Source organism: Kribbella koreensis (assembly GCF_039525325.1).
In the GTDB taxonomy this organism is placed as follows: domain Bacteria; phylum Actinomycetota; class Actinomycetes; order Propionibacteriales; family Kribbellaceae; genus Kribbella; species Kribbella koreensis.
The window spans coordinates 81,993-136,651 of sequence record NZ_BAAAHK010000005.1 but is presented as its reverse complement, the minus strand read 5'-3'; the positions used below and the strand labels follow the sequence as shown (position 1 = coordinate 136,651).

Below are 54,659 nucleotides of genomic sequence, written 5' to 3'. Positions count from 1 at the left end.
CGGCTGCCGGCGCCGGTGCCGGTGCCGGTGCCGGTGCCTGCGCTTCGGCTGCCGGGCTGCTGGTGGCGGCCGCCGATACCGAGGCTGAGTCGGGCGCAGGGACGGCGGACGTGGAGACGCCAGACGTCAGACCGTCAGGCTCGGAACGGCTAGGCACAGGGGCGTCGGACGTGGAGACATCAGACGGACCGTCAGGCTCGGAAGGGCTAAGTACAGGGGCCTCGGACGTCGGCAGGTCTGACGTGGGAGCGCCCGGCCCGGAGTCCTCGGTCCTCAGGTCCTCGGCGTTCGAGTCCTCGGACTTAGGGGTGGGGTCTGCAGGGATTTGGGTGGGGGTGGGGTTGTCGGCGGGCCAGCCGATTCCTTGGGTGGGTCGGGGTTGTCCGGTGCTTTTCTCAGGCCATCCGAGGGCGCGACTCACGTACCCGATCACCTCCCGCGTCTCCGCTGCTGCGATCCCCGCGCAGCACGTCCGGCCACAATACTCACGACTGTCGTCGGCTGGGCCAGTTCATCGACACCTAGTTGGTGGACGTGCCATTCTTCGGCGCCGAGGGCCTCCAGTTCTGCTTCGGAGGCAGCTAGTTCCTCTTCCGCAGAAGCGCCTTTCATTGCCAGCATCAGGCCACCCTCGGCAGTCAGCGGCAAGCACCAGCCGGCCAGCTTGCCGAGTGGAGCGACCGCGCGCGACGCCACCACGTCGTACGGCGCCTGGCCGCGGGCGGCACCTTCAGCGCCAGACCGGGTGCCGGGGATCAGATCTTCAGCACGAGCGCGGACGACGACGGCGTTGGTGCAGCCGAGCAGCTCCACCGCCTCTTCCAGGAACGTGGTGCGCCGGAGCAGCGGCTCGACGAGCGACACCTGGAGATCAGGACGAACAAGGGCGAGCACGATCCCCGGCAGGCCCGCGCCGGTGCCGATGTCGGCGACCGTGGACTCCTCGGGGATCAAGCGCTCCAGCACCGCACAGTTCAGCAGGTGCCGATCCCAGAGCTTCGGCACCTCGCGCGGACCGATCAGTCCGCGCAGGGTTCCTTCGGTCGCCAGCAGCTCGGCGTACGCCGCAAGCCGCTCCGCCGCTCGTGGGTACAGCTTCTCCACGAGCGGCGGTGTTTCACGTGAAACGTCGTCCGTCACGAGCAGGACACGGCGATCACGCGGGCTGGACGACGACCCGGCGACGCGGCTCCTCGCCCTCGGACTCGCTGGTCAGGCCGGCGGCGGCCACGACGTCATGGACGACCTTGCGCTCGAACGGCGTCATCGGGGCGAGCTTGACCGCCTCGCCCGAGGCCTTCACCTCGTCGACGGCCTTGCGTCCGACCTCTTCCAGTTCGGTCTTCCGGTTGGCCCGGTAGTTCGACACGTCCAGCATCAGCCGCGAACGCTCACCGGTCTCCCGGTAGACGGCCAGCCGGGTCAGCTCCTGGAGCGCCTCGAGCACCTTGCCGTTCTCGCCGACCAGATTGCTCAGGTCTGCGCCGACGATCGAGACCGCCGCGCGGTCGCCGTCGATGTCCATATCGATGTCGCCATCGAGATCCGCGATGTCCAGCAGCTCTTCCAGGTAGTCGGCCGCGATGTCGCTCTCGGCCTCCAGTGCCTTCAGGCGGTCAGCCGCCTGGTCTGCCGGCGCGGACTTCTCCGCCGCCTCGGTGTTCTGTATGCCGTCGCTCACGGCCACTCCTTCACGTTTCGAGATCCGCCCCACGGGGACCCAGGTCGTACACAGCAGAGAAAACGGGGTGCCGGGTCAGCCGGCCGTCCGGACGGCGAACGTCAGGAACGGCCGCCGGAGCCTCCACCTGGCTTCTTCTGCGCGGCTTTCTTCTGGGCGGCTTGGCGAGCGGCGCGTGACTTCGCGGCCGGCTGTCGCTTCGCTCCCGAGGTCTGTCCGGACGTCTGCTTGGCCGCGGCCTTCTTGACCGGCTGCTGGCCGTTGCTCGACGCCTTCGGCGTGTCCTGCACCTTCGGCGTGTCCTGCACCGAGGACTCATTGGCCGCCGGGGCGACGGTCTTCCGGGTGCTCCGCGACTGACGCTTCGGCTGCTGCCGGTTCGCCGGACGACGGTCGGTCGCGACCGAGCCGTCCTCCGCGGCGCCACCGAGGCCTTCGTCGGCCGGCCGGCCCGCCTTCAGGTTGTGCTCGCGCTTGCGAGCCTCCATCGCGTCGAACGCCGGCGTGCCAGGAGCAGGGTTGCGGCGGATCACGTAGAACTGCTGGCCCATCGTCCACAGGTTCGAGACGAACCAGTAGATCAGCACACCGATCGGGAAGTTGAAGCCACCGATCAGGAAGAAGACCGGGAAGACGTAGAGCATGATCTTCTGCATCTGCGCCGCCTGGCCCTCGAGGGCCTCCTTCGGCATGTTCTTGCGCATCAGCTGCAGCTGGGTGGTGAACATCGTCGCGGTCATCAGGATGATCAGCACGATGGCGACCACCTTGACGTTGCCGGCGCCGTCGCCGTTCGCCTTCAGGAAGGTCTGCGAGATCTCCGCGCCGAAGATCTTCGCGTGCTGCAGCGAGTTGACGTGATCCTTCATGATCTCGCTGTGCCACTTGCCCTTCGACGCGTAGTCGAGGACCCGGAACAGCGCCAGGAAGATCGGCGACTGCAGCAGCAGCGGAAGGCACGAGGAGAACGGGTTGGTCCCGGTCTCCTTGTACAGCTTCATCATTTCCTGACCGAGCTTCTCCCGGTCGTGGCCGTACTTCTTCTGCAGCTCCTTCATCTTCGGCTGCAGCAGCTGCATGTTCCGGCTGGAGCGGATCTGCCGCACGAACAGCGGGATCAGCAGCGTCCGGATGACGATGGTCAGGCCGGCGATGGACAACGCCCAGGCCCAGCCGCTGTCCGGATCGAACACCTGTGACAGCAGCCAGTGCCATCCCACCAGCAGCGCCGACACCGCCCAGTACAGGGGCGTCATCACGGCGTTGAAAATGTCTACGATCCCGTCCCACAACGCGAGTTCGGGGATGGCCAGAAGAGTCACTCAAGCACCTCGCTGCACAGGCCCACCGTCGGTAGACGGCTCGGGCTGGTTGGCGGAGACTGCATCTCCGCGCTGGTCGACATCTGTGGGTGGAACGGGGTCGTAGCCGCCGGGGTTCCACGGGTGGCAGCGGGCGAGTCTCCTCGCCGCCAGCCAGCTACCGCGCACCGCGCCGTGGCGTTCGACCGCTTCCAGGGCGTAAGCAGAACAACTGGGGTAGAACCGGCACACCTGCCCGTACATCGGGCTGACGAACTTCCGGTACAACTTCAGGAAACCGATGATCCCGTACTTGACGGGCGCGATCTTCATCGCAGGACCCGGGACAACGCGGCCTGCACGTCGGCCGTCAGCTCCTCGAACGACGAAGAGCCCGACGGCGGCAGCGCCCGGACAACGGTCAGGCTGCCGGCCGGCAGGCCGGGGAGCTGCGCCGCCATCACAGCGCGCAGACGGCGGTGGACGCGGTTCCGCAGAACCGCATTGCCCACCGCCTTGTTCACCACGAATCCGATACGAGCAGGCTCGGTCGCCGGATCGGTCCCTGGCAACAGATGGACCACCACGGCACGCCGACCGGCGCGGCGTCCGGTACGGACGGCGCGACGGAAGTCGTCGGACCGGCGTAACCGGTTCGACGCGGGTAACACGAGGTGGTCACCGTCGCCAGCTCAACGGCGTCAGGCCGCGAGGCGCTGGCGACCCTTCGCACGACGCGTTGCGAGGATGGCGCGACCCGCACGGGTGCGCATCCGAAGACGGAAGCCGTGCTTCTTGTGCCGACGCCGGTTGTTCGGCTGGAACGTCCGCTTGCTCACTGGAATGACTCCGGTTACTCGAGATCACATTTGTCGACAAATCCACTGATAGATCTGTCCCTGGTGCAGGTCCTGGCCCACCGCTCGAGAGACACCCGTAGAAGAACGGTCCCGGAGGGAGCGCAGCACGAAACGGCCGGTTCAATACCGACTGATCCACGGTACGTGGCGGCCTGTGGACAGGTCAAACCAGCCGTCCCCATAGTTTTCCACAGGCCTGTGGATGGAACGGCCTGTCAGAGGCCGGTCACAGCCAGGTCACCACCACTACCGACGGCGACAGTTCGGCCCGACCTCAAACACGACTACGCTCCGGCGTCTACCCGACACGCCGCAAGTTGCCCCCAATTTACGCCCCATAGCCTGTGGATGACGGCTTGAAGCGGCATGGGCGGACTTGTTAGCGTCAGCCCCTCACACCAGAGGTCCCACACCCCGAGACCGGTAACCAACAGGCTCCGCGCTTCGTTCACAACTGTGGACAACGATGTGGACAATGAGGAAAACCGGCTGAGGAGAAAGCAACTGCTACGTGCGGCCGACCGGCGGCACGGGTGGGGTGCCGGGTCGAATGGTCGCGTTGTACCGGGGACCAGCCCGGGAGCGGCGGCCACCGCAGCGAAGGATTCGGGGAGCAACGCGTGGTCGAGGACCAGTCCGCCAGTGCGGAAAGCAAGGCGGAAGTGAATGATCTGGACGTTGCCTGGACCAGGGTCCTCGCCGGACTGCCACCCAACCAGCGCGCCTGGCTGACGAATTCGCGGCCGGTGACGCTGCACGAAAGCACCGCGATCGTCGCCGTACCGGACGATTTCACCCGGGGGCAGCTGGAGACCAGGCTGCGGCCCGACCTGGAGCGCATCCTCACCGAGAGCTTCGGCCGCGACATCCGGATCGCCGTCACGGTGGACCCGTCGCTCGATCCCGAGCTTCGCGAGCCGGCGCCGGCGCCGCAGCCCGTCGTACGGGAGCAAGCTCCGGTCTATCAGTCGCCGATCAACCAGCCGCCGAACCGGCCGCTGACCCAGCCGTTCGGTCAGCCCGTCGAGCAGCCGTACGAGCAGCCGATGCAGCAGCCGTACGAGCAACCACAGCAACAACCGGCGCAGCACCCGATGCACCAACCGCTCCAGCACCAGCAGGCTGAGCAGCCGGCCGCGGCCCCCGCGCTGCAGGAGCCGACGCATCGTCCACAGCAACCTGAACCGATCCAGCAGATCCAGCAGCCGCCCCCACCGCTTTCGGTCGCGCCGCCGCCGAACGGTTCGGCCCAGTTCCAGCCGCCGACCGACTCGCAAGGTGAGGCACGGCTCAACCCGAAGTACACGTTCGAGACCTTCGTCATCGGTAGCTCGAACCGGTTCGCCCACGCGGCTGCTGTCGCCGTGGCCGAGGCGCCGGGCAAGGCGTACAACCCGCAGCTCATCTACGGGGACTCCGGGCTGGGGAAAACGCACCTTCTGCATGCGATCGGGCACTACGTCCGCAGTCTCTACACCGGCGCCCGCGTCAGGTACGTCTCCAGCGAAGAGTTCACCAACGACTTCATCAACGCGATCCGCGACGACAAGGCGGCCCAGTTCCAGCGCCGCTACCGCGACGTCGACGTGCTGCTGATCGACGACATCCAGTTCCTGGAAGGCAAGATCCAGACCCAGGAAGAGTTCTTCCACACGTTCAACACGCTGCACAACGCGAACAAGCAGATCGTGATCAGCTCCGACCGGGCGCCCAAGCGGCTCGAGGCGCTGGAGGATCGGCTGCGGAACAGGTTCGAGTGGGGCCTGATCACCGACATCCAGCCGCCCGACCTCGAGACCCGGATCGCGATCCTGCGCAAGAAGGCCGCCACCGAGCGGCTGACCGCGCCGCCGGAGGTGCTCGAGTTCATCGCGAGCAAGGTGCAGACGAACATCCGTGAGCTCGAGGGCGCGCTGATCCGGGTGACCGCGTTCGCCAGCCTCAACCGGCAGCCGGTCGATCTGTCGCTGGCCGAGATCGTGCTCAAGGACCTGATCCCCGAAGGCAGCAAGCCCGAGGTGACGGCCAGCATGATCATGGGCCAGACCGCCTCGTACTTCGGATTGTCGATCGACGACCTGTGTGGTTCGAGCCGCAGCCGCGTGCTCGTGACGGCCCGGCAGATCGCAATGTACCTGTGCCGCGAACTGACCGATCTGTCCCTGCCGAAGATCGGTCAGCAGTTCGGCGGCCGCGACCACACCACCGTCATGCACGCCGAGCGGAAGATCCGCCAGCTGATGTCGGAACGGCGCAGCGTCTTCAACCAGGTGACCGAGTTGACCAACCGGATCAAGCACCAGGCCAAGCAGCAATGAGGTGCCGTGTGACCGGGTCGAAAAGCGTGTACGCCGAGCGCTACGACGCGGTCACACGAACCACACAGGCTGGGGACAGAGCTGTGGATAACTGTGGGTATCTCGGTGGACACAGGCCACTTCGCTGTGGATTGGCTGTGTGGAGAGAATCCGTCGTACCCAGGCATCCACGGATCGCCCCCAATCCGTCCACAGCCCGCCCACAGGGCAAAACCGGGTCTGACCTGCGAACTCGTCGCTTTTCCACAAGATCCACAGGTGCGAAGAACCCTATGGAATCCCTAATGAGGCTCCAGACCGAAAAAGTTTCTGGCCGGCCTTCCTGGGGAAAACTCCGATTTCGCCCCTGCCAGAGCGCCGACGAGACAGGCCTGTCAGGCTGTCCCCACGAGCACCTGGATGCTCTTGACGCGACCCGCCCGAACCGCCACGTCAAGCCCGGTTGGCGCACATCACATCTGTCCGTGGCAGGATCTGCCTGGCACACAGCCGAAACAGGAGGCACCCAGCGGTGAAGTTTCGCGTCGAGCGCGACGTACTGGCCGAGTCGGTGGCCTGGGCGGCGCGCAGTTTGCCCAGTCGTCCGAGCGTTCCGATCCTTGCCGGACTGTTGGTCGAGGCCGAGGAAGGCCAGATCACTCTGTCCGGCTTCGACTACGAGACCTCCGTCCGGGTGACCGTTCCCGCTCAGGTGGCCGATGCCGGCAAGTGCCTGATCTCCGGCCGGCTGGTCGCCGACATCTCGAAGAGTCTCCCGAACCAGCCCGTGGACGTCTCGGTGGACGGCGCCAAGGCGCAAGTCACCTGCGGCACCTCGCGGTTCACGCTCCAAACGCTTCCCACAGAGGAATATCCGGCTCTGCCGGATCTTCCGGCCGCCTCCGGTACCGTCCGCAGCGACGTTTTCGCTCAGGCGGTCGCGCAGGTCGTCACCGCGGCCGGTCGTGAGGACACCTTGCCGGTGCTCACCGGCGTACGGGTCGAGATCGAGGGGTCAACCATCTCGTTGCTGGCCACCGACCGGTACCGGTTGGCGATCCGCGAGCTCGAATGGAACCCGCAGAGCCCAGATGCCTCTGCTGCAGCCCTTATCCCGGCCCGCGTCCTTTCGGAAACCGCGAAGGCGATGACCGGAACCGACATCATCGTCTCCCTGGCAGCGCCGGGCAGCGGCGAAGGCATCGTCGGCTTCGAGGGCGAGGTCTCCGGCGGCAACCGGCGGGCGACCACCCGGTTGCTCGACGGCGAGTTCCCGAAGGTGCGCGGCATCATCCCGACCGACGCGGCGATCGCGACCCGGGTCCGGATCGACACCGCGACCCTGGTCGAGGCCGTCAAGCGAGTCGCCCTGGTGGCTGAGCGCAACGCACCGGTCCGGCTGACGTTCTCCGACGACACCGTGACGCTGGACGCCGGCAGCGGCGACGAGGCGCAGGCGTCGGAGTCGATCGAGGCGCGCGTGGTTGGCGAGCCGGTTACCGTGGGATTCAACCCGACGTACCTGCTCGACGGTCTGAACGCGATCGGCACCCCGGTCGCGCACCTGGCCTTCACGCAGGCGACGAAGCCGGCCGAACTGACCGGCGTGAAGGATTTCGACGGCGACCCGATCAGCGAGTTCCGGTACGTGCTGATGCCGGTTCGCCTGAACAGCTGATCAGCGCAACGCCAACAGAACAAGGGGATTCACGATGGAGCTCGGCCTTGTCGGTCTCGGCAAGATGGGCGGCAACATGCGCGAGCGGATTCGCGGCGCAGGCCTGACCGTCGTCGGTTTCGATCACAACCAAGCCATCTCCGATGCGACAGATCTGGCCGACATGGTCGGCAAGCTGACCGCGACCGACCAGCCGAAGATCGTCTGGGTGATGGTGCCGGTCCAGGCCATCGACCCGGTGCTGACCGAGCTGGCCGAACTGCTCTCCGAAGGCGACATCGTGATCGACGGCGGCAACAGCCGCTGGACCGATGACATCCGGCGCGCCGAACTGCTGTCCCACAAGGGCATCAAGTTCGTCGACTGCGGAGTGTCCGGTGGCGTCTGGGGTCTGGAGAACGGCTACGCGCTGATGTGCGGTGGCGACACCGACACGGTCACCACGCTGATGCCGATCTTCACCGCCCTCAAGCCCGAGGGCGAGTTCGGTTTCGTGCACGCCGGCAAGGTCGGCGCCGGCCACTTCGCCAAGATGGTCCACAACGGCATCGAGTACGCGATCATGCAGGCGTACGCCGAGGGGTTCGAGCTGCTCGAGGCCGCGGAGATCGTCGAGAACGTGCCCGAGGCGTTCGACTCCTGGCGTGAGGGCACGGTGATCCGGTCCTGGCTGCTCGACCTGATGGTCAACGCGCTCAAGGAAGACACCCACCTGGACAAGATCCGCGGTTACGCCGACGATTCGGGCGAAGGCCGCTGGACCGTCGAGGCCGCGATCGACCACGCCGTACCGGTGCCGGCGATCGCCGCGTCACTGTTCGCGCGGTTCGCGTCCCGCCAGGAGGACTCCCCCGCGATGAAGGCGATCGCCGCGATGCGCAACCAGTTCGGTGGCCACGCGGTCAAGGGCGCGGCGGCCGACCCGTCGTACGCCACCCCGCCGATCCAGCACTGAGCACGTGATCCGGGTCGCCGACATGATCGGTGACCCGGATCTGTTGTCTTAGGAACCGCCCAGCAGAGGAATTCAGGTGTTTGTCACCGCGCTCGGACTGCTCGACTTCCGGTCGTACCAGCAGGCGGAGGTCCAGCTCCAGGCGGGCGTGACCGCTTTCGTCGGTCCGAACGGCCAGGGCAAGACCAACCTGGTGGAGGCCATCCACTACACCGCGACCCTCGGTTCGCACCGGGTCGCCAGCGACGCGCCCCTGGTCCGGGCCGGCGCTCCGCGCGCGATCGTGCGGACCGAGATCCGTTCCGATCACGAACGCGATCTGATCGTCGAGCTGGAAATCAATCCTGGGAGGGCAAATCGGGCCCGGGTGAACCGTTCGCCGGTCCCCCGGCCGCGCGAAGTGCTCGGATTGCTCCGTACGGTGCTTTTTGCGCCCGAAGATCTCGCGCTGGTGAAGGGCGATCCGTCCGAGCGCCGCCATTTCCTGGACGAGTTGCTCACCCTGCGGTCACCCCGGTTCGCCGGCGTCCGGCAGGACTACGACCGGATCCTCAAGCAGCGGAACTCGTTGCTGAAGAGTGCCGCGGTGGCCAGACGCCAGAATCGTTCCGGTGGCGCGATCGAGGGCCAGTTGCGCACTCTCGATGTGTGGGATTCGCATCTGGTCACCACCGGATCGGAGCTCCTGGCGGCGCGGCTCGATCTGCTGGAATCCCTTCGCCCGTTGGTTTCCGGGTCGTACGACGCTGTTGCCCGGGGCAAGGGTGATGCGCGGCTGGAGTACAAGTCGTCGGTGCCGTTGGAGCCCGGCGTGGCGAGTCGGGAGCAGCTCGCCGAGGTGTTGCAGAACGCGGTACAGGACCGGCGTACCGATGAGCTCGAACGGGGTGTCTCGCTGGTCGGTCCGCATCGCGACGACGTCGTACTCGGGCTCGGGGACTTGCCTGCGAAGGGGTATGCGAGTCACGGTGAGTCCTGGTCGTTCGCGCTCGCGTTGCGGCTGGCGTCGTACGAGTTGCTGAGGTCGGACGGGGGTGAGCCGGTGCTGATTCTGGACGACGTGTTCGCCGAGCTCGACACGAGCCGGCGCGACCGGCTGGCCGAACTCGTCGCGCCCGCGGAGCAGGTTCTCGTCACGGCGGCTGTCGGCGCGGATGTACCGGCGGAGCTGCAGGGTGCCCGGTTCGAGGTCGGCGGGGGCTCGGTCCGTCGTGTCTGAAGGCCAGAATTCCTCTGAGAGCGGCTTCGAGAGCGAGGCCGTCGAGGAGCCTGAGCACGACAAACGCGGCCTGGAGCTGGCGAAAGCGCTCGCCAGCCGGCTCAAAGGGGCTGGCCCGATCCAGCCTGTCAAGAAGACTCGCCGGCGCCGCCCGACCGGCAACCAGGTCAGCGGCTCCCGTCCCGACGACCGCGACCCGCAGTCGCTCACCAACACCCTCGGCCGGCTGATGCGCGACCAGGGCTGGGAGGTCGACGTCGCCGTGCACGGCGTGATGGCTCGCTGGCCGTCCATCGTCGGCCCGGAGATGGCCTCGCACTGCCAGCCGGAGAGCTACACGGACACCGAGCTCACGGTCCGTACCGACTCCACCGCATGGGCCACTCAGGTCCGCCTACTCGCCCCTGATCTGGTACGCCGCCTCAACGCCGAGCTAGGCGATGGCACCGTCACCCGGGTCAAGGTCGAAGGCCCCAACGCCCCCAGCTGGCGCAAGGGCCCGCGCACTGTCCGTGGCGGCCGCGGACCGCGCGATACCTATGGCTGATCGGCTGCTGTAGAGACCCAGCCGATCACCTAGGATCGGCGCGATGCGCACGATCGTTGACGGTTTTCGAGAGCTGATCCACCTGGTCGGAGACACCTTCCGGTTGTGGTGGCGCAACCTGTTGCCGTTGACGACCTGGTTCCTGGCCGGGTACGTCGGGTTTCGGGCGTCGATCCAGGCCTCGATCTGGCTGGACGAGCATCAGCACTCGAGTCTCGCAGTCGGGTTGTTTGCGACGGGTGTGCTGATTCAGATCGCTGCCACGGTGGGGATGATCCGGACCTGCGCGACCTCGCTCTACCGCTGGCGAGATGCCGCCAGCAACAAGGCGGAGGAGACCTCGGACCCGACCCAGCAAGGGCTGATGGAGCTGTTGGCCATCACCTTGTTGCCACTCGTCGCGGTCTGGTCGGCCTGGGGATTCCTGGACGACCGGCTCAAGGCGCTGTCGGTCAGCAATCTGGTCCAGCGTGGCATGGGGTCCGGCGCGGGCTTCTTCGATGTACACAACGGCGCCTGGCATTCCTTCGTGCCGGCCATCGTGATCCTGCTCGTCCTCCGCCGGGTGCTGGAGGCAGTTGGCAATCGCTGGCCGAGCCGGCCGCTCAGCTTCGCCCAGATCTGGGCCGAGGCGTTCTTCGTACTGCTCACCGTCGTGGTCACGCCGTACGCCGTCGGCGACTTCAAGGACTGGATCGCCAATCGAGACTTCTGGTACTTCGCCAGCGGCTGGTGGGACGGACTGAAGGACTTCTTCGCCGGGATCCACATCCCGATCCCAGCCGGCATCGAGTTCCTCTGGGGCTTCTTCTGGGACAGCCTCTGGCCGCTGTTCAAGTCCGGTGTGGCCGAGCCGCTGACCTGGCTGGCGATCACCACCGTCGTCTTCGGACATCGGGTGCTGACCAGCAGCGGAGTGTTCCGCGGGACCAGGATCGAGCGTCGCTTCGGCAGCCAGCTGGCCGCCGCGGACGATGCGCCGAAGCCGAATCGCCTGGTGGCGCTCACCAACCAAGCGCCGAACCTGCTGCTGGGTGGACTGCGGGAGAAGTTCTATCCGACGCTGACCGCCTTCCGCCTGCTGGTCCGGGTCGGACCGGTCTTCCTCGGGGTCGTCTGCACGGTCTACACCTTGTGGCTGCTCGCCGACGACTGGGCGTTCGCCGGTGTCATCCGGTTGATCGGTGTGCACGGCTCCGACTGGGGCCTGATGAACAACGAGATCGCTCAAGCCGTCACCGACGTGGTCTTCGAGACGCTGCGAATCGCCCTGCTGGCGGCGGCCTTCGACCTCTGCATCTCGGTCAGCGCCGAGCGTCGCAGCGAGGCCACGGCCGCCGCAGAAGAGCCCGCCGAAGCAGAGCCCGCCAAAGCCTGACGGACGACGGATCAGCGGGTCAGCAGGACCCGGCGGAAGTCGGTCCGGGTCTCGACCTGGATTCCACTCAGATGCGGCACGGCCGACCTCGGTACGACGAAGACCTGCGCGAGCTGACCCGCCTTGTTCCGCGCGAATGGGTGGTCGTCGTCGCTGCACCTGGTCGGCAGGGCGAACCCGAAGGCGTCCTGGCTCGGCCACACGTTGCCCCGGTCGTCACGCAGCACGGAGGTACAGGAGAAGCCACTGGCGCCCAGCTTCACACCGTCCAGCGGTGTGATCGCGACCATGGCGACGATGATCACCGAGCCGGCCGGCTGGTCGAGGGAGATCGTCTTCATCTCCTCGTTGACCAGTTGGGTGTACTCCTCCAGCGACTCCAACTTCCATTGCACCCGGTCGATCGTGACCGGTCCCTGCTGGACCACCTCGGTCACCGTGCCGCTCTTGTAGACCTTCTCGGTGTCGCCGAGATAGGTCCGCAGGAGCAGGAGCGCGCTGGTCGCGGCGAGCGCGAGTAGCAGCGAGATCTGCACGGTCAGCCGGACGGCACGTTGCGACGACTTCATGAGGCGACCCGCTTCACGCTCTTGGGAATCAGGTACTCCGGCGCCGCCGCGTCGATCAGCCGCTGAGCGACCTGCTCGTCGGGGATGCCGAGATCGATCTCGACGTCCTGTGCCAGCACGTTGAAGAGCTGGGTCGTCTTCACCTGCAAGGCCAACCCGGTGACATCGGCCGGATTCACCTCGAAGACGACCGCGCCGACCACACCGAAACCAGGGTCGGCGAAGTCGAGCTGGGTGCCGTACGTTCCCGAGATCGGCCGGTAGACAGTGCCCTTGTCCGTGGTCAATTTGAGGTCTCGGCCAGGGGTCGGCGCGGTGCCCTGCACAGTGTCGTACTCGAGCGCGACGAAGATTCCGTTGGACTCGATCGCCTTCTCACCGCTGCTGTCGTCGGGCAGATACGCCCGCGCGAACTTCAGCCGGTCCACGGAGACGGACGATCCGCCGAACGGCACCGCCTGTCCGATACCGCCGTGCTTGACCACCCGGCTGCTGTCGTCGAACACGTGCTCCGGATCGGCCAGCCGGGTCAGACCACCGAGCAGGACGAACAGGATGCCGACGAGCACGGTGGCCGGCCGATACAGCTTCATTCGGTCTCCGTCGTGATCTTCGTCGGTACCCGGACGACGGCCTGTGCTGTCGGCGCTCCCCAGTACTTGGCGGCCGACGCCCCCTGCAACTCGTCGGCCGTCCCGAAGTTCTCGGCCAGAACGCCGATCTCGATCTTGTCGGTGCTGTACCTGGGTGAGACCTCGAACTTCGCGACGCACTTCTCGGCCGGCAGCCCGTAGACCAGGACGTAACCGATGACGTCCTTGCAGCCGATGTTCGTGGGCTTGATCGGATCCTTGCCGGGAAGGACCCAGCGCAACAGGTCCTCCTGCGGGAACGAGACGCTGGTGTGCGTCTCCTCGTCGATGTTCTTGATCTGCAGCTCGACCTCGAGCCGGGCCTTGGCGGGCTCGTACTGCGTCTTAGGTGTCCTGATGATGGTGGCGCCGGTGAACCCCACCTCGAACCGGCCGGCCTTCAAGGTGGTCGGTGCGTCGAGGGTGTCGACGCTGCGGCCCTTGTGTTCCTTCCAGCCGCCGGTGAAGAAGATGACGACGGCCAGGACCAGGACCAGACCGACGGCGATCAGCCATTTCCGGCGGTGCCGGTGGATCACCCGGTCGGCGATCATGGCGTCGATGACGTCGTCGAGACTTTCCACGGCAGCGATCTTAGGGGGCGGTGGGGCCGGTGGTCGCCGGGTCAGCAGGTCTCGGTTCCCAGACAGTCAGGGGCGATCCGGTCAGAAGCCACTGAGCGCCGTGAGCGCTTTCGGAGCCCCCTCCCCGCGTGGGGGGACATGGCGAGGAGTCCGAAAAGACGCCCTGTCCACAGTTTTAGCCGTCCGGTGGCAGGTTCTGCTTCGGTCGACGGGTAAGATGGAGCTGTTGAGAAAGCCACCCCACCGATGAGCACCGGAGGGGCGGCTTCTACTGTGCATCGATGCCCCGCGCACGCGGGGTCCGAGGAGGACAACAGCCGGTGACCGACGAGCCGACCGAGATCGACGAAACAACGTCCGCCGAGAGCACCGGTATCGAAGAAGCACCCCTCACAGCGATCACCCGAAGTGCGGTCGAGCGTGAGTACGACGCGAGCGCGATCCAGGTCCTCGAAGGACTGGACGCCGTGCGTAAGCGCCCGGGTATGTACATCGGTTCCACCGGTGAGCGGGGCCTGCACCACCTAGTCTACGAGGTCGTCGACAACGCCGTGGACGAGGCGCTGGCCGGCTTCTGCGACAAGATCGTGGTCACCCTGCTCCCCGACGGCGGCGTCCGCGTGGTCGACAACGGCCGTGGCATCCCGGTCGACATCGTCGAGTCCGAGGGCAAGCCGGCCGTCACGGTCGTGCTGACCGTGCTGCACGCCGGCGGCAAGTTCGGCGGCGGCGGGTACAAGGTCTCCGGTGGTCTGCACGGCGTCGGTGTCTCGGTCGTCAACGCGCTGTCCAGCCGGCTGCGGGTCGACGTCCGCAAGAACGGCAAGACCTATATGCAGTCCTTCACCATCGGCGTACCGGACGAGGACCTGAAGGAGATCGGCCCCTCGACCGACGACGGCACCACGATCACCTTCTGGCCGAGCCCGGACGTCTTCGAGACGACGGTCTACTCGTACGAGACGCTGGCCACCCGCTTCCGCGAGTACGCCTTCCTGAACAAGGGCCTCGAACTCGTCATCCGCGACGAGCGTCCGGACCACACCGAGGACGGCAACCCGACCGAGCAGTCCTTCAAGTACGACGACGGTCTGGTCGACTACGTGAAGTACCTGACCGGCATCCGGGAGACCGTGCACCGCGACGTGATCGCGTTCGAGGCGGCCACCGGCGAGGACTCGCTCAGCCTCGAGGTCGCGATGCAGTGGAGCGGCTCGTTCCAGGAGTCCGTGCACACCTTCGCGAACGCGATCAACACGCACGAGGGCGGCACCCACGAAGAGGGCTTCCGGGCCGCGCTCACCTCACTGGTCAACTCGTTCGGCGAGGACCAGGGCATGATCAAGAAGAAGGAGGACAGGCTCACCGGCGACGACATCCGGGAGGGCCTGACCGCGATCATCTCGGTCAAGCTGGCGGAGCCGCAGTTCGAGGGCCAGACCAAGACCAAGCTCGGCAACACCGAGGTCAAGGGTTTCGTCCAGCGGGTCGTGAACGACCGGCTGGGCGCGTGGTTCGAGCAGAACCCGCAAGAAGGCAAGGAGATCATCCGCAAGGCCACCGCGGCCGCGAGTGCCCGGATCGCCGCCCGCAAGGCGCGCGACCTGGCCCGCAACCGCAAGGGCCTGCTGGGTGGCGGCGGCCTGCCGGGCAAGTTGTCCGACTGCCAGTCGACCAACCCGGAGGAGTGCGAGGTCTACATCGTCGAGGGTGACTCGGCCGGTGGCTCCGCGAAGGGCGGCCGCGATCCGAAGTACCAGGCGATCCTGCCGATCCGGGGCAAGATCCTGAACGTCGAGAAGGCGCGGATCGACCGGGTCCTGCAGAACAACGAGGTCCTCGCGATCATCTCGGCGCTCGGCACCGGGATCCACGAGGACTTCGACGAGGAGAAGCTCCGGTACCACAAGATCGTGATCATGGCCGACGCCGACGTCGACGGCCAGCACATCCGGACGCTGCTGCTCACCTTGCTGTTCCGGTTCATGCGGCCGCTGATCGAGCGGGGTCACGTGTACGCCGCGCAGCCGCCGCTCTACAAGATCCGCTGGAGCGGCCAGCCGCACGAGCTGGCCTACACCGAGCGGGAGAAGGACGGCCTGCTGGAGGCCGGTATCGAGGCCGGCAAGAAGCTGCCGAAGGACAACGCGATCCAGCGCTACAAGGGTCTGGGCGAGATGAACGCGCAGGAGCTGTGGGAGACCACGATGGACCCGGCCAACCGGGTGCTGCTGCAGATCACCCTGGACGACGCCGCCCGCGCCGACGAGACCTTCGCGACGCTGATGGGCGACGACATCGAGGCCCGCCGCAACTTCATCCAGCGCAACGCCAAGGACGTCCGGTTCCTTGACATCTGAGGGCTGCCCGGGCCGTGCCCGGGCACTCCTCGCGCAGCGCCGACCTCACCGACGTACTGACACGAACGGGACGAGCACCAGATGACCGAGACCCCCATTTCTCCGGGACACGACCGGATCGAGCCCCTCGATCTGCAGACGGAGATGCAGCAGTCGTACCTGGACTACGCGATGGCCGTCATCGTCGGCCGGGCGCTGCCCGAGGTCCGCGACGGCCTCAAGCCGGTGCACCGCCGGATCCTCTACGCGATGTACGACGGCGGCTACCGCCCCGACCGCGGCTTCTCCAAGTGCTCCCGCGTCGTCGGTGACGTGATGGGTCAGTACCACCCGCACGGCGACTCGGCGATCTACGACACCCTGGTCCGGCTGGCGCAGCCGTGGGTGATGCGGGCGCCGATGATCCAGGGCCAGGGCAACTTCGGTTCACCGGGTAACGACCCGGCCGCCGCCATGCGGTACACGGAGTGCCGGCTGGCCCCGCTGGCGATGGAGATGGTGCGTGACATCGACCAGGAGACGGTCGACTTCCGCCCCAACTACGACGGCCGCTCGCAGGAGCCGGTGATCCTGCCCAGCCGCTTCCCGAACCTGCTGGTGAACGGCTCGGCCGGTATCGCCGTCGGTATGGCGACGATGATCCCGCCGCACAACCTGCGCGAGGTCGCCGCCGCGGCCCAGTGGTGCCTGGAGCACCCGGAGGCCACCCAGGAAGAGGTCCTGGCGGCGTGCATGGAGAACATCAAGGGCCCGGACTTCCCGAACGGCGCCCTGATCGTCGGCTACAAGGGCATCGACGACGCCTACCGCACCGGCCGTGGCTCGGTCACGATGCGCGCGGTCGTGGACGTCGAGGAGGACGCCAAGGGCCGGACCAGCCTGGTGGTCAGCCAGCTGCCGTACATGGTCAACCCGGACAACCTGGCGCAGAAGATCGCCGAGCTGGTCAACACCGGCAAGATGACCGGCATCGCCGACATCCGCGACGACACTTCGTCGCGGACCGGCCAGCGCCTGGTGATCGTGCTGAAGCGTGACGCCCAGCCGCGGGTCGTACTGAACAACCTCTACAAGCACACGCAGCTGCAGGACACCTTCGGCTGCAACATGCTCGCGCTGGTCGACGGCGTGCCGCGCACGCTCAGCCTGGACCTGTTCATCACGCACTGGATCGACCACCAGATCGAGGTCATCCAGCGCAGGACCCGGTACCGCCTGCGCGAGGCCGAGAAGCAGGCGCACATCTACCGCGGACTGGTGAAGGCGCTCGACGCGCTGGACGAGGTCATCGCGCTGATCCGCCGTAGCCCGGACGTCGACGACGCCCGCACCGGCTTGATGTCGCTGCTGGAGATCGACGAGATCCAGGCCCAGGCGATCCTGGACATGCAGCTGCGCCGGCTGGCCGCCCTGGAGCGGCAGAAGATCGTCGACCGGCTGAACGAGCTCGAGGTCGTCATCGCCGACCTCGAGGACATCCTGGCCGACCCGGTCCGGCAGCGGCACATCGTCCGCGACGAGCTGGCCGAGATCGTCGAGCGGTACGGCGACGAGCGGCGGACCGAGATCATCGCGGCCGACGGCGACCTGTCCGTGCAGGACCTGGTACCGGACGAGGAGGTCGTCGTCACGATCACCCGTGGCGGGTACGCGAAGCGCACCAAGACCGATCTGTACCGCACCCAGAACCGCGGCGGTAAGGGCGTCCGGGGCGCGACGATGCGGGCCGAGGACGAGATCGGCCACTTCTTCGCCACCACCAACCACCACTGGATGCTGTTCTTCACCACCAAGGGCCGGGTCTACCGGGCCAAGGTGTGGCAGCTGCCCGAGTCCGCGCGCGACGCCAAGGGCTCGCACGTGGCCGGCCTGCTGTCGTTCCAGCCGGACGAGGAGATCGCCCAGGTCCTGACGCTGCGCGACTACGAGCAAGAGCCGTACCTGCTGCTCGCCACCAAGCGCGGCCTGGTCAAGAAGACGGCGCTGACCGACTACGACTCGGCCCGGCAGAGCGGCATCATCGCGGTCAACTTCCGCGACGAGGACGACGAGCTGATCGGCGCTGAGCTGGCGTCGGCCGAGGACGACCTGATGCTGGTCTCCAAGAAGGGCCAGTCGATCCGCTTCACCGCGAACGACGAGCAGCTGCGGCCGATGGGCCGGGCCACCTCGGGTGTGACCGGGATGAAGTTCCGCGACGGCGACGAGTTGCTGTCGATGGCGGTCATCCGGGCCGGCTCGGAGGAGGACACCCAGTTCGTCTTCACGGTGACCGATGCGGGTTACGCCAAGCGTTCGCGGGTATCGGAGTACCGACAGCAGGGTCGCGGCGGTCTGGGCATCAAGGCGGTGAAGTTGAACGACGAGCGTGGTTCGCTGGTGGGTGCGCTGATCGTCGTCGACAGCGACCAGGTGCTGGCGATCAAGAACAGCGGCCAGGTCGTGCGCAGCCGGGTGGACAGTGTTCCGGTCAAGGGCCGCGACACGATGGGCGTGAAGTTCGCCGGCGTCGGCGAGTCCGACGCGGTGGTCGCGATCGCGCGTAACACCGACCTCACGGTCAGTGACGACGAGGCAGCGGACGTCGAAGGCAGCGAAGAAGTTGCCCAGGATGTGGACGGTTCGACAACCGAAACCCCCTCCGAGAGCGTCAGCACTGATGACCAGCATTCGACGGACGTCGACGGCGCGGCTACGGTCGAAGACGACGAAGCCGGCCAGGAGGGTACCTGATGACCAACCGCGCGAGGCCGACCTGGCCTGATGGAGCGGACAGCCCCAATCCCCAGCGACCGCAGAACGGCGCCGGGAAGGGACAGTCCACCCCACCTGCCACTCCGGCCTCCAACGGTCGTAGCAGTTCGAACGGCAACGGCCAGACCAGATCCGGTACTGCGAACGGCCAGCGGCCCGGCGATGCGCGTCAGCCGCGTCCGGGCGGGCCGGCGGCGACCCCCTCGAGCGCAGGCTCGACCGGTACGCCGTCACGGCCGCCGCAGCAGCCACCGGTGAGGCCGGCCGCAACGCCGGCGAGCGCGGGGACAGCTGGGAGTGCGCGGCCGGGTGCCGTGTCGGGTCGGCCGGCGGCTACGCCGTTCCCGGCCAACCCGAGTACGCCTGGACGGCCGGAGCCGCGGCTGCCGAGTGGTGGCAAGGTGGGTGATGGGGGCGTATCGGCGTACGGGCAGACCGGGAAGCTGGCGACGCCCACGCATACTCCGACGGAGAGCTTCAGCGACAAGCTGAACGCGGCCAAGCAGGCAGTGCTCGGCCGGGCCAGCGCGCTGAAGGACTCCGCGACCTCGGTGACCTCTGGGGCGCTGGGGACGCAGACCGCGGAGCCGAAGGCGAAGATCGAGCAGCGCGAGGACTTCACGCCGGCCGTCGAGGCCGCGCCGAAGCCCTCGGGCCGGCCGCAGACCCGGAAGGCGCGGCTGCGGCTGACCCGCCTCGACCCGTGGTCGGTGATGAAGACCGCGTTCCTGCTCTCGATCGCGTTCGGCATCGTCACCTGGGTGGCCGTCTTCATCATCTGGTCGGCGATCGGCGCGGCCGGTGTGTTCGACAACATCAACAACACGGTCCGCGAGGTCCTGGGCAACCAGGAAGGCGCCGATCCGTTCCAGATCGAGGACTACATCAACACCGGCAAGGTGATGGGTTTCACCACCCTGCTGGCCTGCGCCGATGTGCTGATCATCACGGCGCTGGCGACCCTCGGATCGTTCCTCTACAACATCGCGGCCACCCTGCTGGGCGGCCTCGAGGTGACGCTCGCGTCGGAGGACTGAGACCTGACTTCTGGATTCGGCCGGGTGCTGATCGCGCTCGGCCGAATCCAATTTGGGAGCCAGGCATCCGGTGCGGTAATCTCTCCCAGGTTCGTAACCCGCAGTTCGCGGGCCTATAGCTCAGTTGGTTAGAGCGCTGCCCTGATAAGGCAGAGGTCACAGGTTCAAATCCTGTTAGGCCCACCCTGATCGACATCGATCCAAGGAGAATCCCCGGTGCTGAAGAAGATTCTGGTGGTACTACTGGCCAGCGTCGGTGGATACTTCGTCTACAAGAAGACCCAGCAGGCCCGCGCCGAGCAGGACCTCTGGGCCGAGGCCGTCGACCCGGTCACCCCGGGCCGCTGATTCTCACCCCCACGGGGGCGTAGCTCAACTGGCAGAGCACTGCCTTTGCAAGGCAGGGGTTAGGGGTTCGAGTCCCCTCGTCTCCACCCCAAGCCGGTTCCTCACGGAACCGGCTTTCTGCTTGTCTGCGAGCTTTTAGGAGCCGCGCAGCACGCGGGTAGCTGCGGGTAGTTCTCGGCCCAGGGTCAGGCGATTCCAGCGGAGTGGGTATGCATCCGGGTGAGTCTTGCCTTGGGTGGGAGGGGCTTGGGTTGTGAGGGTTATCGCCAGGAGGACTATCGGTAGTTGGCCGGCTAGGAAGAGGCAGGCGCCGGCGATGAACCTTGGAGTGCTGGCGTCGGTTGCTTGGTTGTAGAGGGTCCAGGTGATGCCGGCGACCATGGCTGCGAAGGCGACTACGTAGGTTGCGGCGAAGACTCTTCCCTTGCGTCCTGCGGGCCAGTTCATGGCGGGACAGTAGTCCTCTTCGAGGATCAGAGGGCGGCGGCCTTGCGGAGGAGTACTGAGCGTTCTTGGGGGTTGGGGCAGAGGTGGGCGGCTAGTTCTAGTTCGGTGCGGGCTTCGGAGTGGCGGCCTAGGCGGGTTAGTAGTTCGCCTCGGACGGTGGGGAGGAGGTGGGAGCCGGGGAGGCGGTTCGAAGCCGCCAGTGCGTCGACCATGGGGAGGGCGACAGCTGGGCCTGAGGCCATGGCTACGGCTACGGCTCGGTTGAGGTCGACGATCGGGGAAGGGGCGACACGGCCCAGGGCCTCGTAGAGGAGGACTATTCGGTCCCAGTCGGTGGCTTCTACCGAGGGGGCGGAGGCGTGGGTGGCGGCGATGGCGGCTTGCAGGCCATAGGGGCCGAGACCGCGGGGTGATGCCTTGGCGAGGGCGGCCAGGCCTCGGCGTACGGCGGAGAGGTCCCAGCGTCTGCGGTCCTGGTCCTCGAGGAGGATAGGGGAACCGTCGTCGGCGGTTCGGGCTGGGAAGCGGGCGGCAGTTAGTTCGCAGAGGGCTAGCAGGCCGTGTACTTCCGGCTCGTCAGGTTGTAGGGCGGCCAGGGTGCGGGCCAGGCGGATTGCCTCGTACGCGACGTCGCGGCGAACCAATTGATCGCCGGACGTGGCCGTCGAGCCTTCGGTGAAGATCAGGTAGATGGCGCTGAGGACGCCACCCAACCGTTCGCGGCGCTCATCGGCGGGCGGCAACTCGAAGGGCACGCCGGCCGCGGCGATCGTCTTCTTCGCCCTGGTGATCCGGGCTTGCACAGTAGGGACCGAGACGAGGAAGGCGCGGGCGATCTGCTCGGTGGTCAGGCCGCCGACCACCCGGAGGGTCAACGCCACGCGAGCTTCTGGCGAAAGTACCGGATGGCAGCTGATGAACATCAGCGACAGGATGTCGTCGTCGATCCGGTCGGGGTCGATCTCTTCGTCGATTACCGGGTCGGGCACCAGTTGGGCGTAGCGGTCCTTGAGGGCGGCCCGGCGGCGGATCGCGTCGATCGCCCGGCGCCGGGCCGTGGCCATCAGCCAGCCGGCCGGACTGGCCGGCGGGTTCAGCGGCCACAACATCAGCGCCTCGGCCACCGCCTCCTGGGCGGCATCCTCGGCCAGCCCGAAATCGCCGGTGAACCGGGTCAGCGCGGCAACGATCCGCGCCGACTCGATCCGCCAGACGGCCCCGACCTCGGCAGGATCCATCAGTTCCGGTCGCTGCCGGCGTCGACGGACTCCTCGAGGCCCGGGGGCAGCTCGTCGTCCCCGGCCACTCGCCGGACCTCGATCTTGCTGCCGGTGGCCGCCGGCACCCGCCTGGCCCACTCGACCGCTTCCTCCTTCGAGGCGACATCGAGCAGGAAATAGCCGCCGAACAGCTCCTTGGTCTCGCCGTACGGCCCGTCCGTGACCACTGGGGTCTCGCCGCTGAAGTCGACCACGACGCTCTCTTCCGGAACGTCGAGCCCTTCGGCCGCGAGCAGTACGCCGGCCTTCTCCAGGTCCTCGATGAACTGGCGAGTCGTCGTCATCAGCTCTTCGATGTCGGCCATCATGGCCGCGTTCGACTCGTCGGTACCCCGCATGATCAGCATGTACTTCGACATCGTCTGCTCCCTGTCCAGCGGGGCCGCCTCTCGGCCCTCGCACCCCCAGGTCGAACGGCCGACCCAGCGATCGACACCGGCCCGAAGAAATCTTCTCAGCCGATGCGCCTGTACGGGCCGGCTAAGGCAGGTGGGGGGTGGTTGTGCGGAGGCGGGCGGCGTCTTGGCCTGGTGGGGTGCCGAAGAGGCGGCGGTATTCGCGGTTGAACTGGGAGGGGCTGTCGTAGCCGACCAGGTGGCCGATGCCGGCGATGTCGCTGGGGTGGGAGGCGAGCAGTGAGCGGGCTTCCTGGAGGCGGATGCGCTTCTGGAACTGGAGCGGGCTCAGCGCGGTGATGGCGCGGAAGTGGCGATGGAAGGCGGCTGGGCTCATGCCGGCCAGGCTGGCCAGATCGGCGATGCGCATGGGTTCGGCGTAGTTGTCGCGGATCCAGCGGATGGCCCTGCTGATGTGGGTGAGGCTGCTGTCGGCCAGGCCGATCTGGCGGATCACGTCGGCGTACGGGCCCGTGAGTAGGCGCCAGAGGATCTCGCGCTCGATCATCGGGGCCAGGACCGGGATGTCGGCCGGGGAGTCGAGGAGGCGGAGCAGGCGGGCCGCTGCGTCGAGGAGCTCCGGGGAGGCGGGGCCTGTGGCCATGGCGGGGCCGCTGGGCGTAGTACGGGGTCTTGCTGACTCCAGGAGGAGTGGGGCGATGGTGGCAGGGCGTAGTACCAGGCCGAGGCCTAGTGAGGGCTGCTCTGGTGAGGCCTCGATGAAGTGGCCGGTGACGGGGAGGTCGGCGGTGACGATGAGGACGTCGCCCGCGCGGTACTCGTAGACCTTGTCGCCCAGCAGGAGCTGCTTGGCGCCCTGGGCCATCACGACCAGGAGCGGTTCGGTGAGCGAGTACTCCGGGTCCGACGACTCCATCCTGGCCAGCAGCAGCCCGTCGATCGGGGTGCGCAGGTCCGCCCTCGTATGCGCGCTGATGAGATCACGGATCTCGGCGAGGAGCAGGTCTGGATCGGTCACGATCCCATCAAAGCACCCGAAAGCCCGATCCAGACGCCATTGATCGGAATAGGCAACAGCCAGCGAGGAACGGTCTACCGTCGGCCGGGTCCTGAAAGCTTCGATAGAGAGGTCACCTTCGGAGCAACTAGGAGCATGATCATGCAACTCGACCACTATGTAACCCTCGGCCGTTCGGGCCTCCGCGTCAGCCCGTTCGCCCTCGGCGCGATGACGTTCGGCGAGGATCCGGGCGGCGCCGGCACCACCGTCGAGGAGTCCGAGAAGATCCTCGCGACCTACCTCGACCTCGGCGGCAACTTCGTCGACACGGCGAACTTCTACACCAACGGCCACTCGGAGAAGATCCTCGGCGACTACTTCGCCGCCCAGCCGGGTCGCCGCGAGCACGTCGTACTGGCCTCGAAGTTCTTCGGCAACATGTTCCCCGGCGACCCGAACGGCGGCGGCGCCGGCCGGACGTCGATCCGCGCGCAGCTCGACCAGACGCTGCGCCGCCTGCAGACCGACTACCTGGACGTGTACTACCTGCACAACTGGGATCGCCACACCCCGATCGAGGAGACGCTGAGCACGCTCGACGACCTCGTCCGGGCCGGCAAGATCCGCTACATCGGCTTCTCCAACACGCCTGCCTGGTTCACCGCCCAGGCACAGACGACGGCTCTGCTCAAGAACTGGACGCCGTTGATCGTGCTCCAAGTCGAGTACTCGCTGCTGGCCCGCACGGTCGAGGGCGAGGTCGCGCCGTTCGCGCTCGACCAGGGCATCGCGCTGACCCCGTACAGCCCGCTGAGCCACGGCTTCCTCTCCGGCAAGTACCGCCGTGGTACCGAGGTCACCGACTCGGCCCGTACTGCGTACGTCGGCAGCCCCACCGAAGCCCAGTACGTCGTCATCGATGCCGTCGCCGAGATCGCCGACGAACTCGGAACCACCTCGGCAGCCGTCGCGCTGGCCTGGTTGCGTGCCCGCCAAGGCACCGTCGTACCGATCATCGGAGCGCGCCGCGTCGAGCACCTGGAGAACAACCTCGCCGCCCTCGCAGTGACCTTGACCCCCGAACAGCTGAACACCCTGGACGATCTCTCCGCCCCGACTCTCAACTACCCCGCGCCGATGCACGGAGCGCCGCGCGCGATGCTCCAGTTCGCCGGCGCGACGGTCGACGGGGTGCAGTCAACGGTCTATCCGCCACTCCTGCAGAGCGACGTCCGCTACTGAGTCTCAGCCGAGAAGACCTGGAAGCCACGGCTCTTGTAGTTGCCGAGCGCGTGGGCGTGATCGTCGGAGGAGGTCTGCAGCCAGACCCGCTTGGTCGGCCGCCCGAGCTGCCACGCCAGCTCCGTCGCCCGGGTCAGGAACGCGGCCCCGAGCCCTCTCCCCTGGTACGCCGGAACGAGCCCGAACACCACGATGCCGACCTCGCCGTCGACGCTGACCTCCAACTCCAGGAGGCCCGCCGTCTCCCCCTGCACCCGGGCAAGCCAGCTCCGGATCGCGGGGTGGGACAGCTCGGCGCTCCACTCGTCATCGCTCCACTCCAGCCGCCCATGCGCCTTCAAGGGCTCCCAGATCCGCACATAGGTCGACCGAACGACGGCCGCCTCGTCAGGCCCCACTTCGATCAACTCGACGGACACGTCCGACCGCTCCCCCGGAACGAGTTGATCGGGGGACGTCATCTCCAGCCGGGTGATGATTTCGGTGCCTCCGAGCGCTGGATCGATGTGGAGTTGAAGTGTGGAGGCGCAACAGGTGTGGGGCAAGAGGTAAGCGGCCCGGCAACGCGACCACCAGCCGGAGTCGGCGCGTTGCCGGGTGCGCGAATCAGCCGTCGGAGAGGTCGACCGAGATGTCGGGCGGAGTGACGATCGAATTGTGAACCGTGCACTTGCGTGCGACGGCCAGCAGCGCGTCGCGCCGAGAGGGCGGAAGGTCCGTGGCCAGCCGGATGGTGAGGCTGATGCGGTCGACCCGGGCGGGCTTGGTCGCGAGCCGGAAGGATGCGTCGACGGCCAGGCCGGTGGTATCGAGCTGGTGCCGGTGCAGATAGCGGCGGGCGTAGAAGGCGACGCATGTGGCCAGCGACGCGACGAAGAGCTCGGTCGGCGTCGGGGCGGTGTCCTCGCCGCCGGCGCCGACTGGTTGGTCGACCGACAGCACGTGGTCCCGGACATGGATCTCGAATCTGTCGCCGGTTCGGTGGTGGACCTTGAGTACGGACGGGGCGTCGTCCGTCGCGACCGCGGTGCCGTGCCGGCGTCGTAGCCAGCGGAGGTGCTCGTGGTCGCCGAGCAGGTCGAGGCGACGCCACAGGATGCCTGTCGGCACGGCTTGGGACGCGTAGGCAAGGCTCGCCATGCGCTGCCGGTGCCGGTCGACGCGAATCACCAGATCTATCTCGGCGGGTTCGTGTCCGGTGAAGCCGATACCGAACTCCTCATTGAGGTGCTGGGCCACCGTGCTGGGCACCGTCCATCCGAGGACAGGTAGATCGGCATGCCGTGCGGCGGCCAGCGCGGCGGCGGTGGCGGCCACGTGGTCGGGATGTCCGCTGACGCCGGACGGGTCGAAGACGACCAGGCCATCCGCTGGTGACGCCTCGAGCCGGGCGAGTACGTCGCCTGCCAGCGTCATCATCTCCACCCCGCCCAGCCCGCCGTCGGGATGGTCGAGCAGTTCCGCCGAGTCGACCCCGAGAGCTTTGGCCGCGAGCTGCAGTTCGGCAGTCCGCAGTGCACGGAGGTCTCCCGATGCGCCCAGTTTCGGGGCCGTGCCGTGGGTCAGGCACAGGACGGAGACCCGGGCGCCGGCGCGGCCGAAGCCGTCGAGGATCGCGCCCAGTCCGAACGCCTCGTCATCGGGATGGGCGACCACCGCCAGCACGGAGGACCACCCAGGCAACGTGCCGGCCCGGTGAACGGCCGTTTCGACATCAGTCATCGTCTACCTCCACAGTCTCGGCAACTCGCCACCGGACTCGTCATCCGTCACGGATCGACGTCAGGGCAGCTGTACGTAGCCGTGTTGCATCTTCCAGAGGAAGTACTTCTCGAAGCCGAGCTTCATCAGGTGGGCCTGCGGCCCGGGGATCAGGACGCCGTGCTTGCGCGGCGGCAGCATCTTGTCGGCCAGGATGATGACGCCGTTGTTGCCCGCGTCCAGCACGCAGACGGCCCGGATGTCACCGAAGGCCTTCTCGTGGGCCGGCTGCTCGCCCCGGATCTGGGCGGCGATGTTGGCGGCGGCGATGTGGGCCATCGTCTCGGTCGGGAAGCCGGTCTTCGGGACACCGACGGGGGTCGGCGTGTGCCAGGGCGCCTCGACCGCCGCGGCCACGCCGACCGCGTAGATGTCGTCGTACTTCTCGGTCTGGTAGGTGTCCCTGACCGCGACGAAGCCCTTCTCGTCAGCCAGTCCGTTGGCCGCGCTCAGGTATCGCTGCCCGAGGAACGGCGGGACGACCATGCTGAACCGGAAGGGCAGCTTCTCGCCGTCGGCCAGCACCATCGCGCCCTGGTCGATGTGGTCGATACCCACCGAGACGCGGGCGTCGATGCCCTCCTTCTTGAGGAACGTCCCCAGCAGCTTCTCGCCGTGTGGCAGGCCACCGATGCCGAAATGGCCGAGGAAGGGTTCCGAGGTCACATAGGTGAGCTTGACCTGCTTGTGCAGCCCGGCCTTGCGCAGTTGGTGAGCCGTGTTGAACAGGAACTCGTACGCGGCGCCGAAGCAGCCCGCTCCCTGGGACGCGGCGACGACGATGTCACCGGGGTGATCCAGGAACCGGCGCCAGGCGACGGCCGTCCGCTCGGCGGCAGGGAGCGTGGTGATCGTGTTGGCGTTCTCCTTGAATCCGGGAACGACGTCGTTCTTGTTGCGGTACCCCGTTGCGATGACGAGGTAGTCGTAGCGCAGCTCCCGGCCGTCGTCGGTGGTGACCTTCTTCGCGACCGGGTCCAGCTTGGTGGCCGCCGCGTGGATGAACTCGATGCCGCGGTGGTACAGGGTCGGCTCCACCAGGAAGGTGATGTCGTTGCTGTCCCGCTTGCCGAACGGCAGCCAGATCAGGCTGGGATTGAAGAGGAAGTGGTCGCTGGCCGAAACCACTCTCACGTCTACGTCTCCGTGCAACTCGTGGCGGACGGCCAGCGCTGCGGTCATCCCTGCGAAGTTGGCGCCCAGGACCACTACCTTCTTGCGCATTGCAGCCTCCTCGGTCGGCATCCCCTAGTTCGGGTCTACCGGCCGGGTGCCCACGTCAAGAGAGTCGTGCGACCCGGCACGGAGGGCCAGAGGTCCCCACGTACCGGTGCCGCCCGACCGGCGGACCGCGGGTCCGATCGGTACAGGTCCTAAGACTCTGTGGCGGCGTCCCGCATCGGCTGTCCACTGAACGCGTGTGGGCGTCCCGGTGTTTCGTCCACGGCGAACCGTCACGAGGCAGTAGAAGGAGGACCGGATGCGCGAGGTGCTCGTCGTCGACGACGAGCCGGAGATCCGCCGGGTGCTGCGGGGCTACCTGGAGGCCGAGGGCTTCCAGGTCGTCGAGGCGGCCACAGGCACCGACGCCGTGCATTGTGTACGCCACCGGGAGCCTGCCGTGGTCCTACTGGACGTCATGCTGCCCGACCTGGACGGTCTTGAGGTACTTCGCCGGATCCGGACGTTCAGCGAGGTGTTCGTGCTGCTCGTCACCGCCCGGACCGAGGAGGTCGACAAGCTGATCGGTCTCGGCCTGGGTGCCGACGACTACATCACGAAGCCGTTCAGCCCGCGTGAGGTCACGGCTCGGGTGAAGACCGTACTTCGGCGGAGCCGGACCGCTGCGGACGCGGACGAGGACCGGCACGTCTTCCCTGGGCTCACCGTGGATCTGGCCCGTCGTGAGGTGACGGTCCAGGATCAACCGGTCCAGCTGACCACACTCGAGTTCGATCTGCTCGTCGCACTCACGGAATCACCCGGCCGCGTGTTCTCCCGTCGCCAACTGCTGGAACGGGTGTGGGGGTACGACTTCTACGGCGACGAGCGGGTGGTCGATGTGCACATCCGCAACCTGCGTCAGCAGTTGCACGACGACGCGGCCCGGCCGGGCATCATCGGCACGGTCCGCGGGATCGGCTACAAGTTCCTTCCGGGTCCGGTATGAACCGGCTGTCGGTCCGCTTGTTCGTCTCGCACCTGGCGGTCGCGGTCATCGGTGCGGTGTCGACGTACGCCGTGGTCCGTCTGCTGGCGCCGGCGTTCTTCGATTCCGGCATGAGAATGATGGGTCGCGCCGGCGGGCAGCCGGGTGAGCTCCGGGCGACGTTCGTGTCGGCCGTGAACAGGTCGCTGGTGGCCGGCCTGGTGCTCAGCGCGGTGGTCGCGGGAGCGGCTGCCGCCCTGGCCGCACGCCGGTTGCTCAGCCCGTTGCGGGCGGTCCGGGCGGCCACCCGGCGGCTGGCGGACGGCCACTACGACGAACAGGTGGCGCTACCCAGGGAGGCCGAGCTCGCCGACCTCGTCCAGGACGTGAACGACCTGGCGGGACGGCTCGCGGACACCGAGGGACGCCGGGTTCGGTTGATCTCCGACGTCGCGCACGAACTCCGTACTCCGCTGACGGTCGTCGACGGGTACGTCGAGGGCATGGTCGACGGGGTGTTTCCACTGACCGTGGAGACGCTGCAGCCGGTGATGACCGAACTGCATCGCCTGCGGCGGCTCACCGACGACCTGAGCACACTGTCGAGAGCGGAGGAGAAGCTGCTGGATCTACGGGCCCGGGCGGTCGATCTCTCGGCGCTGGTGGAGCAATCCGCCGAGCACTTGCGCCCGCAGTTCGACGAAGCCTGCGTCCGGCTCGTCGTGACCGGCGATCCGGATCGGGTCCGCGTCTGGGGCGATCCGGACCGCCTGGCGCAGGTGGTGACGAACCTGCTGGGCAACGCGTTGCGGGCGGCCCGGTCAGGCGGCACCGTCGAGATTCGCACAAGACAGCAGGACGGCCTGGCAAAGATCTGGGTGATCGACGACGGCGAGGGTTTGGCGCGCGACGACTTGGAGCGTGTCTTCGAGCGGTTCTACCGGGTACCGAACCGCTCTGGTGACCACGGGGGCGGTCCTGGTTCTGGGATCGGGCTGACCATCGCGCGCGGAATCGCCCGGGCTCACGGCGGTGACATCACGGCTTCCTCACCTGGGCTCGGTGCGGGAGCGACCTTCACGGTGACACTGCCCGCGACCGCAGCCCGGCCGGATGAATCGTTACCGGAACATTCCTCCGTGACCCATCGGCCCTGATCCGTTCCGCCGCCCGTGATCGCCGAAACCGGACCCGTCATCGGTGCCCCGGCCTCCGTCGTCGAGGTCCCACATGGTGCCCATCCGCGGACATCCGGTCCCTGACACGTCACCTTCGGACACTGCGGTGAAGGCGGACAGATGGTGTCTGGAGGCGGCCAGCAGATGCGTGTAGAGCCATTCGACGTCGGCTGGGTTGTCCTTGGCGGCCAGCCGCTCCAGGTCCGCGATGTCCCGCGTCTCGAGGGCGATCGCGGCCTTCAGCGCCTCGTCGGACGACTTCAGGCCCTGGGCCTTCCAGCCGTCGTACAGTCTCTGGATCGTCGCGTCGGTGTAGACGCCGGCGGCCTTGCCGGCTGACGGGTCCTGGACGTCGTACCGAACGAGGACGTTGCCGACCGCATCGAAATGCCGCTGCTCGCTGCGGCTGATGGTCTCGAAGATCGGCACCGCTTCGTACCGATCGGCGAGCAGCCGGTAGAGATCGAGGGCCATCCGCTCCTCGTCGCGGGTGAAGCGCAGATCCTGCTGTTGTTGCGGTGTGACGGTTGGTACGCCGACGTCGGCGGTCGGCGACCGCCCCACCGCGATCGCGGCGAGACCACCACCGAACAGGATCACGACTGCGCTCGTGGTGGCGAGGATCATCTTGCGCCAGGTACTCATGTTCGCGGCCTCCTCAGGTATCCACACCTTCAGTGGACCTCCGCGGTATGAAGGAACCGCGTCGCCGTTCGTGAAGTTGCCGTGACGGCCGTCGGAGCCGCGAGGACCGGCTCCGACGGATCAGCCAGGTCGGCTGTTCGTCCCGGCCGGGTGTCAGCGGCCGAAGAGCCGGGAGAACCAGCCGCCTTGGCGCTCGGACTTGGGGTGGCCGGGGCACCACTGGTCGGAGGGGACGATCGCTTTGACCTGGGCGATGTGCTGGCCGCAGCCTGCCCAGGTGGTCTTGGCGCAGGTCTTGCAGGTGACGGGTCGGCACATGGTTGGTACTCCTTTTGCTGGGCCTGGAATCGGCGGTTGAGATCAGACGAGGGCGGGGATCGCCTGGGTCGCGGTGTAGATCGCGACGACGAGGACGAGCACGGTAAAGGCTGCGGACAAGCGGGCAGTGCCGACCCTCGCGGTCAGGCGAGCGCCGACGACGGCCGCGGTGGCCGCGACTGCGGTGAGCATGAGCACGACTCCCCAGTCGGGGCCCGCGCCGGATCCGGCGCGGGCAGTCAGGGCCGCGGCACTGGTGATGGTGATGACGACCAGGGAGGTCCCGGCCGCGTACCGGATCGGCAGACCGAGAGCGAGCAGGAGCGCCGGTACGACGAGGAAGCCGCCGCCGACACCGAGGAACCCGGTCAGCAACCCGACCGCCGTGGCGGTGACGAGGACTTTGAGCGCTCTCGGACAGGCGCAGGCAAAGGTTGGGGTGAAGGTGATGATCGGATCATCGAGGGCCGGTGGGCTCACGAGCCGGGGGTTGCGGGCATGGCGCAGTTGACGCCACGTCATCAGACCGCCGACGACGAGCATGAGAACGGCGAAGCAGGCCATCAGTACCGCCGGTGGGACCCGGGTCGAGGCCTGAGCGCCGAGCACCGCGCCGCCGATAGCCACGAGTCCGAAGGCGATGCCGCGTCCTGGCAGGACGTTGCCTGAGCGATAGGCGGCGATCGCGCCGATGAGCGAGGTCACGCCGACCACGACCAGCGAGCCGGCCGTGGCCTGCACGGCGGACTGGCCGAGCAGGTACACCAGCACCGGTACGGCGAGAATCGAGCCGCCGCCACCGAGCGCGCCCAGGCTGAGCCCGATCAGCGCACCGGCGACGATGGCGAGAAGGATCGTCACTGCTCGGTCATGCCTGCGGTCCGACGACGTCGAGCCCGGTCTTCGCGGCGTTCTCGAACTCGTCGTCGACAGCGACCGGTCTGCGGCCGGCTGCGTCCAGGAAGGACGCGGCGATCGAGGCGCGGTAACCGGCCGCGCAATGCACCCAGATCTCACCGAGCGGCACCTCTGCCAGCCGTCGCGGCAGCTCGTGGATCGGGATGTTCACCGCGTCGCGGATCCGGGCCGACTCGTGCTCGTCGGTGCGGCGGACGTCCAGGACGACCACCTCGCGATGGTGGAGAACCTGCGCGAGATCGGCGAAAGAAGCGGTCGGGAAGGACACGGGAGCGCCGGTACTCCAGTTCTCCGGCCCTCCGGTGGCGTGCGCCGCGGGGCGGTCGATCCCGATCCGGACGAGCTCGCGCTGCGCCTGGGCGACATCCTCGGCCGTGCGGCCCAGCAGCGTCACCGGCGTACCCCAGTCGATGAGCCAGCCGACGTACGTCGAGAACGCGCCGTCGAGACCGAAGTTGAGGGTGCCGGGAGCGTGGCCGGCCGCGAACGCGGTGCGGTTACGCAGATCGACGACCCACTCGCCGGCCTCGATGCGGCGGCGTAGCTCGGTGGCGTCGGCCCTCTCGGGCAAGGTCAGGTCGGGCGCACTCGGCCCGGCCGAGTTGGCGGGGGCCATGTGCACGTAGTACGCGGGCCAGGCGTTCAGTCCGGCGAGCAGCTCGCGGACGTAGCTCTCCTCGTCCCTGGTCAGCACCGGATTGGCTCGCTTCTCCTGCCCGATCGTCGACGACGTTGCCTCGGACTGGGTCGCGGAGCAGAAGGACCCGAATCCGTGGGTCGGGTAGACCTCGGTGCCGTCGGGCAGGGTGTCCGCGAGCTTGTGCGCGGAGGCGTGCTGGTGGCGCACCAGAGCGTCGGTGTGGTCGGGGCCGAGCAGATCGGGCCGCCCGGTCGCGCCGTACAGCAGGGATCCGCCGGTGAAGACCGCGACCGGCTCGTCGACGTCGGTCAGCGCGTACGACAGGTGGGTGAAGGTATGGCCAGGGGTGTGGATGACGCGCACCCGCATCCGGTCGCCGATCCCGACGACGTCGCCGTCGTGGATCGGGGTGCGATCGAAGGAGACCTTGTCGTCGGCGTTGACCAGGTACTCCGCCCCGGTCGCCTGGGCCAGCGCGAGCCCGCCGGTGACGTAGTCGTTGTGGATATGCGTCTCGAAGACGTGAGTCAGCCGGACCTTCTCGGCCTGGACGAGCTCCAGGACCCGGTCGAGGTCGCGCTGCGGGTCGATGACGAAGGCCACCTCACCGTCGTGGACGAGATAACTGCGATCACCCAGCGAGGGGGTGTCGATGACGCGAATGGTCAGGCCGGCGCCGGCGTGGCCGGGTGTAGCGATGCGTGTACTGGGCTCTGTCATCGTGGCCTCACTTGTAGGTCTCTCGCCCGGACCGGGTCCAGGCGGACGTGCCGCCGGCGACGTTGTGGGCGTCGAAACCGGCCGCGACCAATACGTCGGTCATCGCCGACGAGCGGTTGCCGGTGGCGCAGACGACGTAGACCGGTGCCGAGCGGTCGAGCTCGTCGAGGCGGCCGGTCAGCCGGCCCATCGGAATGTTGATCGCGCCGGGGATGTGGCCGCCGGCGAACTCACGGGGCTCCCGGACGTCCACGACAGTGGCGCCGGAGTCCAGCGCGGCGGCGAGTTGGGCGGTGTCGATCTCCCGCATCAGCGGTTCCTTCCTCAGACTGCGGTGCTCTCACAGCATCCCCCCGGGGGGATATGTATCAACATAACATATCCCCCCGGGGGGATGTACTGTGGGAAGACCAGCCGAGAAGGAAGTCGCCGGTGAGCCGCTCGGCACGATCGTCGCCGCCGACGCGCGCGAACCTCTGACCGCGGCCCTGGCCGCCCTGGATGAGACAGAAGGACACTGATGGACCTCGACCCGACCGACATCAAGCCGATCATCACCCGGATGAAGCGCGCCCACGGGCACCTCGGCAGTGTGATCCGGATGATGGAGGAGGGGGCGGACTGCGAGTCGGTCCTCACCCAGCTCGCCGCCGTGAACAAGGCGCTCGCGCGTGCCGGGTTCGCCGTCGTCGCGACCGGTCTGCAGCACTGCCTCACCGACGAGGACAGCGATGTCGACGTCGCCAAGATGGAGAAGCTCTTCCTCGCCCTGGCCTGACCGCGCCGGCCCGGCCGAATCCGTTGCCTCAGGCTACTAATTTGGTTGCCTGGTGCAATCGATAGAGAGGTGGCGTGACAGTTCGTGTACGGATTGTCACGGGATACTCACTGTTTGTTTGCGGGTGCGTGCAGATGTTCTGGGTGACCTAGCGGTCGATGGAGTGAACGCCGGAGTCTCTGTGGAGGAAGAGACATCGGGAAAACCACTGACGACGTGATCGCGCGGATACCTACCGGGACTGCGTGGGCCGGTCGACTACGGAGGTTCCGGACGCGTGCTCGAGACCTATCGCGGTATTCCGCACCTGCTGGACACCTGGGTCGTGCTGACCGGGATGGCGATTCCGATCGCCATCTCGTCGGTACGCCGGCCCGGTGATCTCGTCCCCCGGGTCGCGGCGCTGCTGATGCCCGCCGCCTTCGCGCTGATCCTCGCGGCGACGCTCAGTCCGACCAGCCACCGATTACCCGGGATCGGTACCTGCGGGACGCACCTGACCACCACCGGCGGGCTCACCTCGCTGCAAGGGCTGCTCAACGTCCTGCTGTTCATCCCGGCCGCCGGGCTGCTGACCCTGGCGAGTGGCCGGCCCGCGGACGGGATCGCGGCGGGGATCGGGATGTCCGCGGCCGTGGAGGCGATCCAGGCGCTGATCCCGCCGCTCGGCCGCTCGTGTCAGCTGCACGACCTGATCGCGAACACCCTCGGCGCCTTCGCCGGCGTCGGCCTGGCCGCCGGTCTGCAGGTCGCATTGCAGGCCGCCACTCGCCCGATCACCCTGACGAACCCTGGGTACGTCGTGGAGCACAGCGCGATGCTGGTCAGACGCCCGGCAGCCCGCCACCGCCGAGCCGAACTGGCCCCCGCGCTGGCCAAGACCCGACCGGTCGCCAGGGCGCGATGAGTCGAATAGTTATCCACAGGTTGTGGGTAAACCGGGGGATGACGGGTCATAACCCTGGAGATATCCACAGGCTGCGACCAGCGCCGGCCCCTGAAGGTGGCGTGGATCACTCGGGTCAGGGGCGCACCTCCAACCCGAGGGAGGTGGTGATGACGATCGCCTGGGGTAGGTCGACGATCGCGTCCTTGAGCGTGACGCTGAGTGGATCGAGCGTCGAGAGGTCGGATCCGCGCAGGTCCGCGCCGGTGAAGTCGGCGCGTTGCATCGAGGCGCCGGACAGGTCGACGTTCCGCAGTACCGACTTGCCGGCTCGCAGACCGGTGAGATCGGCCTCGCGCAGCTTCGTCCCGCTGAGCTCGACGCCGGTCAGGTTCGCCCCGGGCAGGCCGACGAACGACCAGTCGCCGCCCTCGACCTTCATCAGGTTGTAAGTGCAGTCGTCGAACATGCTGCCCATCAACTTGCACCTCGTGAAGGTGCTGTCGAAGAACGAGCACCGGACGAAGGTGCAGTTCACGAACGCCGCCTCATGGTGCACCGACGCGTTGAACCGGACGCCGCGGAACACGCACTCCTCGAACACCCCGCGATGGTTGTTCACCTCGGTCAGGTCCGAGTCGATGAACAGCACCCGGCTGTACGTCTGCCCGGACGGATCGGCGTCGTCCCAGTCGCGGACGGTCGATTCGGTCTTGGGCGCCGACCGGCCACCCATGCGCTCTGCCATGACACTCCCCTTGGTTTCCCAGCAGTTTGCCTCGGACCACCGACAAAGTTCAGACCAGCCAGGAGGATGGACGATGTGAGCGGATCAGAGCGAGTGATGGTGTTCGGCGCCGGCGGCTTCCTGGGGAGCGCGATCTGCCGGTTGCTGGCGGAGCGCGGGATCGAGCATCGCGGGTTCACGCGGTCGACCGGCGATCCGCATCGGCGCTTCGACCTGGCCAGCGGGCACTGCTATGCGCTGGACACCCAGCTCGGTGCGTACAAGCCGACGGTGATCGTCAACGCCGCGGCCGCCACCCATGGCGATGTCCTCGAGCTCACCCGCGGCAACGTCGTCGCGGTCCAGTCGCTGCTCTCCTCGATGAACGGGCACGCGAGCAATGCGCGCTTCGTCCAGATCGGTTCGGCCGCGGAGTACGGCGGTGCGCCGCGCGGTACGAGCCAGGACGAGCAGGCGGAGCTCCGGCCGGGAGCGGCGTACGGGTTCACGAAGCTGGCCGGTTCCGAGCTGGTACTCCGTGCGCAGCGCAACGGCGCCGACGCCGTCGTGTTGCGGTCCTTCAACATCACCGGGCCGGGGTCGCCGCCGAGCACCCTGTTCGGGCGGGTACTGCGACAGCTCGGTACGACCGACACGATCCAGCTCGGGTCGCTCGAGGCGTGGCGGGACTATGTCGACGTACGGGATGTCGCCGAGGCCGTGCTGGCGGTCGCGACGGCGGAGGGCAAGCTGCCGCCGGTATTCAACGTCGGCTCCGGCAAGGCGACGCTGGCGCGCGACGCGATCAACAAGCTGATCGAGGTCAGCGGCACCAGGACGAAGATCGTCGAGGGTGAGGCGCATGCCGGCCACGCGGGCTCCCCCGCCGATGCGGTCGCCTGGCAGCAGGCCGACACCAGCTTGATCAGCAAACACCTCGGCTGGTCCAGCAAGATCCCGCTGGACCAGTCCCTCACCGACACCTGGACCGCCCGCCCCCGAGAATGAGGTTGTGGATATCTGGTCGGTTTGTGAGCCGGCGCCGGATCGGGTGGGGCCGAACGAGGATCTGGTGGTGAGTGGGCCGGACTTCGTGGTGGTGCTGGATGGCGCGACCGCTCCGAAGGGGATCGAGTCGGGGTGTGTGCACTCGGTGGCCTGGCTGGTTGCTCGGTTGGGGACACAGTTGGCGCTCCCCCTGCTCGGGCGGTCGGAGGCGCCGCTCGCCGATCTGCTCGCGGACGCGATCACGGCAGCGCGAGGTGAGCATGCGGACACGTGCGATCTGGCCAACCCCGACAGTCCGTCATCGACCGTCGCGATGGTGCGGGTGGGTGACGAGCAGGTCGAGCATCTCGTGCTGGCCGACTCCCCGATCGTGCTACGCGCTCCCGATCGGCAGGTGACGGTCGTCGCCGACAACCGGGTCGACCTGCTGCCGGAGTACACGTTCGAGGCCGTACGCCGGTTGCGCAATCAGCCGGGTGGGTTCTGGGTCGCCAGCACCGAACCCAAAGCGGCGTACGAAGCAGTCGCCGGTACTACCGAACGCACAGCCATCGAGCTGATCGCCCTGCTCACCGACGGCGCCTCCCGCTACTCCGAGCGCTACGGCCACCCCTGGGAAGACCTGGTCGACACCCTCGCGACAGCGGGCCCCCAAACCCTGATCGACAAGGTCAGACGCTACGACGCCGATGCCCCCGCCGGCACCTTCCGCGGCAAACGCCACGACGACGCAACCGCCGTCCTCTGCCGGCTGCTACGGCGGAGGTGAAGGTCAGGGCTGCCGGGGCGATGGCGCGTAGGGCGTGGAGGACGACGGCGGGTAGGGCGCGTACGACGGGAAGTCTGGTGGGCGGGGAGCGTATTGCGGGGGGCCGGGCGGTGTGTCGGTGAGCGGGGGTGCCATCCGCTCGTCCTGCCAGGCGTTGGTGCGGAACATGAGCCGGACGATCGCGACCCCTGCGACAGCGAGCAGGACCGCGGCGACGGTGAAGGCGATGTTCACGCCGAGGGCGGTCCGAACCATGAAGCTCTGCAGGTCGTAGATGTCCACATAGTCACCGGTCGCGTCGGCGATCTCCTTGCGATGGACCAGCCGCACCACCCAGACGACGAAGCTGACCAGTGCGAACCCACTCCCGCCGACGATGATCAGCCAGAACGTCGTCCACGCGGCCCACCAGCCGTAGAGCAACCCCCGCGACGACTTCGCCTGACCGGGCCGGCCCGGCGGTTCGCTGGCGCGAATCACGTCCTCGACCACCTGCAGCGGATACCAGAACTGGACGATCGGGCAGATCCAGCTGCCGATCACCCACCCCTGCTCGCGCCGATGCACGCCGTCGCCGAGCCGCTTCGCTCCTTGATAGGTGACACCGCCGGACGGCGCGAACACCTCTGTGTTCTCGCGTGCCTTCCACAGCCAGATCACGAAGAAGACGCCGGTCGCCGGCACCAGCAGGCTGATGAGGTCGAGCAACGGCCCGGCATTGCCGATCGATTCCACTCCGCGAGCGAGCTCGTCCTCGGACAGCAGCCCGTACACGAGCCGCTTCACCTCGTCGTACGAACGCCACATCAGCACGGCCTGCAGGATGGCGACGAGCGTGGTCAGCACCATCAGGACGAGAAACACCACGGTGATCTGCCGCAGTGGCTTGTACGTCCGCACCGGCATCCCCAGATACGGCGCCGGGTGATAGCCGGGCGGCCCCGGATACGGCTGACTCACCGACCTCACCTCCCCACAGACAAGTTAACCCGCTCGCAGGACCGCAGAGGAGTTGTCCACAGGGCCAAAAGCGGCAAACCTCAAACCGCTGCGAACGCCTCCCGAGCCGCCGGCAGCGCCAGCGCCCGATCTGTCGCGGACAACCCGATCCGGGTCCGCCGGTCGAGCAGGTCGTCCTCGGTGAGTGCCCCTTCATGCCGTACTGCGAAACGCAGCTCCGCATGCGTCGTCGCCAACCCCGGCGCGATCGGCGCGAGCAGCCCCGGCTCGACCGCGATCACGTCCGTCGCCTCCACGCCGTACCGCTCGACGAAGCGCGCAGGCGCCCGCACCGCCGCCAGTTGCACCCGGCTCGCGGCCCCCACCAGCGGAAGCCGATGCGTCAGACATGGCCGCCGCACCTCGACGCCAGATTGATCCAGTGCAGTGTCGAGCGTGTCCTGCGCCATCCGCCGGTACGTCGTGAGCTTGCCGCCCACGATCGTCACCACCCCGTCGGGACTCGTGATCACCGCATGCCGCCGCGAGATGTCCGCCGTCTTGTCCAGCCCCTTGTGATGACCGGTGTCGAGCAGCGGCCGAAGACCCGCGTAGCTGCCGAGCAGGTCGTCACGCGTCAGTGGGACCCGCACAGCCGTGCTGATCGTCGACAGCAGGAAGTCGATCTCGGCCTCCGTTGCACGTGGAACATCGCTCACCGGACCAGGCGCCTCTTCATCCGTCAGCCCGACATAGACGCGTCCATCAGGTGCGGGGATCGCCATCACGACCCGCCGCAACTCCCCCGGCACCGGCACGGTCAGTACTGCGGACAGCCCACCGAACGCGGATTGCGGCAGCACCAGGTGCGTCCCCCGGCTCGGCCGCAGTTTGATGCCCGAGGCAACTTGATCGGCCCAGATGCCGGTCGCGTTGACGACGATGCCGGCGTCGAGGTCGATCCGCCGGCCGGACAGCTGATCCACCAGCACCGCTCCCCGACCGGTCACCTGTTCGGCGGCGCAGCGCGTGATGATGCGGGCTCCGTACGACGCTGCGGTGCGCGCGATGGCGACCACGAGTCGTGCGTCGTCATAGAGCTGGCCGTCCCAGGTGAGGAAGCCGCCGCGGAGACCCTGCGGGCGGACGGTTGGCGCGTACCGCAGTACCTCGGCTGAACTCACCCGGCGGGAGTGCGGCAGGTAGTCGTCGCTGGTACGGGCGAAGGTGCGGAGTACGTCGCCGCCGAGGAATGCGCTGCGCAGCAAGGCCGCCTGGGCGAGACGCGCCTCCGGAAACCAGGGTGCGACCTGCGGCACCGGATGGACGAGATGAGGTGCGGTCGTCTTCATCAGGATGCCGCGCTCGACTGCGCTCTCGTAGGCGATGCCGACATGTCCGGAGGCGAGGTAGCGGAGGCCGCCGTGGACGAGCTTCGAGCTCCAGCGGCTGGTACCGAAGGCGAGGTCGTGCTTCTCGACCAGCGCGACGGTGAGACCGCGGGCGGCCGCGTCGAGAGCGACGCCGGTGCCGGTGACGCCGCCGCCGATCACGAGGACATCGACCCGGCCGGTCGTGTCGAGCCACTCGAGCTCGCGAGTCCGCCGGGCCGCGTTGAGGCTGGCGTTGCCGACCGCGATCATGGCGTCAGATACCTGGTGAGCATCACCCGCAGCTCCTCGTCGAGCTCGGGGTACTCCTTCGGCTCGGCGAGCACCGGTCCGGAGACCGCGGAGGCGAGCGAGACCAGGATGATCTGCCGGGACAGCCAGTCGGAGTCGCCGTCGCGGATCGAACCGTCGGCCTGACCGGACTCGATGCCGGCCTTCACCAGCGCGAGGTGCGCGACGGTGCTGCTGCCGCGTCGCTCCAGCAGGTACGGCGTGAGGAACTCGGGGTCGAGCTCGATGATCTTGCGCATCAGTGGGTGGGTGCGGGTCTTGGCGACTACCTCGACGACGCCCTCGACCAGGCGGGAGCGGCCGTCGACGGCGTCGGGCTGGAAGGCGGAGACGAGCGCTGTCGTCCACTCGCGGGTCATCAGGGCGGCGACCACCGCCTGTACGTTCGGCCAGCGGCGGTACAGGGTGGCGCGGGAGACCTCCGCGTGGCGGGCGATGTCAGCCATCGTCATCCGGCGCATGCCGATCGCGAGCAGCAGTTCGTACGCCGCGTCCAGGATCCGCTCCTCGCCGATCGCGTTCGCCGGCGTCGGGCGCGACGATCCGGTGGAGCTGGAGGAGGTATCCGATTCGCTGCTACGCTGAGACATCACACGTCAGAGTGTATCAGCGACTTCGCCGACTGCAAGAGCCCGCAGTCCCTCCGCGACGCTACCTCCGAACACCACAGATGGGGAGCCACCATGACCGAGTCCGACCTCCCGGTGGCCAACCTCACCCCCGGCCGCTGGGGCGACCCCACCCAAGCCGTCGAACTCCCCGCCGCAGCACTCGAGGCACTCAAACACCTAGGAGTCCGCCGCCCGACGCCGCGTGGCGCGGTTGAAGAGAGCGGCCCGGCTGCACCGGAGGGGGCGGGCAAGGCTGGTGGGCCTGGTGGAGCGGGCGATGCCGGCGGGCCACTGGCTGAGGCGGTCTCACCCACCACGGCCAGCGCTTCGGGCGAGGGGGCGGTGTCCGCGGCCGGGTCCGGTGCGGTGGGTGGAGGGCGGGAGCTTGGTGGGGAAGGGCTGGCAGTGCTGGTGGGCGTGCTGGGGCCTGAGCATGTGCTGACTGACTTCGAGAGTCGGTGGGCGCACACCAGGGGGTACTCGACTCCGGATCTGCTGCGGCATCGCATGGGTGACACGACCGACATGCCGGCCGCAGTTGTCTACCCGGGGTCGCATGAGGAGGTGCAGCGTCTCTTGGGTGTTTGCTCGGAGCAGGGCATCGCGGTGGTGCCGTATGCGGGTGGGACTTCTGTTGTGGGTGGGCTTGCGCCGCAGGGGACTGCGTTTGTGGCGGTTGATTTACGGCGGCTCGACAAGCTGGTGGAGATCGATGAGGTGTCCAGGACGGCGCGCATCGAGGCTGGGGTGAGGGGGACGGCGGCTGAGGCTCTGCTTGCCGAGCGGGGGTACACGCTGGGGCACTTTCCTCAGTCGTACGAAGGGGCGAGCATCGGTGGGTATGCGGCGACGCGGTCCAGTGGGCAGGCGTCGGCGGGGTATGGGCGGTTCGATCAGATGGTCGTGGGGCTGACCGTGGCTACTCCGCGCGGGACGATCGAGCTGGGGCGGGCGCCGATGTCGGCGGCTGGGCCGGATCTTCGGCAGCTCTTTCTTGGGTCGGAGGGAGCGCTGGGGATTATCACCAGCGTCGTGGTGAGGGTTCGGCCTCGTCCGACGGAGCGGTCGTTCGAGGGGTGGCGGTTCGCATCATTCGACGACGGGCTCACCGCGATTCGCCGGGTGGCTCAGGATGGGCCGGTGCCGACGGTGTTGCGGCTGTCCGATGAGGCTGAGACGGCGATCAACCTGGCCGACCCCAACGTGCTCGGCGGCGGCTCCGGTGGAGTGCTCGCGATCGTCGGCTTCGAGGGCGCCCGTACGCCGGTACGCCGCGCCGAACTCGCCGAGGTCCTCACGGCCGCCGGCGGCACGTACCTCGGTGAGGGACCCGGTGACACCTGGCGCCAAGGACGGTACCGGGCCCCCTATCTCCGCGACCCCCTCCTCGACGAAGGCGCGCTGGTCGAGACGCTCGAGACGGCTGGCTTCTGGTCGACACTCCCCGCGCTGAAAGCCGGTGTGACCGAGGCGCTGGTCAACGAGCTGACCGCCCAAGGCACCCCGCCGATCGTGCTCTGCCACGTATCGCATGTCTACGAGACCGGCGCCTCGCTGTACTTCACCGTCATCTCCGCCCAGACCGGCGACCCGGTCGCACAGTGGCGCCGGGCGAAGATCGCGGCCAACGACGCGATCGCCAAGGCGGGCGCCACGATCACCCATCACCACGCCGTTGGCACTGATCACCGCGACGCCTACGCTGCCGAGATCGGCCCGCTCGCGGTCGAGACGCTGCAAGCGGTCAAGCGCGTCCTCGACCCGAACAACATCCTCAGCCCCGGCATCCTGATCCCGCCCAGCTGACCCGCCCGCGGAACCCCAAGCTGAGCTGTGTCGGAAATTTGCAATAGGTAGTCGAACTATTGCGTAACGTTAGCTCCTTCCTTAAGGTGTGGCGCACATTGCCCTCCGGCCGGTCTGACCGGTCCGCCCCCAAGGAAGGCGCAACTCATGCCTGCACGCCCAAAACCCACCCGACTGGCCGTGATGGCAGTCGCCGCCGGTGCAGTCGTCGCCGGCGCAGGACTCTCTGCGATCCCGGCCCAATCAGCCCAAGCAACCCAAGCCGCCCCGGCCGCGATCCAGGCGGCCGGCGCCTCCCTCCCGTTCACCATCCTCGAAGCGGAGAGCTCGGCAACCAACGGCAGCAAGATCGGCCCGAGCTACAGCCAGGGCACCCTCGCCGCCGAGGCCTCCAACCGCCAAGCGGTCACCCTCAACGGCGGCCAGTACGTCGAGTTCACCGCCCCCGGCACCACCAACGCGATCAACGTCGCCTACTCGATCCCGGACGGCCGGGCCGGCACCTTGTCGGTCTACGTCAACGGCCAGAAGCTCAGCCAGCAGCTGCAGGTGACCTCGAAGTACAGCTATGTCGACACCGGCTGGATCGCCGGGTCGCGGACCCACAAGCTGTACGACCACGCCCGGCTGCAACTCGGCCAGACCGTCAACGCCGGCGCGAAGATCAAGCTGCAGGTCGACGGTGAGAACACCGCCGGGCCGTACACGATCGACGACGTCGAGTTCGAGAACGTGGCCGGTCCTGCCGGTCAGCCTGGTGGCTCGATCTCGATCACCGACCGCGGCGCCGACGGAAGCGGCACCAACGACTCGACCGGCGCCATCCAGTCAGCCATCGACAGCGCCCGCGGTTCTGGTGGAACCGTGTGGATCCCGACCGGCCGGTTCAAGGTCGGCGGCACGATCAACCCCGACGGCGTGACCATTCGCGGCGCCGGCCGCTGGCATTCGACCCTGCTCAGCAGTCACCTGATCGACCGCCCGAACGGCGGCGGCAACGTGAAGCTGTACGACTTCGCGGTGATCGGCGAGGTGACCGAGCGGCACGACGAGTCGCCGGACAACTTCGTCAACGGCCAGCTCGGCCCGAACTCGATCGTCTCCGGGCTCTGGCTGCAGCACCTCAAGGTCGGCCTGTGGCTGACCGGCAACAACGACAACCTGGTGGTCGAGAACAACCGGTTCTACGACATGACCGCCGACGGCCTGAACCTGAACGGCACCGCCTACAACGTGCAGGTGCGGAACAACTTCCTCCGCAACCAGGGCGACGACGCGCTGGCGATGTGGTCGCTGCACGCGGCGAACCGGAACAGCACCTTCGCCAACAACACCATCGTGCAGCCGAACCTGGCGAACGGCATCGCGATCTACGGCGGTACCGACCTGACTGTCCGGGACAACCTGATCTCCGACACCAACGCGCTCGGCGGCGGGATCGCGATCTCGAACCAGTCGTTCGGCTCGCCGTTCTACCCGCTGGCCGGAACGATCACGGTCTCCGGCAACACGCTGGTCCGCACCGGCGCGATGAACCCGAACTGGGGTCAGAACCACCCGCACGGCGCGATCCGGGTGGACGCGTACGACACCCAGATCAACGCCCAGGTCCGATTCACCAACAACCGCTTGGTGGCCAGCCCCTGGTCGGCGTACCAGTTCGTCGATGGTGGTGGCGCCGGACGGGCGGTGCAGAACGTCAGTGTGGACGGCGGCTCGATCGAAGGCGCCGGTACCTTCGCCTTCCAGGCCGAGACGACCGGATCCGCCACGATCAGCAACGTCGCGGCCAGCGGTATCGGCCGGGCCGGCGTCTACAACTGCGCCTACCCGAGTGGCTCGTTCGCGCTGAACCGTGGCTCCGGCAACAGTGGCTGGGACTCGACCTGGAGCGGCTGCAACTGGGTTGAGCCGGGCAGCGGTGGCGATCCGGGGCAGCCGACCGGAAACCTCGCCGCGGGCAAGTCGGTGACAGCGACCAGTACCAACCAGAACTACGTCGCGAGCAACACCGTCGACGGCAACTCGGGCAGCTACTGGGAGAGCGCCAACAACAGCTGGCCGCAGTTGCTGACCGTCGACCTGGGCAGCAACCAGAACATCAAGCGACTGGTACTGAAGCTGCCGCCGGGTTGGGGTACGCGGACCCAGACCATCGCGGTGCTGGGCAGCACCAACAACTCCACCTACGACCAACTCGCCGCGGCGGCCGGCCGGACCTTCGACCCAGCCTCCGGCAACGCGGCCACGATCACCCTGCCGTCGACGGTGAACACGCGCTGGGTACGCCTCACCATCACCACCAACAACGGCTGGCCGGCGGCCCAACTGTCGGAGTACGAGGTCTACGCCAGCTAGCAATCTTCCCGCTTACGTCCGAAGAAGTGGTGGGACGTCAGCTCACTTCTTCGGACGTAGGCGGTGTGGAGGTGTTGACCTCAAGTGAGCTTGAGGTATGAGGGTGACGGGCATGACCAACGTATCTCTGACTCGTCCTGTTGCTCTCATCACCGGCGCCAGCGCGGGGCTCGGCCTCGCGCTGGCGCATGGTCTGGCCGACCGTGGCTGGGCCCTGATCATCAACGCTCGGGGCGCCGATGCGCTCAAGAACGCGGCCGACGAGCTGGCCGCCAAGACCGACGTGGTGCCGCTGGCCGGCGACGTCACCGATGCCGAGCATCGGGCCGACCTGGTCGATGCGGTCGGCGAGCTCGGCCGGCTCGATCTCCTGGTCAACAACGCGAGCTACCTCGGCGCGAGCCCGCTGCAACGGTTGGCGGGAACCGACCTCGACGAGTTGCGGCGGGTGTACGAGGTCGACGTGATCGCGCCGATCGCGTTGGGCCAGGCGTTGCTGCCGGAGTTGTCGGCGGCGGCCGGGATCGTCATCAACATCAGTTCGGACGCTGCGGTCGAGGCGTACGAAGGGTGGGGTGGCTACGGGTCGGCCAAGGCGGCGCTGGATCACGCGAGCGCAGTACTGGCCGCAGAGCATCCGGGGCTGGCTGTGTACGCGGTGGATCCGGGTGATCTGCGGACGGCGATGCACCAGGCGGCCTTTCCCGGGGAAGACATTTCTGATCGGGCCGAGCCTGCGAGCGTCGTACCGGCGTTTCTGCAGTTGCTGGACAGCAGGCCGGCGAGTGGTCGCTACCGGGCTGCTGAGTTCGCGCCGGCGGTGACTTCGTGAGAGTCCATCCACAGACGAGGTTCACGCTTCCCGACGAGTTGAACGCGGTCGAGCCACCGGAAGCGCGCGGGCTCGCAAGAGATCAGGTGAAGCTGCTGGTCGCGGAGGGGTCGACCGTCACGCACACCAGGTTCGACCGGATCGGTGAGCACCTGCGGCCCGGCGATCTCCTGCTGGTCAACACCTCGGGGACGCTGGGCGCCGCGGTCGACGGTACCTGGATCACCGGCTCGGGCGTCGCTCCTGTGGTCGTGCACTTCTCGACTGCGCTGGACGACGGCACCTGGGTCGTCGAGCTGCGCAACGGTGGCCTGCCGATGTTCGGTGGCGCGGCAGGCGACCGGGTGGAGATGCCAGAGGGAGTACTGACGCTGCTGGAGCCCTACGAGCCGAGCAGTCAACGGTTGTGGAAGGCCAAGCCGCCAGTGGCCGACGTGGTCAACTACCTGTGGCGGAACGGGCGGCCGATCACCTACAAGTACGTCGGGAAGCAGTGGCCGCTCGCGCTCTACCAGACGGTGTTCGCGAACCAGCCTGGCTCGGCGGAGATGCCTAGTGCGGGCAGGCCGTTCAGCTTCGAGCTGGTGAGTCAGCTGGCGGCTACCGGAGTACTGATCGCTCCGATCCTGCTGCACTGTGGGGTGTCGTCACTGGAGAGCCATGAGCCGCCGCTGCCCGAGCGGTTCGAGGTCACCGAGCACACTGCCCGGCTGGTGAACTGGGTGAAGGCCAACGGCGGCAGGGTGATCGCAGTCGGTACCACGGCGGTCCGTGCGATCGAATCGGCCGCACAGCCCGGCGGTGTGGTCGCAGCGAGGGGCTGGACCGACCTAGTGCTCGGGCCTGATCACCCGGCAACCGTGGTGGACGGGCTGATCACCGGCATGCATGCGCCGGAGGCCTCGCACCTGCTGTTGCTGGAATCGGTGGTCGGGGGCGACGTCGTGCAGCGTGCTTACGACGCCGCCCTCGAACACTCCTACCTGTGGCACGAATTCGGCGACGTCAGCCTTTTGCTCCGTCAGTGAGCTCGGTGGCAGCCGCCTCGGATTCAGCCGGCTCCGAGGCTTCGAAGTCGGCAGTGGTGAGAGGTGGACCGGTCGGCGCCGGGGTGGTCTCGTTCCCGGGCCGGGCCCGCTTGTCGACCGCCCGCGGGCTCACCTCGGCCGCCATCCGCTGTTGTTGGGCATCATGAATGTCCTTACCTGCAAGGTCCCCCGTTGGGACTTCACTCCTTTGACGAGTGATCAGTGCCCAATGTCATGCGCCGAAGCGAAATTGTGGCCTAGGCCTTTATTAGTTCGCCTTTCAACTGTCGCCGGCCGGGCGCCACAACCGTGCAGGAAGGTATGGACGCCACTGGTCACCGTCGCGCGGATCTCGTCCGTCGTCATCCGGCTTCGCCGGTACGCCGTACCGCCGCCGGAGATCAGCAGCGAGAAGTGCAGGGCCGCCCGCATCGGGTCCTCGAAGTCCAGCAGTCCTTCGTCGGCGAGCGTGTTGAACCGATCGGCCAACGCTCGGTGGACGGCGAGCGGGCCGGTCTGCTGCCAGGCGTCGATCGCCTCCTCGGGGATGTGGCCGGCATCGGCGTCGACCTGGCGGACCAGCGCGGCGTGCTCGGCGTAGTCCGGCATCGGGGTTCGCCAGGCGATGCCGAACTCGACCAGGTCCGCCTCGAGGTCGGTGATCCTGCGCAGGTACCGATCGACGATCTGCAGTTGCGCGGCCGCGACCCGCTCGGCGCTGTCCTGGATCACGGCGCGGAACAGTCCGGCCTTGTCCTGGAAATGGTTGTAGATCGTCCGCGTCGAGACCTGCGCCTCGGCGGCGATCACGTCGATGCTCGCCCGGGCGTAGCCGTCCCGCGCGAACACGGTCAGCGCGCCCGCGAGCACTGCTTGCCGCTTGTCCATGGGAGTCAGCCTCTGGTCGGTGCAACGTTCGTTGTACAACTACAACGAGCGTTGCACCTCCGGGTCATGACAACCAGGTCAGCGTGGCCGGCAGCGCCTCGGCCAGCGGAGGGAGGTGCGGGTGCCACTTGAGCTCCCACTCGAGGGACAGCCAGTAGTCAATGCCCTCGAGGGTCTGCAGGAGGTCGGCGATCGGGTAATCGCCCGCGCCGATCGGCACCGGCCGGTAGCCCTGGGTCGAGTCCTCGTCCTTGATCTGAATGAAGTCGATCCAGGGTTTCAGCAAGTCGAAGGCCTCGGCCGGAGTCTCACCGTGGCTCCAGGTGTGGGCGCTGTCCCAGATCACCTTGGCGTTGTGGCCAGGCGCCTCGGCGTCGAGGAGCCGGCAGAGCCGGGCCATCTTGCGGCCGGCCGAGTGCGAGTCGTGCGTCTCGAGCAGGATCCGCGAGTCCTTGGGGGCGGACGTCACGCGGTCCAGCGCGCGGATCTCGCCGGCGCTCGGACCATGCGAGGCGTCGGTGTCGTCGCCGGCGTCCGCTGGGTCATCGCCGGGGAAGACCCGGACACCGCGGGCGCCAAGATCGGCCGCCAGTTCGAGATGGGCTTCGAGGGGTTGGTCCTCGACCGCGCAGAGCTTCACGTAGCTGCTGACGGCGAGGATCTCCAGCCCGGCGTCCTCGATCCGGGTCCGCAGTTCCCGCCGCTCGGCCGCGGTCAGCCCGAGATGGGTGAACTCGTCGTCGGCCGTCCGGAGCTCCAGCCCGGCAATATTGTTGCCTTTGGCAAGCGCTAGGACCTGGTCGAGGGGCTCGCCGGGGCACCCGAGGGTGGAGAAGCCGAGCGGGTGCACTCAGACCCAGCGCCGGCGCGGGTGGGTGCGGGGCGCCGTGGTCTCCGAGTCGTCCTGCTCCGGAGCGGCCGGAGTGGTCGGTGCTGCCGGAGTGGTCGGCTCGGCGGGCGCCTCGTACGAGTACGGGGACGACTGCTGGTAGTCCGTGGCCGGCTGGTCGGAGTAGCTGGTGCTGTAGTCCGACGTGTAGTCGCTGGAGTAGCTCTCCTGCGAGTACGTCGGGCTGTAGGTGCTGTCGTAGCTCGAGCTGCTGTAGTCCGTTGCCGGTGCCGTGTAGGAGGTCTCAGGGGCCGGCGTGTACGAGTCGTAGCCCGTGTTCGAGCTGTACGCGTCGTACGAGGACTCCGACGAGTAGCTGTCGTAGCTCGTGTTGCTGGTGTAGTCCGAGGTGTACGTCGGCTCCGGTGTCGTCGGCTCGGTGTAGGACGAGTAGTTCGACGAGTAGTCCGAGGTGTACGACGTCTCGTACTCCGGGGTGCTGATCGGGGCCGCCGGGGCTTCGTATGGCGCGTAGGTCGGGTCGGGCGTGTACGTCGGAGCCGTGTAGCTGGTCTCCGGGGTGTACGACGGCTCGGGACCGAACGACGGCACGCTCGGGAGCGGCTTCGACGGGGTCAGGTAGTCGTCCTGCGCGGGCAGCGACGGGGCTGCCTGGTAGTAGCTGTCCGAGTCCGACACAGCGGCCTGGACCGTCGACGGGCTGTCGACCGCGACCCGAGCGGCCCTGCGACCAGCGCGCGCAACAGGCGCGGGCTCAGGCTCGGGTGCGGGCTCCGTGGAGGTCAGGTAGTCAGAGGTGCTGGTGCTCTCGTACGAGTAGGGCTGGGAGTACGAGCTCGACCAGGACGGCTCCTCGGTGCTGCGGGCGGCCGGCTGGTACGCGTACGGATCGGGCTGCGGCGGGGCGACGGTCTCGGCCTGCCAGCTCGGCAGCGGCGCGGAGAGCAGGTCGTTGCTCGGGGCCGGCGTGTACGGGTTGGTGGGGGTCGACCAGGTCGGCGTCTCCAGCCCGGACGCGGTCTGCTGGTACGACGGCAGCGCCTCGATCACCTGGCCGGTGTCCTCGCGCCAGCTCTCGATCGGGTTGAACTGCTCGGTGGCCGGGCCCGCGTCGTCCCAGGACTGTGCGGCCGGGGTCTCGGCGACCGGTGCGAACGGGCTCCACTTCGGAGCCTCCTCGGCGGCCGGCGCGCTGGCGGCGATGGCCAGCGCCGGCTGGCGCTGCTCGATCCGCGGCGCCGCGATCGGCTCGGAGATCGCGGGCTGCTCGGAGGTGTCGTCGTCGGCGGCGACCCGGTACGACGGGACGGCCACCAGCTTCGGCTCGCGCTGGTCCCACCAGGGCATCCACTCGCGGGTGGTCTGCATGGTGTTGATCTTGCGGATGATCAGCGTCGCGGCGACGGCGGAGACCGCGGTCAGGATCAGCGACGCGGTCCCGGCCAGCGCGATCCCGCGCAGCGACCCGACGGTCGCCTCCATCCACATCAGCGCCCGGCGGATCACGACGTCGAACACGAGAGCGCCGACCCAGGCGACCCACCACACGTTCGTGAGGAGGGGCTTCCTGAGCCGGCGCAGGTCGTCGGCGTACACCGGAGTCTTCGGATCGCTGGCCAGCCAGATGTCGTCGACGATCTGTTTGGGATAGATCAGGTTCGGGCCGGGGCAGAACCAGCTGGCCAGCACCCAGCCGTGGCTGCGGCGATGATCGGCCTGGCAGAAGACCTCGGAGTTGACCCGCACCCGCCACAGCCAGATCACGAAGACCACGGCGGCGGCGACGGAGATGATGACGTTCGGGATCGAGGTGATCCGGGAGATGCTGTCGGCGCGGTTCAGGTCCGCGTCGTCGACGTTGGGGCCGCCACCGAGGTAGCTGTGCACGACGCCGTAGGTGTTCCAGTCGGACCACGTACAGAGCAGATGAGTGACCGTGGACGCACCGAGCAGACCGATCGCGATCTTGCCGACCGTACCGACCTGCTGGAACTCCTCGGCGGCATGTGGCTGCCACTCATCTTTGTCTTCAACAGCAGAAAGAACTGCTCGTTGCGGGTGGCTCACGTCGTGCGTCCCTCGCGTTGCTGGAACTCCGTCTGTTCGGCGTCTCGGTCGAATCCTGCCCCCGCGTGACCGAGCCACATTGATACCACGAAGTAAGTACGCCTGTGGAGTCGATGCCAGCACGGAGGGTATCGACTTAACACGGTCTTTTCGTACGCCCATCACCACTTGTAACGAGGTACTCGACCGTGTGTAACGGTTTGGTTTACAGCGCAGGAGGTTGGTACCCCCGGTCGACCGGGTATCCGGCCTGGTCCTGGGCCCACCACGGGGTCCACGGCCGGCGTAGCTGGAGTTCGTTGACGCGCTGAATCAACATCACTGCGAGTACTGCCGCGGCGGTCGTGCTGACCGCGGAAATGCCGGACATCACAGCATTCGTCCGAAGTTCGGAGAGCTGCGGTGCACCGTCCAGCACACTGCGCTGAGCGAGGTTGTCGAGGACCAGTCCGACCACCCAGGTGATCCACCAGGCCCAGACCAGCCGGGTGCCGGGGATGCCGCGCAGTGTCGCGATCCCGGTCGGGGTGCGCGGGTCGCTGGCGGCGACGATGTCGTCGACGACCTGCTTGGGGTACCAGAGGTTCACCACCGGGCAGATCCAGCTGCCGAGCACCCAGCCGCGTGAGTACCGGTGCTCGCCGCGGCAGAACATCTCCGCGTTCCAGCGGACCCGCCACAGCCAGATGATGAAGACCGCGGCGGCCGCGAACAGAGCCAGTGCGGCGACGATGCCGAGCGAGCCGGAGATCAGATCGGCCTGGGCGAACTTGTCGTCGTCGTCGGGATAGCGCTCGAGGGTGCGGTAGGAGTACCAGTCGGACCACGCGGTGGCCCAGCCCAGCACGGTGACCACGCCGATCAGCACGGAGGCGGCCAGGCCCATCGCCTCCTCGGAGCTGAACCAGCGGTCCATCGGCGGCTGACCGGTCACGTACACCTCCTCGGGATCGGCGAGCCATCAGAAATAGCACACAGACAGTGATCGGGCGAGAACCTTGCGTGCGGCATCGATGGTGTCGTCGCGCGAAATTCCTGCTGCCGGACCGGGGAAAAGTGTCGGTGCCTGGGTGGACGATATGACCATGCGCTGGTCTGTGTTCGATTCGCCCATCGGAGAGCTGTCGGTCGCCGTCGACGACGACGGTCTGTGCCGGCTGCGGTTCGGCGCCATCGAGCTCGGCCCGGACCGGGTCCGCGACGACCTGCTGATCGCCGCCGAGGAGCAGTTGAAGGCGTACTTCGCCGGCGAGCTGACCCAGTTCGACCTGCCGCTGTCCGTGCGCGGTGGGTCGCAGTTCGAGCGCGCGGTCTGGGAGCGGCTCAAGCAGATCCCGTACGGCGAGATGCAGACCTACGGCGATGTCGCCAAGGCCGTCGGTGATCCCGGGGCGGCGCGGGCCGTCGGGGTCGCCTGCAACCGCAACCCGATCGCGGTGATCGTGCCCTGCCACCGGGTGGTCGGCGCCGGCGGCAAGATGGTCGGCTTCGGCGGCGGCATCCCGTTGAAGCGCCATCTGCTCGAGCTCGAGGCACGGGTGACGATCGAAACGCAATGGCTCTGAACGACCGGGGCGGCGGGGTGGGACAAGGAACAAACACTGCGTGAAGAAGTTCGGGCCGGAATGTAAAGAAGTTTCCGACCGGCCGTTGCGATGGCAGGTATCGGGCACTCAAGCGCTAATGTCGCGTTGTGCGATCGCGCTGACACAGTTCGATCGGACGTTTGACCAAGAGCTCCGGTCTGTATGCCGATGCCGCGGTCGCATCCTGGTTCCGCCCCGACCTGCCCGGAGACGAAGAGATGACGCAGCCCAGCTCGGCGCCGCATGACGACCTGAGCCAGTTGATGGACAAGAGCGCCGAAGAGTGGTCGGCGCCGGAGATCCAGGACGCGGCCCGGACGGCCATGCAGTTGCACGCACCGGATCGCGAACCGCTGACCTGGATCAAACGGTTCGGCGTACTGCCCTGGCTGCATCGCAACGAGGCCGTCTGCCGCGAGTGCGGCGGCAACTACCCGTGCATCACCCACCGCTATGCGACCCAGCTGCTCTCGGCCGGCCGCGTCCACATCGCCGGCGGCCGCCGCGACGACGAGCCCGGTGACGAAACGCTGAACTAGCCGGCCGCTGGACCAGCCGGTCGCAGAACGGACGAAGGCCGCGATCTCCACCTGGGGATCGCGGCCTTCGCCGTTGCGGTGTCGAGGTGGTTCAGGAGTCGGTCGGCTTCGAGTCCGTCGACTTCCGCGGGGTGCTGGTCTTCTTCGCGGCGCCGTTCGACGCGGCCTTCGGAGCTTCGTCGGCCTCGGCCTTCGCGTCCTCGGTCTTGCCGTTGGCGGACGTGGTGTCCGTCTTGGCCTCCGCCTTCGGCGCGGCAGCGGCCGGCTTGTCGGTGGCCGGCTTGTCAGCTGCCGGGCGCGACGTCGTCCCGGCCGGGGCCGAGCTGTAGTCGCGGCCGCTGGTCGGGGTCGACTGCCAGGCCGGCTCCGGCGGGGTGAGCAGCTTCTTCACGGCAGCGGCGGCGAGTGCCCCGAAGCCGAGGAACAGCACCACCTTGCGCAGCTTGTGGCTCTTCTTCGGTACGTCGATCTCACCCTTGAGTGCGGCGGCCGTCGCCTTGCCCCGGCGCGAACTCTCCTCGATGACCGGCTCGGCCGCGGCGGCCAGCGTCGCCAGGGCGGCGGTCACCTTCGGCAGTACGTCGTCGTTGAACCGCTCGCGGGCCCGCTCGGCCGCGTGCTCGGTGGCCGGTCCGACCCGGCTCAGCGCGTCGTCGATCACGGGTCCGGCCTTCTCCACCGCGGCGTGCGCGACGGCGGCGCCCCGCTCGACCGCCTTCTCGGCGTACGGCGACACCTTCTCCCGTGCGGTGCCAACACTGTCCCGTGCGGTGCCCACGGCTGACTCGGCCAGCGGACGGACCTTGTCCTTCGCGGTCTCGACCCGGCCCTTGGACTTCAACAAACCCACGGTTCCTCCATGGACGCTTCGATTCGACTTCTGGACAGATCCGGCTTCTTCTGCATCGTACGACGTACCCAGCCGATAAACCCTCCGGCCACACCCTGAGATCACCCCGGGGCACGTCGATGCGGCCCGAACTTGTGGCGCATGACAGGATCGATGCCGTAAGCCGTAACCGATGAGGAGTATCTCGTGGCCGAAGAACTGTTCGCGACGCTGCAGACGACGAAGGGCGACGTCGTCATCAAGCTGTTCCCCGATCACGCGCCCAAGACGGTGCAGAACTTCGTCGGCCTCGCCGAGGGCACGAAGGAGTGGACCGACCCGACGACGGGTCAAGCCAGCACCGCGCGCTTCTACGACGGCCTCGGTTTCCACCGGGTCATCGACGGGTTCATGATCCAGGGCGGCTGCCCGCTCGGCACCGGCACCGGTTCGCCGGGCTACAGCTTCGACGACGAGATCCACCCGGAGCTGCAGTTCGACCGCCCGTACCTGCTGGCGATGGCGAACGCGGGCATCCAGTTCGGCAAGGGCACCAACGGGTCGCAGTTCTTCGTGACCGTGGTCCCGACCCCGCACCTGAACCGCAAGCACACCATCTTCGGCGAGGTCGCCGACGACGACTCGAAGAAGGTCGTGGACGCGATCGCCACCGCGGCGACCACGGCCGGCGACCGGCCGGTCGAGCCGATCGTGATCAACAGCGTCAAGATCGAGCGCAAGACCGTCTGATCCACCGCGCGATCCCGGCTGCCGGCGACGGTGGCCGGGTTCTCGCACCCCTTTTTGCACCAACCGTCCGACTGCGGAGGACCAGGGCGTGACCGAGACCGTCTGCTACCGGCACCCGGATCGGCCTGCGGGGGTCCGTTGCCAGCGCTGCGACCGGCCGATCTGCCCGGCCTGCATGAACAGCGCCGCCGTCGGCTTCCAGTGCCCGTCGTGTTTCAACGAGGGCGTGAAGTCGATCCCGCGCACCCGGACCTCGCTGGGCGGCGTCGCGCGCGGCAACAGCCCGTACGTGACCTGGACGATGATCGCGCTCAACGTGCTGGTCTTCATCGCGGTACGCAGCGGCAGCCCGAAGCTGCTCAACGATCTCGTGATGGTCCCCGTGCTGGTGGACTCCGAGCCGTGGCGCTTGCTCACCTCGGCCTTCACCCACGTGCAGATCTTCCACATCTTCTCGAACCTGTTCATGCTCTGGCAGGTCGGCCCGATCCTCGAACAGATGATGGGCCAGGTCCGGTACGCCGTGCTGTACCTGCTCTCCGCGCTCGGTGGTGGAGTCGCGGTCTGGCTGCTCGGCTCCCCCGGCGGCGCGACCCTGGGTGCGTCCGGCGCGGTCCTCGGCCTGGTCGGCGCGTTGCTGGTGATCAGCAAGGCCCGCGGCATGGACGTCACCTGGATCATCGCGTACGTCGCGATCACCGCGGTCATCTCGTTCGCCGTCCCGAACATCTCCTGGGAAGGCCACCTCGGCGGCTTCGTCACCGGCGCTGCCGTCGCCTGGCTCTTCCTCCAGGACACCAAGCGCCGCCGCAGCAAAGTCAATCGCTGACTCCCCCCACCCCGCTACCCCGACCCCGCCCTACCCCGACCCC

At 67.7% G+C, this 54,659-nt stretch carries 54 protein-coding genes, 2 tRNA genes and 1 pseudogene; 27 read left to right on the top strand and 30 right to left on the bottom strand.

The window, feature by feature from the left end; genetic code table 11:
• Positions 1 to 429 precede the first annotated feature (429 nt).
• The 6 genes and pseudogenes from rsmG to rpmH all read right to left on the bottom strand — a co-directional run bounded on the left by rsmG (position 430) and on the right by rpmH (position 3,821).
• Positions 430 to 1,104, bottom strand: coding sequence for a 16S rRNA (guanine(527)-N(7))-methyltransferase RsmG (gene rsmG, locus ABD116_RS11705; protein WP_343967956.1), 675 nt, complete (start codon positions 1,102 to 1,104; stop codon positions 430 to 432).
• Between the two features lie 52 nt (positions 1,105 to 1,156).
• Positions 1,157 to 1,681: a Jag family protein gene (locus ABD116_RS11700; protein ID WP_343967953.1), complete on the bottom strand. Its 525-nt coding sequence runs from the start codon at positions 1,679 to 1,681 to the stop codon at positions 1,157 to 1,159.
• Positions 1,682 to 2,019: 338 nt separating this feature from the next.
• Positions 2,020 to 2,937, bottom strand: a pseudogene (gene yidC / locus ABD116_RS11695) (membrane protein insertase YidC); the annotation flags it as partial.
• A gap of 66 nt (positions 2,938 to 3,003) precedes the next feature.
• On the bottom strand, positions 3,004 to 3,315 hold the full coding sequence (gene yidD, locus ABD116_RS11690; RefSeq protein ID WP_328331490.1) for a membrane protein insertion efficiency factor YidD: 312 nt from the start codon (positions 3,313 to 3,315) through the stop codon (positions 3,004 to 3,006).
• Complete coding sequence (gene rnpA / locus ABD116_RS11685) at positions 3,312 to 3,653, bottom strand: ribonuclease P protein component (RefSeq protein ID WP_343967950.1); 342 nt, start codon at positions 3,651 to 3,653, stop codon at positions 3,312 to 3,314. The genes yidD and rnpA overlap by 4 nt, the downstream gene beginning before the upstream one ends.
• 30 nt (positions 3,654 to 3,683) lie before the next feature.
• Positions 3,684 to 3,821, bottom strand: coding sequence for a 50S ribosomal protein L34 (rpmH, locus tag ABD116_RS11680; protein WP_083933330.1), 138 nt, complete (start codon positions 3,819 to 3,821; stop codon positions 3,684 to 3,686).
• Between the two features lie 554 nt (positions 3,822 to 4,375).
• On the opposite strand from rpmH, the gene dnaA reads away from it, so the two are divergent.
• The 6 genes from dnaA (at position 4,376) to ABD116_RS11650 (ending at position 11,916) form a co-directional block, all read left to right on the top strand.
• A complete protein-coding gene (dnaA, locus tag ABD116_RS11675) occupies positions 4,376 to 6,160 on the top strand; it encodes a chromosomal replication initiator protein DnaA (RefSeq protein ID WP_425552083.1) in 1,785 nt (594 codons plus the stop codon).
• A 511-nt stretch (positions 6,161 to 6,671) separates the two neighbouring features.
• On the top strand, positions 6,672 to 7,817 hold the full coding sequence (gene dnaN / locus ABD116_RS11670) for a DNA polymerase III subunit beta (RefSeq protein ID WP_343967948.1): 1,146 nt from the start codon (positions 6,672 to 6,674) through the stop codon (positions 7,815 to 7,817).
• Between the two features lie 34 nt (positions 7,818 to 7,851).
• Complete coding sequence (gene gnd / locus ABD116_RS11665) at positions 7,852 to 8,772, top strand: phosphogluconate dehydrogenase (NAD(+)-dependent, decarboxylating) (RefSeq protein WP_343967946.1); 921 nt, start codon at positions 7,852 to 7,854, stop codon at positions 8,770 to 8,772.
• 76 nt (positions 8,773 to 8,848) lie between these two features.
• Complete coding sequence (gene recF, locus ABD116_RS11660; protein WP_343967944.1) at positions 8,849 to 9,991, top strand: DNA replication/repair protein RecF; 1,143 nt, start codon at positions 8,849 to 8,851, stop codon at positions 9,989 to 9,991.
• Entirely contained in the window at positions 9,984 to 10,538 is a 555-nt protein-coding gene (locus tag ABD116_RS11655) for a DciA family protein (RefSeq protein WP_343967942.1), read from the top strand. The genes recF and ABD116_RS11655 overlap by 8 nt, the downstream gene beginning before the upstream one ends.
• 43 nt (positions 10,539 to 10,581) lie before the next feature.
• Positions 10,582 to 11,916, top strand: coding sequence for a hypothetical protein (locus ABD116_RS11650; RefSeq protein WP_343967940.1), 1,335 nt, complete (start codon positions 10,582 to 10,584; stop codon positions 11,914 to 11,916).
• A gap of 11 nt (positions 11,917 to 11,927) precedes the next feature.
• Here the strand turns inward: ABD116_RS11650 and ABD116_RS11645 are convergent, their stop codons facing one another.
• The 3 genes from ABD116_RS11645 to ABD116_RS11635 are packed head-to-tail and all read right to left on the bottom strand — an operon-like array spanning position 11,928 to position 13,701.
• The gene (locus tag ABD116_RS11645) at positions 11,928 to 12,485 is read right to left on the bottom strand and encodes a hypothetical protein (RefSeq protein ID WP_343967938.1); all 558 of its coding nucleotides are present in this window, start codon (positions 12,483 to 12,485) and stop codon (positions 11,928 to 11,930) included.
• On the bottom strand, positions 12,482 to 13,078 hold the full coding sequence (locus tag ABD116_RS11640) for a hypothetical protein (protein ID WP_343967937.1): 597 nt from the start codon (positions 13,076 to 13,078) through the stop codon (positions 12,482 to 12,484). The genes ABD116_RS11645 and ABD116_RS11640 overlap by 4 nt, the downstream gene beginning before the upstream one ends.
• Complete coding sequence (locus ABD116_RS11635) at positions 13,075 to 13,701, bottom strand: hypothetical protein (RefSeq protein WP_343967935.1); 627 nt, start codon at positions 13,699 to 13,701, stop codon at positions 13,075 to 13,077. The genes ABD116_RS11640 and ABD116_RS11635 overlap by 4 nt, the downstream gene beginning before the upstream one ends.
• A gap of 281 nt (positions 13,702 to 13,982) precedes the next feature.
• On the opposite strand from ABD116_RS11635, the gene gyrB reads away from it, so the two are divergent.
• The 6 genes from gyrB to ABD116_RS11605 all read left to right on the top strand — a co-directional run bounded on the left by gyrB (position 13,983) and on the right by ABD116_RS11605 (position 20,286).
• Positions 13,983 to 16,061, top strand: coding sequence for a DNA topoisomerase (ATP-hydrolyzing) subunit B (gene gyrB / locus ABD116_RS11630; RefSeq protein WP_425552082.1), 2,079 nt, complete (start codon positions 13,983 to 13,985; stop codon positions 16,059 to 16,061).
• Positions 16,062 to 16,142: 81 nt separating this feature from the next.
• On the top strand, positions 16,143 to 18,794 hold the full coding sequence (gene gyrA / locus ABD116_RS11625) for a DNA gyrase subunit A (protein ID WP_343967930.1): 2,652 nt from the start codon (positions 16,143 to 16,145) through the stop codon (positions 18,792 to 18,794).
• A complete protein-coding gene (locus ABD116_RS11620) occupies positions 18,794 to 19,852 on the top strand; it encodes a DUF3566 domain-containing protein (protein ID WP_343967928.1) in 1,059 nt (352 codons plus the stop codon). The genes gyrA and ABD116_RS11620 overlap by 1 nt, the downstream gene beginning before the upstream one ends.
• Positions 19,853 to 19,961: 109 nt before the next feature.
• Positions 19,962 to 20,035, top strand: a tRNA-Ile gene (locus ABD116_RS11615).
• A gap of 33 nt (positions 20,036 to 20,068) precedes the next feature.
• Positions 20,069 to 20,200, top strand: coding sequence for a DLW-39 family protein (locus tag ABD116_RS11610; RefSeq protein WP_425552081.1), 132 nt, complete (start codon positions 20,069 to 20,071; stop codon positions 20,198 to 20,200).
• Positions 20,201 to 20,213: 13 nt separating this feature from the next.
• Positions 20,214 to 20,286, top strand: a tRNA-Ala gene (locus ABD116_RS11605).
• A 49-nt stretch (positions 20,287 to 20,335) separates the two neighbouring features.
• On the opposite strand, the gene ABD116_RS11600 is transcribed toward ABD116_RS11605, so the two are convergent.
• From ABD116_RS11600 to ABD116_RS11585, 4 genes are all read right to left on the bottom strand, one after another.
• Positions 20,336 to 20,647: a hypothetical protein gene (locus ABD116_RS11600; protein WP_343967926.1), complete on the bottom strand. Its 312-nt coding sequence runs from the start codon at positions 20,645 to 20,647 to the stop codon at positions 20,336 to 20,338.
• A 26-nt stretch (positions 20,648 to 20,673) separates the two neighbouring features.
• Positions 20,674 to 21,885 (bottom strand): RNA polymerase sigma factor, encoded by a 1,212-nt coding sequence (locus ABD116_RS11595; protein WP_343967924.1) that lies wholly within the window; start codon positions 21,883 to 21,885, stop codon positions 20,674 to 20,676.
• On the bottom strand, positions 21,885 to 22,286 hold the full coding sequence (locus ABD116_RS11590; protein ID WP_343967922.1) for a YciI family protein: 402 nt from the start codon (positions 22,284 to 22,286) through the stop codon (positions 21,885 to 21,887). Before ABD116_RS11590 ends, ABD116_RS11595 begins: the two co-directional genes overlap by 1 nt.
• Positions 22,287 to 22,407: 121 nt before the next feature.
• Positions 22,408 to 23,301, bottom strand: a complete 894-nt coding sequence (locus tag ABD116_RS11585) for an AraC family transcriptional regulator (RefSeq protein WP_343967920.1) — start codon at positions 23,299 to 23,301, stop codon at positions 22,408 to 22,410.
• 141 nt (positions 23,302 to 23,442) lie between these two features.
• Here ABD116_RS11585 and ABD116_RS11580 point away from each other — a divergent pair, with 141 nt between their 5' ends.
• Positions 23,443 to 24,525: an aldo/keto reductase gene (locus ABD116_RS11580; protein WP_343967919.1), complete on the top strand. Its 1,083-nt coding sequence runs from the start codon at positions 23,443 to 23,445 to the stop codon at positions 24,523 to 24,525.
• On the opposite strand, the gene ABD116_RS11575 is transcribed toward ABD116_RS11580, so the two are convergent.
• The 3 genes from ABD116_RS11575 to ABD116_RS11565 all read right to left on the bottom strand — a co-directional run bounded on the left by ABD116_RS11575 (position 24,519) and on the right by ABD116_RS11565 (position 27,510).
• Complete coding sequence (locus ABD116_RS11575; RefSeq protein WP_343967917.1) at positions 24,519 to 24,986, bottom strand: GNAT family N-acetyltransferase; 468 nt, start codon at positions 24,984 to 24,986, stop codon at positions 24,519 to 24,521. The genes ABD116_RS11580 and ABD116_RS11575 overlap by 7 nt on opposite strands.
• A 145-nt stretch (positions 24,987 to 25,131) precedes the next feature.
• Complete coding sequence (locus ABD116_RS11570; RefSeq protein ID WP_343967915.1) at positions 25,132 to 26,247, bottom strand: PIG-L family deacetylase; 1,116 nt, start codon at positions 26,245 to 26,247, stop codon at positions 25,132 to 25,134.
• A gap of 60 nt (positions 26,248 to 26,307) precedes the next feature.
• Positions 26,308 to 27,510 carry an NAD(P)/FAD-dependent oxidoreductase gene (locus tag ABD116_RS11565; protein WP_343967913.1) on the bottom strand — a complete coding sequence of 401 codons (1,203 nt, stop codon included), beginning with the start codon at positions 27,508 to 27,510 and terminating at the stop codon, positions 26,308 to 26,310.
• A gap of 256 nt (positions 27,511 to 27,766) precedes the next feature.
• Here ABD116_RS11565 and ABD116_RS11560 point away from each other — a divergent pair, with 256 nt between their 5' ends.
• On the top strand, positions 27,767 to 28,456 hold the full coding sequence (locus ABD116_RS11560; protein WP_343967911.1) for a response regulator transcription factor: 690 nt from the start codon (positions 27,767 to 27,769) through the stop codon (positions 28,454 to 28,456).
• The gene (locus ABD116_RS11555; RefSeq protein ID WP_343967909.1) at positions 28,453 to 29,592 is read left to right on the top strand and encodes a sensor histidine kinase; all 1,140 of its coding nucleotides are present in this window, start codon (positions 28,453 to 28,455) and stop codon (positions 29,590 to 29,592) included. The genes ABD116_RS11560 and ABD116_RS11555 overlap by 4 nt, the downstream gene beginning before the upstream one ends.
• Here the strand turns inward: ABD116_RS11555 and ABD116_RS11550 are convergent.
• From ABD116_RS11550 to ABD116_RS11530, 5 genes are all read right to left on the bottom strand, one after another.
• The gene (locus ABD116_RS11550; RefSeq protein ID WP_343967907.1) at positions 29,557 to 30,258 is read right to left on the bottom strand and encodes a DUF2202 domain-containing protein; all 702 of its coding nucleotides are present in this window, start codon (positions 30,256 to 30,258) and stop codon (positions 29,557 to 29,559) included. The genes ABD116_RS11555 and ABD116_RS11550 overlap by 36 nt on opposite strands.
• Positions 30,259 to 30,411: 153 nt before the next feature.
• On the bottom strand, positions 30,412 to 30,576 hold the full coding sequence (locus ABD116_RS11545) for a hypothetical protein (protein WP_343967905.1): 165 nt from the start codon (positions 30,574 to 30,576) through the stop codon (positions 30,412 to 30,414).
• A 42-nt stretch (positions 30,577 to 30,618) separates the two neighbouring features.
• Positions 30,619 to 31,437, bottom strand: coding sequence for a TSUP family transporter (locus ABD116_RS11540; RefSeq protein ID WP_343967904.1), 819 nt, complete (start codon positions 31,435 to 31,437; stop codon positions 30,619 to 30,621).
• Between the two features lie 7 nt (positions 31,438 to 31,444).
• On the bottom strand, positions 31,445 to 32,854 hold the full coding sequence (locus ABD116_RS11535; protein WP_343967902.1) for an MBL fold metallo-hydrolase: 1,410 nt from the start codon (positions 32,852 to 32,854) through the stop codon (positions 31,445 to 31,447).
• A 7-nt stretch (positions 32,855 to 32,861) separates the two neighbouring features.
• Positions 32,862 to 33,164, bottom strand: coding sequence for a rhodanese-like domain-containing protein (locus ABD116_RS11530; RefSeq protein ID WP_343967899.1), 303 nt, complete (start codon positions 33,162 to 33,164; stop codon positions 32,862 to 32,864).
• Positions 33,165 to 33,374: 210 nt separating this feature from the next.
• Between ABD116_RS11530 and ABD116_RS11525 the strand changes: the two genes are divergently transcribed.
• Together ABD116_RS11525 and ABD116_RS11520 are read left to right on the top strand one after the other, a co-directional pair.
• Positions 33,375 to 33,632 (top strand): metal-sensitive transcriptional regulator, encoded by a 258-nt coding sequence (locus ABD116_RS11525; RefSeq protein WP_343967898.1) that lies wholly within the window; start codon positions 33,375 to 33,377, stop codon positions 33,630 to 33,632.
• 277 nt (positions 33,633 to 33,909) lie between these two features.
• A complete protein-coding gene (locus ABD116_RS11520; RefSeq protein WP_343967896.1) occupies positions 33,910 to 34,539 on the top strand; it encodes a VanZ family protein in 630 nt (209 codons plus the stop codon).
• 115 nt (positions 34,540 to 34,654) lie between these two features.
• Here the strand turns inward: ABD116_RS11520 and ABD116_RS11515 are convergent, their stop codons facing one another.
• Complete coding sequence (locus ABD116_RS11515; RefSeq protein ID WP_343967893.1) at positions 34,655 to 35,266, bottom strand: pentapeptide repeat-containing protein; 612 nt, start codon at positions 35,264 to 35,266, stop codon at positions 34,655 to 34,657.
• Positions 35,267 to 35,341: 75 nt separating this feature from the next.
• On the opposite strand from ABD116_RS11515, the gene ABD116_RS11510 reads away from it, so the two are divergent.
• Both ABD116_RS11510 and ABD116_RS11505 read left to right on the top strand, forming a co-directional pair.
• Positions 35,342 to 36,253: an NAD-dependent epimerase/dehydratase family protein gene (locus ABD116_RS11510; RefSeq protein WP_343967891.1), complete on the top strand. Its 912-nt coding sequence runs from the start codon at positions 35,342 to 35,344 to the stop codon at positions 36,251 to 36,253.
• Positions 36,254 to 36,257: 4 nt separating this feature from the next.
• Entirely contained in the window at positions 36,258 to 37,022 is a 765-nt protein-coding gene (locus ABD116_RS11505; RefSeq protein WP_343967889.1) for a protein phosphatase 2C domain-containing protein, read from the top strand.
• Between the two features lie 3 nt (positions 37,023 to 37,025).
• Here the strand turns inward: ABD116_RS11505 and ABD116_RS11500 are convergent, their stop codons facing one another.
• The 3 genes from ABD116_RS11500 to ABD116_RS11490 form a co-directional block, all read right to left on the bottom strand.
• Complete coding sequence (locus tag ABD116_RS11500; protein WP_343967886.1) at positions 37,026 to 37,982, bottom strand: DUF4328 domain-containing protein; 957 nt, start codon at positions 37,980 to 37,982, stop codon at positions 37,026 to 37,028.
• An 80-nt stretch (positions 37,983 to 38,062) separates the two neighbouring features.
• On the bottom strand, positions 38,063 to 39,604 hold the full coding sequence (locus ABD116_RS11495) for a glycerol-3-phosphate dehydrogenase/oxidase (protein ID WP_343967884.1): 1,542 nt from the start codon (positions 39,602 to 39,604) through the stop codon (positions 38,063 to 38,065).
• On the bottom strand, positions 39,601 to 40,233 hold the full coding sequence (locus ABD116_RS11490; RefSeq protein WP_343967882.1) for a TetR/AcrR family transcriptional regulator: 633 nt from the start codon (positions 40,231 to 40,233) through the stop codon (positions 39,601 to 39,603). The genes ABD116_RS11495 and ABD116_RS11490 overlap by 4 nt, the downstream gene beginning before the upstream one ends.
• A 93-nt stretch (positions 40,234 to 40,326) precedes the next feature.
• Here ABD116_RS11490 and ABD116_RS11485 point away from each other — a divergent pair, with 93 nt between their 5' ends.
• The 4 genes from ABD116_RS11485 (at position 40,327) to ABD116_RS11470 (ending at position 46,278) form a co-directional block, all read left to right on the top strand.
• Positions 40,327 to 42,060, top strand: a complete 1,734-nt coding sequence (locus tag ABD116_RS11485) for an FAD-binding oxidoreductase (protein ID WP_343967880.1) — start codon at positions 40,327 to 40,329, stop codon at positions 42,058 to 42,060.
• 147 nt (positions 42,061 to 42,207) lie between these two features.
• Positions 42,208 to 44,418 carry a discoidin domain-containing protein gene (locus tag ABD116_RS11480; protein ID WP_343967877.1) on the top strand — a complete coding sequence of 737 codons (2,211 nt, stop codon included), beginning with the start codon at positions 42,208 to 42,210 and terminating at the stop codon, positions 44,416 to 44,418.
• Positions 44,419 to 44,530: 112 nt separating this feature from the next.
• The gene (locus ABD116_RS11475) at positions 44,531 to 45,250 is read left to right on the top strand and encodes an SDR family NAD(P)-dependent oxidoreductase (RefSeq protein ID WP_343967875.1); all 720 of its coding nucleotides are present in this window, start codon (positions 44,531 to 44,533) and stop codon (positions 45,248 to 45,250) included.
• Complete coding sequence (locus tag ABD116_RS11470) at positions 45,247 to 46,278, top strand: S-adenosylmethionine:tRNA ribosyltransferase-isomerase (protein ID WP_343967873.1); 1,032 nt, start codon at positions 45,247 to 45,249, stop codon at positions 46,276 to 46,278. The genes ABD116_RS11475 and ABD116_RS11470 overlap by 4 nt, the downstream gene beginning before the upstream one ends.
• Before the next feature lie 219 nt (positions 46,279 to 46,497).
• Here the strand turns inward: ABD116_RS11470 and ABD116_RS11465 are convergent, their stop codons facing one another.
• From ABD116_RS11465 to ABD116_RS11450, 4 genes are all read right to left on the bottom strand, one after another.
• Positions 46,498 to 47,166 (bottom strand): TetR/AcrR family transcriptional regulator, encoded by a 669-nt coding sequence (locus ABD116_RS11465; RefSeq protein ID WP_343967871.1) that lies wholly within the window; start codon positions 47,164 to 47,166, stop codon positions 46,498 to 46,500.
• Positions 47,167 to 47,230: 64 nt separating this feature from the next.
• Positions 47,231 to 48,016, bottom strand: coding sequence for a sugar phosphate isomerase/epimerase family protein (locus ABD116_RS11460; RefSeq protein WP_343967869.1), 786 nt, complete (start codon positions 48,014 to 48,016; stop codon positions 47,231 to 47,233).
• Positions 48,017 to 50,083 carry a DUF4328 domain-containing protein gene (locus ABD116_RS11455; RefSeq protein WP_343967868.1) on the bottom strand — a complete coding sequence of 689 codons (2,067 nt, stop codon included), beginning with the start codon at positions 50,081 to 50,083 and terminating at the stop codon, positions 48,017 to 48,019.
• Positions 50,084 to 50,288: 205 nt separating this feature from the next.
• Positions 50,289 to 51,017: a DUF4328 domain-containing protein gene (locus tag ABD116_RS11450; RefSeq protein WP_343967866.1), complete on the bottom strand. Its 729-nt coding sequence runs from the start codon at positions 51,015 to 51,017 to the stop codon at positions 50,289 to 50,291.
• A 151-nt stretch (positions 51,018 to 51,168) separates the two neighbouring features.
• Here ABD116_RS11450 and ABD116_RS11445 point away from each other — a divergent pair, with 151 nt between their 5' ends.
• Together ABD116_RS11445 and ABD116_RS11440 are read left to right on the top strand one after the other, a co-directional pair.
• The gene (locus tag ABD116_RS11445; protein ID WP_343967864.1) at positions 51,169 to 51,648 is read left to right on the top strand and encodes a methylated-DNA--[protein]-cysteine S-methyltransferase; all 480 of its coding nucleotides are present in this window, start codon (positions 51,169 to 51,171) and stop codon (positions 51,646 to 51,648) included.
• Between the two features lie 161 nt (positions 51,649 to 51,809).
• Positions 51,810 to 52,208 (top strand): hypothetical protein, encoded by a 399-nt coding sequence (locus ABD116_RS11440; protein WP_343967862.1) that lies wholly within the window; start codon positions 51,810 to 51,812, stop codon positions 52,206 to 52,208.
• A gap of 91 nt (positions 52,209 to 52,299) precedes the next feature.
• Here ABD116_RS11440 and ABD116_RS11435 read toward each other — a convergent pair whose 3' ends face one another.
• The gene (locus ABD116_RS11435) at positions 52,300 to 53,058 is read right to left on the bottom strand and encodes a hypothetical protein (protein WP_343967860.1); all 759 of its coding nucleotides are present in this window, start codon (positions 53,056 to 53,058) and stop codon (positions 52,300 to 52,302) included.
• A 186-nt stretch (positions 53,059 to 53,244) separates the two neighbouring features.
• Between ABD116_RS11435 and ABD116_RS11430 the strand changes: the two genes are divergently transcribed.
• Together ABD116_RS11430 and ABD116_RS11425 are read left to right on the top strand one after the other, a co-directional pair.
• Positions 53,245 to 53,787, top strand: a complete 543-nt coding sequence (locus tag ABD116_RS11430; RefSeq protein ID WP_425552080.1) for a peptidylprolyl isomerase — start codon at positions 53,245 to 53,247, stop codon at positions 53,785 to 53,787.
• A gap of 88 nt (positions 53,788 to 53,875) precedes the next feature.
• Positions 53,876 to 54,616, top strand: coding sequence for a rhomboid family intramembrane serine protease (locus ABD116_RS11425; RefSeq protein WP_343967858.1), 741 nt, complete (start codon positions 53,876 to 53,878; stop codon positions 54,614 to 54,616).
• The last annotated feature ends 43 nt before the right edge of the window (positions 54,617 to 54,659 follow it).

Coding starts and splice junctions, on each gene's coding strand:
- yidD (WP_328331490.1), bottom strand. CDS start 3,315: ATGAAGATCGCGCCCGTCAAGTACGGGATCATCGGTTTCCTGAAGTTG.
- gnd (WP_343967946.1), top strand. CDS start 7,852: ATGGAGCTCGGCCTTGTCGGTCTCGGCAAGATGGGCGGCAACATGCGC.
- ABD116_RS11650 (WP_343967940.1), top strand. CDS start 10,582: ATGCGCACGATCGTTGACGGTTTTCGAGAGCTGATCCACCTGGTCGGA.
- ABD116_RS11645 (WP_343967938.1), bottom strand. CDS start 12,485: ATGAAGTCGTCGCAACGTGCCGTCCGGCTGACCGTGCAGATCTCGCTG.
- ABD116_RS11640 (WP_343967937.1), bottom strand. CDS start 13,078: ATGAAGCTGTATCGGCCGGCCACCGTGCTCGTCGGCATCCTGTTCGTC.
- gyrB (WP_425552082.1), top strand. CDS start 13,983: ATGCCCCGCGCACGCGGGGTCCGAGGAGGACAACAGCCGGTGACCGAC.
- gyrA (WP_343967930.1), top strand. CDS start 16,143: ATGACCGAGACCCCCATTTCTCCGGGACACGACCGGATCGAGCCCCTC.
- ABD116_RS11620 (WP_343967928.1), top strand. CDS start 18,794: ATGACCAACCGCGCGAGGCCGACCTGGCCTGATGGAGCGGACAGCCCC.
- ABD116_RS11600 (WP_343967926.1), bottom strand. CDS start 20,647: ATGAACTGGCCCGCAGGACGCAAGGGAAGAGTCTTCGCCGCAACCTAC.
- ABD116_RS11595 (WP_343967924.1), bottom strand. CDS start 21,885: ATGGATCCTGCCGAGGTCGGGGCCGTCTGGCGGATCGAGTCGGCGCGG.
- ABD116_RS11590 (WP_343967922.1), bottom strand. CDS start 22,286: ATGTCGAAGTACATGCTGATCATGCGGGGTACCGACGAGTCGAACGCG.
- ABD116_RS11580 (WP_343967919.1), top strand. CDS start 23,443: ATGCAACTCGACCACTATGTAACCCTCGGCCGTTCGGGCCTCCGCGTC.
- ABD116_RS11575 (WP_343967917.1), bottom strand. CDS start 24,986: ATGACGTCCCCCGATCAACTCGTTCCGGGGGAGCGGTCGGACGTGTCC.
- ABD116_RS11570 (WP_343967915.1), bottom strand. CDS start 26,247: ATGACTGATGTCGAAACGGCCGTTCACCGGGCCGGCACGTTGCCTGGG.
- ABD116_RS11565 (WP_343967913.1), bottom strand. CDS start 27,510: ATGCGCAAGAAGGTAGTGGTCCTGGGCGCCAACTTCGCAGGGATGACC.
- ABD116_RS11560 (WP_343967911.1), top strand. CDS start 27,767: ATGCGCGAGGTGCTCGTCGTCGACGACGAGCCGGAGATCCGCCGGGTG.
- ABD116_RS11555 (WP_343967909.1), top strand. CDS start 28,453: ATGAACCGGCTGTCGGTCCGCTTGTTCGTCTCGCACCTGGCGGTCGCG.
- ABD116_RS11550 (WP_343967907.1), bottom strand. CDS start 30,258: ATGAGTACCTGGCGCAAGATGATCCTCGCCACCACGAGCGCAGTCGTG.
- ABD116_RS11545 (WP_343967905.1), bottom strand. CDS start 30,576: ATGTGCCGACCCGTCACCTGCAAGACCTGCGCCAAGACCACCTGGGCA.
- ABD116_RS11535 (WP_343967902.1), bottom strand. CDS start 32,854: ATGACAGAGCCCAGTACACGCATCGCTACACCCGGCCACGCCGGCGCC.
- ABD116_RS11530 (WP_343967899.1), bottom strand. CDS start 33,164: ATGCGGGAGATCGACACCGCCCAACTCGCCGCCGCGCTGGACTCCGGC.
- ABD116_RS11525 (WP_343967898.1), top strand. CDS start 33,375: ATGGACCTCGACCCGACCGACATCAAGCCGATCATCACCCGGATGAAG.
- ABD116_RS11515 (WP_343967893.1), bottom strand. CDS start 35,266: ATGGCAGAGCGCATGGGTGGCCGGTCGGCGCCCAAGACCGAATCGACC.
- ABD116_RS11495 (WP_343967884.1), bottom strand. CDS start 39,604: ATGATCGCGGTCGGCAACGCCAGCCTCAACGCGGCCCGGCGGACTCGC.
- ABD116_RS11490 (WP_343967882.1), bottom strand. CDS start 40,233: ATGTCTCAGCGTAGCAGCGAATCGGATACCTCCTCCAGCTCCACCGGA.
- ABD116_RS11485 (WP_343967880.1), top strand. CDS start 40,327: ATGACCGAGTCCGACCTCCCGGTGGCCAACCTCACCCCCGGCCGCTGG.
- ABD116_RS11480 (WP_343967877.1), top strand. CDS start 42,208: ATGCCTGCACGCCCAAAACCCACCCGACTGGCCGTGATGGCAGTCGCC.
- ABD116_RS11475 (WP_343967875.1), top strand. CDS start 44,531: ATGACCAACGTATCTCTGACTCGTCCTGTTGCTCTCATCACCGGCGCC.
- ABD116_RS11465 (WP_343967871.1), bottom strand. CDS start 47,166: ATGGACAAGCGGCAAGCAGTGCTCGCGGGCGCGCTGACCGTGTTCGCG.
- ABD116_RS11445 (WP_343967864.1), top strand. CDS start 51,169: ATGCGCTGGTCTGTGTTCGATTCGCCCATCGGAGAGCTGTCGGTCGCC.